Here is a 55,506-nt window from a genome sequence, read left to right as displayed (position 1 = left end):
GAAATAAATATGCACATTAAAAACATAAAAAAATGGAGCAAAAAAAGAAGAGTGAAAACTCCATTAGTACAATTCCCAGCAAAAAGTTTTATACAGTTAGAACCTTATGGAGTTGTCTTAATAATAGGTCCTTTTAACTATCCTTTTATGCTTACAATGGATCCTTTAATTGGAGCAATAGCAGCAGGAAATACCGCAGTTATAAAGCCATCTGAATCAGCTCCAGAAACATCTAAAATTCTTAAAGAAATATTAGAAAAAGTATTTGATGAAAATTATGTTCTTCATGTTAACCCAGAAAGAGGAAAAGAAGTTGTAGAAGAACTTTTAAAAGAAAAATTTGATTATATTTTCTTTACAGGAAGTGCTGCTGTAGGAAAAATAGTAATGAAAGCATCTTCTCAATATTTAACTCCTATAACTTTAGAACTTGGAGGAAAAAGTCCTTGCATTATTGATAAAGATTGCAAGGTAGAGTTAGCAGCTCGAAGAATAGTTTGGGGCAAATTAATGAATTCAGGACAAACATGCGTTGCACCAGATTATTTATATGTTCATAAGGATATTGAAGAAGAATTTATAAAAAAATTAGAGAAAGAAATAAGAAATCAATTTGGACATAATCCTTTAGAATCTGAAGACTATTCTAAAATGGTTAATGAAAGAGAGTTTAATAGAGTGCTTTCATACATAGATAAAGAAAAATTAGTTTTTGGAGGGAATTATAATAGAAAAACTTTTCAAATAGAACCAACTATATTAAAAAATGTAACTTGGGATGATGCTGTTATGGAAAGAGAGATTTTTGGGCCTATATTCCCAATTTTAACTTTTGAAAATTTAGATGAGGTAATAAGGATAGTAAATAGTAAAGATAAACCTTTAGCGCTATATTATTTTTCAGAAGATAAAAATAATATTAAAAAAGTTTTGAATAGTACATCATCAGGTGGCGTAACAATAAATGATACTTTAGTTCACGTATCATCCTCATATTTACCTTTTGGAGGAGTTGGAAATAGTGGAATGGGAAAATATCATGGTAAGTATAGTTTTGACTTGTTTTCTAATAAAAAGGGTGTTATGAATAGGAAAACATTCTTAGATTTAAAAATTAGGTATGCTCCCTTCCAAAATAAGTTAATAATTGTTAAAAAAATCATGAAATAAATAAAAAAATGAATGAATATGAGTGGATTTGTATAGAATTTATTAAAAAAGTTATGTATAATATACTTAAAGGTTGTATATGTTTTCAATGGGCGGATAAAATAAAGTGTTCAATTTAATTTAAAGCATACAACTAAATTAGTAATACAATCTTTAAAAGTTACGTCTATTTACTAGTGCCTGTTATTTATAGATGAACTTATGAAAAGCCAATAATGGTATGATAATCATATTTAAGATTAAGTTTTTAGGCTTTAAGGTTTGGGGGGACCTTCTAGTGTAATTACAATTTAAAATGTGAGTTAATTTTTATTTTAAACTTAAAGATAAAAATTTGTTTTTACATGAGTTTTATAAGCTTCAACGGGGAGAAGCTAGTGTATCTTTCGACTTATGATAGATATTAGGGTATTTGTATTGAGAAATTATTTTTATTGTTGAATTTTGAGAGAATTTATTAAGTATGATCATTTAAAGGGGACGTTGTAAGTTTAAAATAAAAGTTAAACAAAATTATATTAGTAATATTGGTTTGAGAAAAAGGTCTAAGTTATACTTAGATCTTTTTTTCTTGAAATTAACCACTTTTTTTTGAATTAAGCCATATAAGAGCTCTAGAAAAATTTTTCTTTAAAATATACAATTAATTAGAGAAAAAGTTTACAAAGGTATAGGAGGGTTTCATATGAAATATACTTTCCCAGAAAATTTTTGGTGGGGAGCTGCAACTTCAGGACCTCAGTCAGAAGGTAGATTTAATAAGAAACATGATAATGTATTTGATTACTGGTTCGATATAAATCCAGAGTTATTTCACAATGGTGTAGGACCAAATGTAGCGTCAAATTTTTATAATAGTTATAAAGAAGATTTAGCAATGCTAAAAGAAATAGGATTAAATTCTTTTAGAACTTCAATTCAATGGACAAGGTTAATTAAAGATTTTGAGACTGGTGAGCCAGATGAAGATGGAGTAAGATTTTATAATGGTGTAATAAATCAATGTTTAGCAAATGGAATAGATATAATTATGAATTTACATCACTTTGATCTTCCAGTTGAATTATATAATAAATATGGTGGATGGGAATCAAAGCATGTTGTAGAATTGTTTGCTAAATTTGCTAAGACTGCCTTTGGTTTATTTGGTGATAGAGTTAAGAAATGGGCTACGTTTAATGAACCTATAGTTATTATTGAAGGGCAGTTTTTGTATAAATGGCATTATCCTTGCATAGTTGATGGAAAAAGAGGACTTCAAGCTGCCTATAATATAGCATTAGCTTCTGCTAGAGCAATAGAAGAGTATAGAAAATTAGGACAAGATGGAGAAATAGGAATAATAGTTAACTTAACGCCAGCATACCCAAGAAGTGAGTCAAATGAAGATTTAAGAGCGGCTGAAATTGCTAATGCTTTCTTCAATGAGTTATTCTTAGATCCAGCAACTAAGGGAGAATTCCCTAAGAACTTAGTTAAAGTTTTAGAGAAAGATGGAGCAATGTGGAATTCTACTAAGGAAGAATTAGATGTTATAAAAAATAATACTGTTGATTTCCTAGGTGTAAATTACTATCAACCAAGAAGAGTTAAAGCTAGATATGATGAATATAGTGGAGAAACATGGTCTCCAGAAAAATATTTTGATAATTATGATATGCCAGGAAAGAGAATGAATCCTCATAGAGGATGGGAAATATATCCTAAGGCAATTTATGATATAGCTAAAAATGTGCAAGAGAACTATGGCAACATAAAATGGTTTATTTCAGAGAATGGAATGGGTGTTGAAGGAGAAGATAAATTCAAAAATGCTGAAGGTATAATTGAAGATGATTATAGAATTGAATTTATAATAGAGCATTTAGAATGGCTTCATAAGGCTATAGAAGAAGGTTCAAATTGTATAGGATATCATTTATGGACTCCAATAGATTGTTGGTCATGGTTAAATTCATATAAAAATAGATATGGATTTATATCATTGGATTTAGAAACTCAAAAGAAAACAATTAAAAAATCAGGAAGATGGATAAAAGAAGTTTCTGATAATAATGGTTTTTAAAACTTTTAATTATCTTAGATTAATTCTAAAATAAATTTTCTAAGTTAATATGACTATGCAAAAGTTTTTTATAAAATTAGTAATAAAATAAATTGATATAAATAAATGAGGAAAGGCTTTAGTTAGAGTATTTTTACTTAAACTAAAGCCTTAAATTTTTTTAATACTCACATAATAGAATATTTTTACATAAAATACACTATAACAATTAACGGAGTTGAAGGCAACATGCTTTACTCATTAATTTTAGCAGGAGGAAAGGGTACTAGACTTTATCCACTTTCAAGGAGTTCAAATCCCAAACAATTTCTTAGCATACACAATAATAGGAAGAGTTTTTTAAGTAATACTGTGGATAGAATTAGACCTATAATTGATAAAGATAATATTTATGTAGTGACAAACAAGGAGTATGAAGACAAAATAAGAGATGAACTTAAAGACATAAAAGAAGAAAATATCTTTACTGAACCTGCTAATAAAGAAACTGCAAAATATAACTATATAGGTCTTATTAATTTTTATTAAATATTCTTTAAGAACTTTTTAAACAATTTTCTATTGAATAAATATTTATATTTACTAATAATAGATATAAGAAATTTGACCTATGTCAAATATACCTAATTATATGTTAATTATTCCTTTATGACCTATATCAATTTGACCTATTCCATTTTGACCTATGTCAAAAATACCTAACATAATAAGACTATATATAAAATAAGACTATATATAAAATAAGACTATATATAACAACTATGTTGTAGTTAGAAATGAGTATAAAAAAAGAGAGATTATTTTTTCTCTCTTTTTATCTTTTCAAATTCATCAACTAAATATTTTTCAATCATTATGTTTATAGTGTCGCTTATAGTGTGTCTATTAGCTTCACTAACTTCTTTTATTATCTCTAAATTATCTAAGTCGAATGTAACTTGAACTCTTTTTTTTCCTTTTCCTATTGCCATTTTTTGCACCTCTCAAAAATTTTTAAATCCGTACAAGTATTGCTATTACTACATTTAGTATATCATAAGTGAATCACCAAAACAATTATATTAAAAAAGGGTGTTGCAAAATAGTACCGTAGGTGGTACACTTAAAACAAGATTAAGAGGAGGTTTTAAAAATGGCTACAAACAAAGGTTTTACAAAGATTGACAATTCTATAATTACAAGTGAGATTCTAAGCAATAACGCAAAAATTTTATATATTCAAATAAAATATTATTCTACAATTCCAAACTTCAAGCTTTGTAAAATCACTTTAAAGAAAGTTTGTAACTTAGGAGAAAAGTTATTTTTAAAAGCTATTAAAGAGTTAAAATCTTTAGGATTAGTAGAGCAAAGAAATGATAGAAAAGGTAAGCAAAACTTCTTTTATTACGCGTTAGTAGAGCAAAATGAAGTTAAAAAGGAACAACCAAAGAAGGTTGAAGAATATAAAGATAATGAGATATTAGAAGGTCAAATCGAGATTGATGAAGCTATGGAGAGCGTAAAAAATGATGATATAGATACTATATCTATTAAATGCGTTGAAGAAGGATTAAATGTTTCAAAGGAAGAAATAGAAAAGGCTTTAAATATTACTAACGAGAAAAGTCCCAAGAACCCAATAGCTTATACTTTAGGCGTACTTAGAAACTTAATCAATGATAGAAAATCTAAAGCTAATACTAACTTTACAAAGAAAAGGTCTTTATTACACATGAATTTTAGTCAAAGAGAATATGATTGGGATTCTTTGGAAAATGAGTTGCTTGGATATGGTTTAGAAGATAGTTGCAACGAACTCGATAAAGTACCAAGTTTGCCGAGTTGTATTGGTAGTGCTTTATAATAGGAGGTAAACTATGGATAAGAATTTTTTAATTGAAGAACTATATAATATGATTGGATTACTAGAATTTTATGAGGAAACTAAGCAATTTACTAAGGTGGTAGAACTTGAAAAAAGAATTAACCAATACATGAAATTATTAAAAGGTTAATATGTAAGGGGGGTTGCCCCCAAGGAGAGAAAAAATGTCATTGTATATAGATACTATATTACCCTTTTAGGTTAGAAATATAGCAATAAATATCTTTAGCAAACTCTTTGCTTGGTGTTTCTTGCTTTTGACTTAAAACTTTGAAAAAGTCAGTTTCATCAAAGATTACTTTTATAGGTTTACCACAACAAAATACTTTATATCTTTCATTGAATGGTTTAAAGTAGAAAATTTGAAGGTCATAAACCTTACCTTTATAATTGAAATACCATATCCTATTACATGAATCCTTAATTAAAGAATTTTTGATTCTATCAAGTTCTAGGTTCATGTTAGGATAAATTAGGTCATTATCTAGTTCGAGTAATCCACCTAAATTGGTATCTAAGACTATAGAACCATCAATCATTCTAGTATCTTTAATATAGCTATAAATTTCGATTTCTAATAAATCTGATGATAAAAATTCCATAAATCATACCTCCTATAGTATCTGCATTAGGATATAGTTAGTAAGATATAGTCTATCTTCTTCACTTAGATTTTCCTTTTTTAGAAGTTCATCTAAGTTGAAATTATTTCCTAATGGTAAAACACGATTCTTCTTATAAAATTTAGTTGCTTGTTGAATATATTCGTCAGATGTTGCACTAATATTATTATTGGCTCTATTACCAATAGCTCTATTTTTAGGCATGGATTATTCAACCTCCAAACCATTAAAGATTGAAGCAGAACCGTTATTATCCTTATATTCTAAGTTTTGCATTAAGCTTACGATTTCTCTTACATTAGAATTGTATGAGCTTGAAAGCTGTCTAAGCTCCTTAGGATTAGTACAATTATTTAAAGCTTTCTTTAACTTAGAGTTTGTATCATTTAAAGTAACTAACTTATCAAATAGATATTCGTTAGTTTGAGAATCCTTTAAATCTTTTCTAAGTAATTTTAGTTTTTTAGGAATATAATATTGTTGTTGTTTCATTTATTAAAACCTCCATATAGTGAAATTTCGTTATTAAAAATTAAAGGAAATTAAAGGTTGATTTTGGCTAAAAAGTATGCTATTCTTATATTAAGAAAACGCTACAAGCGTTGGTATGACTAGCTTTGCGGGCATTCCTCATTAAATGGGGAGTGCCTTTTTTGTTTAAAAAAAAAGATTTTATATTCTTCATGCGAAATAAGGAATTGGGGGCGTCAACTGTATTTGGGGCTATCTTTTTTTTCTTCCAAATAATGGGGATATCAAAAAAGGATTCTCCTTGATGATACTACCTAGCTTGTCCCATTCCTAAAGCTAAAAAGTTCTTTAAGTAGTTGTAACTTGCTCTTGCCTTTGCTCTTTGCCTTGCCAAGCTCTCTAAGTTGCTTCTCTTTGTACTTTATTTCTTGTTTGATTTCTTTTATTCTTTCTTTGTAATGTTCTTGACCTTGTTTAGTTCTTAGTTCTTGTTCAAGCTCATTAAGTTCTTTAGTTATTCTACTCTTGTTATACTCTTCTCTTGTAGTAAATGTATTAGTAGTTATGTTAGTGTTCTTCTTATTCTCTCTTAGTTCCTCAAGCTCTTTGAAGCTTTGACCTCCTAAAGTTGTTGAGTAGTTAGTTGGCTTGTTGCTCTTAAAGATTCTCATGTTCTTTCTCCTTTACTTATTTAGTCTTATGTAAAGTAAGTAGATTAGTTACTACTTACTCTTTAAAAGAATGATTTATATATTACTACAACTATAAACATTAGATTCATCTATAAAAGACAAACCATAATTATAATAGATATTAAACTCTCTTTGACCTTTTCTAGCTAATTCGACTGTCTGTTGAATCTCTTTACAATTCCCAACTATCTTGGCTATTAATTCATCTAGTGAGATTAAACTGATATTGGTTATATCCTTAGCAACTAATATTGGGACTTGTCCATCATAAACAAATTCACCCTTGAACTGCTTTACTAGGGATTCACCACTTGCATTCTTTAACTTTAATAGGCTCTCTAAATGTGTAGGATTAACTACTAAGTGATATCTTATATTGGGCTTTCTCTTTGATAGTATTTCATCTAAGCTCTTTAACTCATGGCTATTGGTAATACTTAATATTTCTTGAGCTAATATCTTATTGAAGTGTAAAGCCTTTAACACCTCAACTTGATGTTGAACCATTCCCACTTTAACATCTGCAAAAACATCTAAATTATCAAATGTTAAATTCTCGTTTAAAGTGTATTCCTCATTAAGTCGTAACTCGTTCATAGTAACTGTTCCTGCACTATCCATGATTGGGAATACTGGGACTTTTATATCACTATAAATTCTATCCTTTGATATTCTACTAAGGATATTAGTTTCTCCCATTGGTAGACTTATTAAGTCCATAAACTTTATCATCTTTAAATTATCCAATTGAGTTTCTCTTAAAAATTTTGACATTATTATCTTCTCCTTTAAAATTAAAATTTGATCGAGATACTATTACAAGTACCTATTATATTGTTGCTCCACCCAAGGGTATTTATTTTGATACTCTTGGATTTTCTTATTGATTTCATCTATCTTACTTTCATAAAAATTAATCATTTTATAGTCATTATTATTAAGATAGTAGTAATATTGGTTATGGAGATAACTCGATTCTTCTATCAATTCACAATAACTCTTAAAGATTCCTTGCCAATCTACATTATTACTTCTATCTCTTTTCTTTATTAGGTCAAACCATGTGAATAAACTCATTAATTAACCCCTTTCATTATTTGGTGTAATTGAAGCTTCTATCGTAAATGTGAATGGTTGACTTGTAACTCTAGCACCTTCTAACTTATTAGCAATTATGACTTCTGCAATAAATTGACCACTACCATTTATCAACTCTTTATTAAGAACCACATTGAAAATGTTTGTTGCTCTATTCTTATATTTAAGCTTGATTTCCTTGTATTCTTCATTAAAGCATGATTCTAAGTTTACGTATCTCATGATTTTTAGTTGCTGAGATGTTATTGTATTTTCATGTTTAAAGCCTAAGAATATTTCATCTCCTTCTGATAAATGAATTGGCTCTCCATTTGCTACAATTTCAAGCTCTAGTATTGAGCTATTAATATCATATTGTTTAAATACTGCTCTAGTATTTAGTAAGTTATTCTTTAGAATATCAACCACTATTCTATTAGTCCTATTGTAGTTCATCTTCTATTACCTCATCTTCTTCTATATCAAGCATAGATTCAAAATCTATATTTCCAGTTGATTCCTTAGCTAATTCTGTAATACTAGCCCCTTTTAAAGTTCCTAAACATTTGCTTCTTCTTATTCTTTCTTGTAAATTATTAACAACCATTACTGGTATTCCATCTATATATTGAACCACTAATTAAAGCCCTCCTTTAAAACCTTTGTATATTTAGCTTCTAATCCTAAGATTTCTAATATATCCTTTTCTCTTTCTAAGTCATAAAGGTAATTATAGTAAGGTTTTCCGTAGTAATTTTGTTTAAATTCCCTTCTAAAATAACCTTTAGAAACTAAAAGATTATCATTGATAAGTTTTCTAATTTCTTTATTAGTCCTTCCAGTCAATGAAGCTAATCTCTTTGTATTCCCTTCCATTACCTTTAGTCCTCCTTCTTATCTAAGATGAAAATATCATCAAGTGATAAACCAAGGATTTCACATATAACCATATGAGTTCTAAGAGAAAAGCTTTTTCCATTTATAGCTTGAGAAACTCCACTTTGATAGACTTCAAAGCCAAAATTCTCATAGATTGAAATCATAAGTCTAGTGAAATTGATTTCTTTTTCCTTCATAGTGTTTTTATATAGTTGTGTATTTACTTTTACTTTCATATAATTAAGTTCCTCCTATTTTTTTGTTTTCATATGTAAAAAGCCAATACTTATAATTAAGTACTGGCTATCGAATTTATATATCAAGAAAGGAGATAAAAAAGAAAAATTTCATAGTTTAAAAGGTAAACTATGTAATCAATAACTCACATAAGAAAGGTTTTATTGTCTTTCCGTATGAGCTATTGAAATGACATTATCCAACTTTTTAAAATATAAAATAAATAAGATTGTGTTATGTTTTGATGATAATAGCCTTTCGCTACTATGTACTAGGGACTAAAGAAGCATGGAAATTAGCCCCTAGCTAAAGATTTTTTTTAAGGAATTTTTAATACTAACTGCTCTATTAGAACAAATTACTATAGCTTGAAAATGAGAAAAGCTATAGTATGTAAAAAATTTTTCTCCTCAATACATAATATAAAGTTAATAGAAAATTAATAATAGTAAATTAAAATTACCTTCTCATTATTCTAATATAAGTAAAAATATATTTAGTAACACTTTTACAAATATGTAAAATTTACCCCTATATTTATATTATATAGAAACCAGTTTAAAAGTTAACCGTACATCTTATTAAATGTACTTTTTTCCACATTTTTATGGACTTATTCATTTTGACCAAAGCCCATAAGGATTCTTTTCTATCTAAAAATCATACAAGTATTGATATTACTAGCTTAGAAGGTAATTTTATACTTTAAAAGTAGTGTCAGTTTTGTCTGATTGTTGCTATAAGGATTCAAGAACTGGCTTCCAGTAGAGAGTATCTTTCTTTAGAACTAAATAAGAATTAAGTCCAATCTAGCCAAAACTTGGCTAGGTGTATTTATATTTTTCTATTTATATTATTCTATTTATATTATTCTCATCCTCTATTGAGGAAGTACTTTTTCCCTATTTGAGGAAGTACTTTTTACCCCATTTGAGGACATACTTTAAAAAAATATTTAGACACAAAAAAAGAAGGTTTTAAGCAACCTTCTTTTCAATTACAATACCGTCATTTTCAATTATTTCATAAACTTCTTCTATTCCGTAAAGATAGTAAACGTTGTTGAAATGAGAACCTAATTTTCTTTTTTCTATTCTAACTAGTCCAAAGCTTTCTAAATACTTGATAGCACTACTTAATTTATTCTTATTAATTCCTATAGATTCTACAATTGTTTCTCTACTAGGATAACAATAGTCCTTGTCCATACATCTACTTAATAAATACATATATAGGTGAAAAGCTTCGCTATCTAGTAATGTTATTGTAGCATTTTGAACCATAGTGAAATCTTTTTTGATATCCTTTATGCTACAAACTTTAATCTTTTTCTTTGCTCTGTTTTCCTTTCTTTTTTCTTCGATTCCAACTCTATTTTTTCTGTTCTCCATAATAAATATACCTCCTAAAAATTTATCTTATATTTATGTTATATAATTTCATCCGTGAAAATTAATCTTTAGAAGTTTGATTTATTATTTACAAAATGTTAAAAAATGACGATTAATCACCAAAAAAGCATTTATATAATATAAATATAAGCGAGTTAAGTGGTTTAAAGGAGAGATTAATTATGATGAAAGAAAGATTTGAATTATTACAATTAAAGGAACTAAGAGAGATTACAACTTTAAGCACTCTAAGAAAGAATGACCTAGAGTATATCATGGTAAATGTTCTAGGATATGAAGGGCAAAAGTTAACTAGAGTTCAAATGATAGAAAAAATAAGGGAATCTAAAAGATATCTGCTACTTAAAGAATTTGAGCTAGAAGTTGCTTTAATAGGTACTAGAGATAGAATAGTCGAATTAGCCCTTGATATATTAGCGAATGGAGAATGTTATAGAAAATATATTGAATTTAAGCTAGATAGCATTGGAATAGATTTAAATGAAGAAGAACCAAGGTTTGAAAACTTAGAGCCTACAAATATAGAAGTTGTTTTAAAGTATGGATTTGGAATACCTTCAATTAAAGATAATGACCTACCGTTTTAATGAGAGTTAAATGCAAAATAAAAATATAATTTTATTTTAAATAAAAGAGTTAAAAGTGTGCACATTTCTAACTTGATATTAATAAGAATATATCAAGGAGGAATATATGGAAGTATTAAAGTATGTAGATATTAATACTTATAGTGAAGAAAAAGCAAAACTAAAGAATGGACAAACTAAAAAAATATATGAAAATGATAGCCTTGATATAGAATTAAAGAAAGTTGGTAGAAAAGTATATACTATCATAAATAGGTATGGTAATATCTCTATAAATAAGGCGTTAAATGAGGTTGTAAATCTAATGTGAATTTCATTAGAAGCAACCTTTTTGTGTTATAATTTTATAGAGGTGATACTATGAAAAGAGTTGCTAAGTTTATAAGAACTTCAACTTTAGATCAGCATACAAGTATAGACAATCAAAGTGAAATTCTTGATAATTGGATAGCACAAAATAATTGTATTTTATATAAAACTTATAATGATGAAGGAATAAGTGGAACTAAGAAAAAGTTTAGAGTTCAATGGCTTCAAATGCTAGAAGATGCAAAAAATAAAGAGTTTGATATTTTAATATGTAAATCATATTCGAGGTTTGGTAGGAATCAAATTGAAACTCTTCAAGCAATAAAAGAATTAAGAGAAAATAAGATTAGAATTGTTTTTTTAGAAGATGGGTTAGATAGTATGATAGATGATTCAAGGTTTGGGCTTATGGCGTGGCTTAGTGAAGAAGAAAGTAAAAGAACATCTAAAAGAATAAAAGGCGTGTTTTCTCATTTTAAGGAAGTTGGGAAGATATATAATTGTATTGCTCCATTTGGATATGATTATGATATTAATAAGAAAAATTTTGTTATTAATAAAGATGAAAGTGAAGTTGTAAAACGTGTTTTTAGACTTTATTTATTAGGAAATGGAACTAATAAAATAGCTAATATATTGGAAAGTGAAGGTGTTCCAACGAAAAATGGGGGTAAATGGAGAGGGAATACTATTAAAAATATGATTAGAAATGAGGCTTATTTAGGGACTTTGGTTCAAAATAAAAGTAGTAATATTGAAGTTACAAATTCAAAAAGAAATTTTCACAATGCAGATGAATATATAAAACATTTAAATAATCATGAAGCTATAGTAAATGAAGAAACTTTTATAAAAGCTAATGAAATATTTAAAAAAAATAGTGATAAGGTTAAAAATAGAAGCGTTGGTGTTAGGGCTAGTAATACAAGTTTATTTTCTAATCTTTTAAGGTGTGGTTCTTGTAATAGCTCCATGAGTATAAGAAGAAAAAGTAAAAGAAAACCTTTTTATAATTGTATTGAGTATGAAAGACTAGGATTAAAATGTGGTCATAATTCTAACTTTATTCAAGAAGAATTTTTAATTGAATATATAGAGCAAAAATTAAATGAATTAATAGAAAATAACTTTGAAAATATAAAGATTATAGAAAAGAATGATATTAAAAAAACTTTGGAAAATGATTTGAAAAATATACAAAAGAAAATTGATGAACAAATAAATTTAGCCAATAACCTTTTAAAGCTATATAATAATAAAATGATTAATGATATACAATTTAAATTACAAAATGAAAGTATAAGCAATATGTTAAATTCATTAATAGAGAACAAAAAAATTATAGAAGAAAAAATAAATAATTTACCTAAAAAAAATAATGAGTTTAAAAAAGATGTTAATAATGTAGTAAGTTTACCCATAGCTCAATGGAGTAATGCAATGTTAAAAAAGATAATAGATAAAATTACTGTTGGTGTAGATGGAACTATAAAAATAGATTGGAAAATAAATAAAATGTAAAAAAATTAGCAAGACCTATATAGTTATATAAAACAACTGCAACATGTATAGGTCTTTCAGCAGCTAAGCTTTTAAAGAAAGATAAGGATGCAGTTATGATTGTATTGCCTTCAGACCATTATATAGAAGGAGATAAAAGTTATATTCAAACTCTGGAACAAGCCGTAGAGATTGCGGATAAGAAGAGGGCTATTGTTACCATAGGAATAGAGCCAACTAGACCAGAGACAGGTTATGGGTATATAGAAATGGGTGATAGAGTCAATGGACACATTCCTACCTTCAAGATAGCAAGGTTTACAGAGAAACCTAATTTAGAAGTAGCAAAGGACTTCTTATTAAAGGGGACTTATTTATGGAATAGTGGAATGTTCATATTTAGAGCTGATGTTCTGTTTACCATTTTGCGACTTAAAATTGTTTAATTTATTGTCTTTAGTATACATAGCTTTCCTCCTTAATTGTTTATATTTTAAAATCTAATAAAGGTCTAAATTTTATTTCTATAGAACCAGTATCACCATCAGCTATAACTTTTTCAATTACAGATGAAACTAACTGCTTCTGTTCTTCAATAGAAGAATTATCTATAAATTTAGAAAAATATTTTAGCTTAGTTATTAGGGAATTACAATCATTAAGCAAAGTTTCTTGGGCTTCTAATTCAGATTTTAAATCATCTATTTTTTGAGTTAATAATTTATTTTCATCTTTAAGTTTACTAATCTTTTCTAAAAGAATAGCAGTTACTTCAGAATCAGTAGAAAGAGCTACATTGTTTAATAAATTATCAATCATAGAATTATTTTTAGAAATATTATTTTGAATATTTTTTAGAACATCATTATGAAAATTTGATTCTATAGTATCTTTATATTTATTTAATTCTTTTAGTAATGTATTCTTATCAAGTGACATTTCTTTAAGTTTATCTAATATAAGATTATCTAAATCTAGTCCAGGAAGATTTTTAGCATCGCATCTAGTTTTACCTGATTTAGTTTTAAGTGTACATACATAGTAATAATTTTTTTTATTAGTTTTAGGGTTTCTTTTTCCATATGCAACTCGCATAGGGCTATTACATTTTGCACATCTTATTAATCCAGTAAGTAAAGCAATATTACTAGTACCGAGAGCAGGAGCAAGGATAGCATTCTTTTTTATTTGTTTCTGAATTGCGACCCATATATCTGAATCTATGATTCCTTCATGTTCTGATACCGCATAAATCCATTCTGAGATATCATGTTTAGCGCCTTTTCTTCCTTTATTTTTTTTGTAAATAAGTAGTCCATGCTTTCCATCAGGATTACCATATACTTTTGAACCTGTAGATTCTATATATTTAAATGTTTCTTCATCTGCTTTTACATATGCAGGATTTCTTAGAATTAAGCTGATAGAAGCTTTGCTCCAGTCCTTATTACGCTTAGTTTTAATATTATTAGAAAGTAGATATTTTTCTATCTTACTAATACTATTAAATTCTAAGTATTTATTGAATATTAATTTAACTAAATCTAGTTCTTCTTTTATAGGAACTAATGATGAATACATTTTTTGTTTATTATTAGAATTGAAAAATTTTTTTTCACTTCTAAATCCAGTAGGTGTTTCTCCTCCAAGCCAATAGCCTTTAGTAGCTAGTGAGTACATATTATCAGTAATACGCTGAGATATAGTTTCCCTCTCAAGTTGACTAAAAACAGTGCAAAGATACATCATAGCTCTACCTATTGCAGAGTTAGTATCAAATTGTTCTACTACAGAAATAAATGAAATATTCAATTCATTTAATTTATTAATTAAGTTAGAAAAATCAGATACATTTCTACTTATACGGTCAAACTTATAACATATAATTACATCAAATTTTTTAGCTTTAGCATCTGAAAGCATTCTTTGAAATTCAGGTCTATCTGTATTCTTACCAGAGAACCCTTCATCGGTATAAATACAGTAATCATTTATATTTATATTATCTAAATATTTAGAGCAAAGCTTAATTTGACTTTCAATTGAATCACCTTTTTCTGTGAATTTAGATTTTCTTGTATATATTGCGGCTTTTTTCAATTAAACACCTCCTAGAGCTTCTCTTCTATACCTTTGATAAGTGTATCTAGTGTAATTTCATTTGTTGGAAGTTTAGGCTTGATAATATCAGCCACAGCTTTAGTAATTTCTTTACTTAGTATATAATTCGATTTAATATCATCTATATTTTTTATGTGAAGTTTTACTTTAGTAAATTGATTAGCCATTATTCCCCCAAAGGATAAAATTGATTACTTTAGATTATATTCATGGAGGAATATGAATTAATACAATTACTTAAATATTATTGTTATTTCATGGTCAGATAAAATAATCTTTTTTACAACTTTGAATAGAAACAATCTAAAACTTCTAGGACTAGAAATTAATTTTTGTTTTTCTTCATCATATTTAAATAGTTTAAATGATTTATTTAGGTTGGATTTAAAATCATCGAAACTTTTAGGAGAACTATTAATTTTATAAGTTAAATACTCTTTACGGGATTTAAGGCTTTTAATTTCGGTTTGTGTAACTACTTGAAATTCTAAAAGAGCATTTATAAAACTAAATTCAGTTGAGCTTGAGCTTAAATCTTCATAATCTACTGTAAGATTACCTTTTGAAATATTGATTTCATTAACACATAGCTCTAATAAATAAGTAGATGACTTTAATTGATTTATAGTTATTTCAAGACTTTTTTTATTATCCAGCAATTCTGTATTAAAGTTTTCAATATATTTGTCATAAAATTTTTCAATTTGAATTTCACTTTGTAAAGAAGAATTAATCAAATCATTTATATTTGATAAAATAATAGATTCAATTTTAGAAGCTTTTATGCTTCTGCATTTTTTATTGATTTCCATATTATTATGTGAAGAACAATAATAGAATCTTTTATTATTTCCATAATTTTTAGCTAAAAGTTTTTTGTTACATTTATTGCAATATAAGAAATCTCTTAGAAGAAAATCAGTAGATAAAAATTTAGAATCTTTGGAAAGAATATTTCTTAATTTTTGAGTTTCTAAAAATTCATTTTCAGGAATTATTATATTTTTTTCTACTAGATTAGATTTTACAAAATCATTAGGGGAATGACGATTTGGTTTTCTAGCACCACCACGTTTATTCCAAACTAGGAAGCCTGTATAAACAGGGTTTCTTAATATTTCTTTTAAAGTATTATGAGTCCAAATTCTTTTTGGAGGTAAATTAAAATCTCTGTTTAACCTAGTCAGGATTTCAGTATATGAGCATCCTAGATTATAGAGTTCAAATATTTTCTTCACAATTCTAGCTTCTTCAAAGTTGATTTCTAAGAAGGAATTTCTTTTATTACTTGACTGAGAAACAAGATTATATCCAAAGGGTGGTGGACCACCTGCCCAAAAGTTATTTTGAATTTTATGTTTATTGGCTAGAGTTACACGACCACCAGTAATATTGGATTCAAGTGCTGCAATATTAACTAATAAATTTTCAAAGAATTTATTTAAGGCTTCATTTTCAGAAGATATAGTTTCACCAGGACGGCAGTAAATTAAAGTAATATTTAGACGAGAAAAAAGATGCTTTAATATAATGCCTTCATTGGTGTTACGAGTTAATCTATCGTGAGAAGCGCATAAAACATAATCAAATTTTCCTATTGTGGCATCTAAAAATAGTTCTCTTAATTTAGGTCTTTTTAGAGAATCAAAAGAACTTTCTTTCAGAGTATTGCTTACTTTAGGTTTTATTGAGGCAGAATGACTTTCAATATATTTATAGCAAATAGGGTTAATCCAATCATGCCTTGATGCAATATATGAGTTTATAGTCTTTTCTTGAGTATCTAAAGATTGATTGTCAGTTTGTTTAGATGTAGATACTCTCATATAAATAGCTATTTTAGGTGACTCTATATTCAAGGATGACTTTAGCTTGTTTTTCATTTTTATTTACTACCACCTTTATATCATCAATTATTTCTTCAAATATAGAATTGAATTTTTCTTCATTTGATTTAATATAAAAAAATATTTCAGAATAAATTTTCTCAATTAAATCTTTCTGTTCATCATTTTTTTCTGATAAAGTATTTTCTAAAAATGTTATATAATCTAGCTTTTTTCTATATTCACAACAAGTATTTTTATTAGTGTCTAGCTCAGAGTTAATATTATCAATTATGTTTTTCAATGTATTTTTATCAAAGTCACTAGAACTATTAAAAGTTAAATATTCTTTTGTTTTATTAAATCTTTTTTTAGTCAAAAGCAAGAAAGTTTCATCTAAGCTTTTAATTTTATAATTGATTTCATTTTTAAATTTATTAAAGTTAGATTTATCTGAAAGAACTTTATCAATTATTGTTTCTATAATAAAGTTTAATAGGTTATCTTTAATAAATTTTAACTGGCACTTTTTACATTCTATTATTTTATCTTGTGATTCAATAAACTTACCACCACAACTGCAGTGTAATTTCTTTTTAAAAAGAAAATTTGGAGTAACATCAACATTTTTAGAAAAATTTAATGATGAAAAGAATACATATACTTTTTTGAAACTTTCAGCATCAATAGTTCCACAAATATTTTTAGAAATGATTACAGCATCATCATCAAAAATATAAGTAGTATCATTTGATTTTTTTAAAGCAAACTTATATAATTCAAGCTCTTCAATGCTTTTAAACTCATCAGTATTATTTTTATCTTTAGAGAAACTAGATATATATCCACCATAAACTAATTTTTTTAGAGGGGTTTCTAGTTTAGACATTGGATGCTTTTTATTAGTTTTAGGGTCTATGATGAATTTATCTCTTACTATTTTAAATTTAGATAGAATATACTCTTTGCTTAAATCAGAATTATTTACATGATTTTTTATAGAATTTATAAAGTTATAAGCAGGAGTATCAATTTTAATATTTAATTTTTTAAATATTGAATCTTTTAAATTTAAATCTTTTTCAAATTCATTAAGTAGAATTTCAAGGGTGCTTTGGATATTTTTCAAAATATCTTTATAATTATCTTTATTTAAATTTTTTAATTCAATTTCTAAAGCAAGAGATTCAAAAATATATTTTAATACATCAAATTCAATAGGAACAGTAACATACTTAGATTTTGATATTTTATTATCATCATTGGTAATACGCTCATAACCAAAAAGAGAACCTTTACCAGTACTGTATGCACCTGAATTACGTCTTATTAATCTTCCGATAGAAGCTCTATAGTTTATTCTGTCAGGGTTCTAACTCAGCCAACATTACAGTTATATTATTTAAAAATTCACTTTGTGGTGAATCAATAGGCAATTGTTGTGATGAATCAGAAAAAAGCAATTTAATACCTAAAGAATCAAGAAGTCTTTCTGTTTGCTTCCAATCTTCATAGTTACGAACTAATCTATCTAGTCTATATATTATTAGAGTTTTGAAACAACCAGCTTTAGCATCAAGTAGTAATTTTTTAAAACCACTTCTTTCTTCTGGAGATGTTGATAATCCAGAAATTCTATCTGTATAGCTATTATAAACTAATAGGTTTTTCTCAAGAGCTTTTTCATTTCCTAATGCTATTTGAGCATTTATAGAGTTATTTTCCTTAGGAGATGATACACGGGCATAGATGGCAGCATATCGCTCGGGGTTTTTATTAATTAAATTAGCACTATTTTTCATTTATAAATCCTCCTATTGATTCATTTTTTATAATAAAGAATATTATGTTATCTACTAAGTTATTCCAACTTTCTTTATTATTTTCATAAGCTATTTTTACTGTATAATTTTTTTCTTTCAAAATAACTACCTCCTTTTAAAATTTTTTTATAATGCGTTATTAAAAAGTTATATAAAAAATAGCTTTTTATATAAAACATTCCAATTTACAATCCTATTATGTGTATTTAAAAGAAAAATATTCATAAAAATGAAATTCATAAAAATGAAAAAAAGATATTGAAATTAATCAATATCTTCTAGTTATATAACTTATTAAAATATTCAATTTCTGTGTTTAACTTGTCCATGAGGAGTTTAAAACTTTTTTTATCAGTAGATTTTAGAACTAATATTAAATTATCTGAAAGTTCCAAAATACTTTCATTTGTACATTTTAATGAGTTTCTTAAATTTTCATCAAATTCATCTGTATATTGGGGAATTAAACTTGGAATGGATAAATTTAATGTATTACAAAGCTTGGACAGCAAATTAATATTAAAAGCATCTGTTTTCCCATTTTCTAAATTATTTATAAATCCAGTAGATTTATTTAATTCTTTAGCTAACATTTCTGTAGTGTAATTTAGTTCTAATCTTTTGTTTTTTATAATTTCACCCAATTCAATAATACCGACATTCATAATAACCTCCAGTAATAACTTTATATAATTATTATGGACAAGTTTATAAAAACATATAACTAAAGAAATGAGTTTTGGTTTATAAATTTTAAGAGTATTGTTTCAGTAATTAGTGAGTAGGGATTTATGTTTTCTATAGCAAGTGAACTAGGGTCTATTATTTTATTTTCAACAAATAGTAAAGTAACTTTTCTTAACAAATCAGTTGATATTGAAATGTCTGTTTTTTCAGAGCTAATACTTCTTAAACTAGCTATATGTTTAATTTCTCTTAAAGAATCAGACTCTAAAGAATTTTCATTTTTATTAGAAATATCAGTTATTTTATTATTAAGATTTATAAAACTATTGATAACTTCTTTAAGCTCAGAATTTTTCTCGCTAAGTTTAGTTAAAGAATCACTTAGTCTATCTATTTCTTTTTGATAGTTAATAGTTTCAGAACCTATAAGTGTTATTTCTTTAGGTTCACTAGAATCTATTAGTTTTTTATTACCTAAAGTATCTGGTTTAATTTCATCAGATTTGTTTGATTTTGATAAGTCTTTATCAAAAAAAGAGTGTTGTAAACTTGAAATGTCATTTTTATTTTTTTCACAATTAGACTCAAGTTCACAATTATTAGTTTCCATAGAATTTTCTTTTTGTTCTTCAGCATCTACTTTAGACTCAAGGTAAGTATCTTTTAAAAGTTCTTTTCTTACTTCCCTAGTAAGATATTGAGTTATATTTTCTAAATTTAAGTCTTTACAATTTTTTAAAAAATCAATTCTGCTTTTAGGATTTTTACACTTTAAATAGTCATTTTTTATTGAGTCATTTTTATGTAAAAATTCTAAAGTTTTTTTTACATTTGAATCTTTGGGATTTGAAAAGTTTTGCATAATTAATCTCCTAAAATTATTCACATATCTTTATATGCTTACCATAAGAAAAATATTAGTTAATAAAAATAAAATATTTTATTTTTATTAAAAACATTAAAAGTGTATAAGATAGTTTGTTAAAAAAATATGATAAAATAAATATTATACAAAAATTTGGAGGACATTAAATTTATGATTACAGGTGATTTAAGAAGTAAGGTAGATAAGATTTGGGAAACTTTTTGGACTGGAGGGCTTACAAATCCATTAGAAGTTATAGAGCAGTTTACATATCTTTTATTTATTAAAGGACTAGATGATATAGAAACAAAAAATGAAGCAGAAGCTGTTTTATTAGGATTTGAACCAGAAAGAATATTTTCAGATAATGAGCAAGAATTAAGATGGAGCAAATTCTCTAATGAGGGAGATGCTCAAAAGATGTATGATATAGTTCAAAATAAGGTTTTTCCTTTTATTAAGAATTTACATGGAAATAAGGAATCAGCATATGCAAAGTATATGGGGGATGCTATATTCAAAATTCCAACTCCACTTATGCTTTCAAAAATAGTTGATGGAATAAATGGAATAGAGTTTAATAAGGACCAAGATACTAAAGGGGATTTATATGAATATTTACTATCAAAGGTTGCTACGGCTGGTACAAATGGACAGTTTAGAACACCAAGACACATTATTGATATGATAGTAAAGTTAATGAAACCAACACCAGAAGACATAATAGTTGACCCAGCAGCAGGTTCAGCAGGTTTCTTAGTATCTTCTCAACAATATTTAAGAGATAATCATAATGATTTATTTTATGTTCAAGGATTAAAGGAACATTTTAATAATACTATGTTCTATGGATTTGATATGGATAGAACTATGCTAAGAATTGGAGCAATGAATATGATGCTTCATGGAGTGGATAACCCTAGCATAGAATACAAGGATTCCTTATCAGAGGTTAATACAGATAAAGAAAAATTTACTTTAGTATTAGCAAATCCACCATTTAAAGGAAGCTTAGACTATGAAGCAGTAAGTGCAGACCTTTTAAAAGTAACAAAAACTAAGAAAACAGAATTATTATTCCTAGCATTATTCCTTAGAATATTAAAAACAGGGGGAAGATGTGCCTCAATAGTTCCAGATGGAGTTTTATTTGGAAGTACTAAAGGACACAAGGATATAAGAAAAGAAATAGTAGAAAATCATAAACTAGAAGCAATAATATCAATGCCAAGTGGTGTGTTCAAGCCATATGCAGGGGTAAGTACAGCTATTATGATATTCACAAAAACAGGCTCAGGAGGAACAGACAAAGTTTGGTTCTATGATATGAAAGCAGATGGATTCTCACTAGATGATAAAAGAAATCCAGTAGAAGAAAATGACATAAATGATATAATAGAAAGGTTTAGAGAGTTAGAAAATGAAGAAGATAGAAAAAGAACAGAGCAAAGCTTTTTTGTACCAGTAGAAGAAATAAGAGAAAATGGATATGACCTTTCAATAAATAAATATAAAGAAATAGAATATGAAGAAGTAGTTTATGATGCTCCAAGTGTTATTTTAGGAAGAATTAAAGAGCTTGAGAAAGAAATAACTAAGGAGTTAGAAGAATTAGAAGGAATGCTTGAGGTGAAATAATGATTAAGAATATAGAAAATCTTGATGGATGGAATATTGTAGGTTTACCTGATATAGTATTTTTTCAAGAAGGACCTGGTGTTAGAAATAATCAATATACAGATTCTGGAGTTAAATTAATTAATGTAGCTAATTTAAAAGATGGAAAGGTGTATTTAGAAAATACAGAAAGGTATATTTCGGAAGAAGAAGCTTATGGAAGATATAGACATTTTCTTGTTGATGAGGGTGATTTAATAATAGCTAGTTCGGGAATAAAGGTAGAATACTTTGATAAAAAAATGGGATTCATTAATAAAGAACATTTGCCTTTATGTATGAATACCAGTACAATAAGGTTTAAAACTTTAGATGAGAATATTTTAGATATAAAATATTTCGCATATTTTTTAAAAACAATTTATTTTAAAAAACAAATAGCTAGATTAATAACTGGTTCTGCACAATTAAATTTTGGACCGAGTCATTTAAAAAAAATAAAAGTTATTTTACCACCATTAAATATACAAAAGAAAATAGTTGAAGTATTAGAGAAGTCCCAATATGTGATAAATAAAAGAAGTGAACAAATAGAAGAATTAGAGTTATTAGTTAAATCGAAATTTATAGAGATGTTTGGTGACCCAATAAATAATCCCATGAAGTGGGAAGTTAAAAAAATGAAAGATATTTCAGTTAATATAATGAGTGGGAATACACCAAAAGGTGGAGAACAAGTTTATGTTGAAAGTGGAATTATGTTTTTAAGAAGTCAAAATGTATGGAAAAACAAATTATTATTAGATGATGTAGCTTATATAGACCAAGCAACACATAATAAAATGAAAAAAAGTAGCTTAAAAAATAAAGATATACTAATGACTAAAACAGGTAGAATAAATACAGAAAATAGTAGTTTAGGTAGAGCAGCAATGTTTTTAGGAGAAGATGATAGTGCAAATATTAATGGACACGTATATTTAATAAGGCTTCAAGAACAAATAATTAATGAGTTTGTTTTGTATATTCTTACAAGTAAAGAATATAGAGGATATATTAGAAGTGTCTGTGTTGGAGGAATTGATAAAAGACAGTTAAATAAAGAACATATAGAAGATTTTCCTATTATTTTTCCGCCGATAGAAAAGCAAAAGAAGTTTGTTAGTTATGTTAAACAAGTAGATAAATTGAAATTTGAAATGGAGCATAGTTTAAAAGAGTTAGAGGATAACTTTAATTCTTTAATGCAAAAAGCATTTAAGGGAGAGCTATTTAATTAATATAAGATTGAAGGAGAAGGTATTAGTGAAGGAATTTGAGTTGAATTTATATAAAGATATGGTTGATATCTACAAAAAGGCAGAAGAAAGTTGTGGATATAAGGCTCGTAGATTCTTGCAAATGATAAATGATAAAGGAGCTTTAATAACAGCTAAAACTCTTATAAATAAAGATTCTAATACAGAGGGGTTTATAGCTTTGTGGGAAAATAATAGATTGGATTTATCTTTAGAGGCTCTTATAGTAAGTGGAAAGTATGATGAACTTTTTACTGAAGAAGAAAAAAACATTTGCAAATATAGATTAAGAGATTATGGATATAAGATTTAAGTTAGGGGAATAAAGGTTATATGGATAATAATATGAGAAATGAAATAGAATCATGGGGAATTCCTAATATAGATGAACTAGAAGGCAGAAATATAAAGTTTGTATTTAATTCAAGTGAAATTAATAAAGAAAAAGACAGATTTATAGAGTTACATTGTGAAAAGTGGTCAGTAAAATTTTGTTTATATGATTTGACCAATGATATAGAGATATTTACTATGGAGTTTAAGGAAATGCCACAATATATGATATCTTTGACTAAGGAATTGCCAAATATTAAGTTAGAGTTATTAAATGTTATTGATTCATCTTTGAGAAGAAAGGGTATAGCATCTTATTATATAGAAAAGCTTAAAGAATATGCTATAAAGCATAATTATTCTTATATAAGAGTTACGCCTAGTCCAGATGCAGATATATTTAAAGCTCAAAGTAAGAATAACTCACTTAATTTAAAAGAACTAATAAATTTCTATGAGAGTAAGTCAACATCTGAAATGCCGATAAAAGTTTTGAAAATATAAATAATTAGATAGTTAAGTTAAAACTTAGCTATCTTTTTTATTTGATTTAATAATATATAAATTGATATAATTTTACTATAATTAGAAATTAATACATTTTAACATAGAAATTTAAGGAGAAATTTAATGGGGAGAAATTTTGAATTTTTAAAAGGCAAGAAACAGTTTGAGGGATTTAGTGCACAATGCTTTGAGGCTGAAAAGAGTATTATTGTAAGTCCAGCTACTTGTGCAATTTTATCAAGAAGAGCTTTAGAACTTGCTGTTAAATGGGTTTATGGTAATGATTCAGAGCTATTTTTACCGTACCAAGATAATATAAGTTCATTAATTCATAATGATAGTTTTCGTGAGCTTATTGATTCAAGTATGTTTAATATCTTAAAGTATGTAATAAAGCTTGGAAATGTAGCTGTTCATACTAATAAGCCTATTAGTAGAGAGGAAGCTATTTTATCATTACACAATTTACATCAATTTGTTAGTTGGATAGATTATTGTTATGCAGATGATTATACTGCTACTGACTTTGATGAAGGATTACTTCATGAAGGTGATAATAAGAGAACTAGACCAGAGGAACTTAATAATCTTTATGAAAAATTAAGCTCTAAGGATAGAAAGCTTGAAGAAGTAATTGATGAAAATAAAGAGAAAAGAAAACTTGGAACTGAGAAGAGAAAAGAAAATACAGCAAATAATACTTTTAAAGTGGATGATATAAGTGAAGCTGAAACTAGAAAAAGATATATTGATGTAGAGTTAAAATTATCTGGATGGACCTTTGGTAAGGATATTCAAATAGAAGTAGAAGTAAATGGAATGCCAAATGAATCAGGATTAGGATATGTTGATTATGTTCTTTATGGAGATAATGGAAAACCTTTAGCTGTAGTTGAAGCTAAGAGAACAAGTGTTGATGAAAAAAAAGGACAACAGCAAGCTAAACTTTATGCTGATTGCTTAGAAAAACAGTATAATCAAAGACCAGTAATATTTTTAACTAATGGATTTAGATATTATATATGGGATGACTGTGGAGATAGAGAAGTATTTGGATTCTATAAAAAATCAGAACTTAAATTGATGATAGATAGAAGAATATCTAAGAAAAGTTTAAAAGATATAAAGATTAGTGATGAAATATCAAATAGATATTATCAAAAGGAAGCAATTACTTCAGTAGCAGAAGCTTTTGAAAGAAATCAGAGAACAGCTTTATTAGTTTGTGCAACTGGAACAGGTAAAACAAGGACTGCTATTTCTATAGTTGATGTTTTATCAAGACATAACTGGGTAAAAAATGTTTTATTCTTAGCAGATAGAAAAGCTCTAGTTAAACAAGCTAAGAAAAACTTCTCTAAACTATTACCTAATCTATCACTATGTAATTTATTAGATAGCAGAGATAATCCAGAAGAATCAAGAATGGTTTTCTCAACTTATCCTACAATGATGAATGCTATAGATGACACTAAATCTAAAGATGGAGATAGACTATTTACTCCAGGGCATTTTGATTTAATAATAATTGATGAATCACATAGAAGTATTTATAAGAAATATAAATCAGTATTTGATTATTTTGATGCTTATTTAATAGGATTAACTGCTACTCCAAGAGATGAGATAGATAAAAATACTTATGATATATTCAATCTTGAAAAAGGAGTACCTACTTATGCATATGAGTATGAAAAGGCTGTAGAAGATGGGTATTTAGTTGATTATAGAACTATTGAAATTAAATCTAAAATTCTTGAAGGTGGAATTAAGTATGATGACTTAAGCCAAGAAGAGAAAGAAGAGTATGAAATGATGTTTGATGATGATGAAAACATTGGAGATGAAATAAGTAGTTCTGCTATAAATCAATGGTTATTCAATGCTGATACAATAGACTTAGTTTTAAATAAACTTATGACTGATGGTTTGAAAATTGAAGGTGGAGAAAAGCTTGGTAAAACAATAATTTTTGCTAAGAATTCTAGACATGCTAAAGCTATAGTTGAAAGATTTAATAAGCTTTATCCAGAGTGTGGTGGAACATTTGCAAGAGTTGTAGAACATAAAACCCCTTATGTTGAAAATATAATAGATGATTTTTCAGATAAAGATAAAATGCCACAAATAGCTGTTTCAGTAGACATGCTTGATACAGGAATAGATATACCAGAGATATTAAATCTTGTGTTCTTCAAAAAAGTAAGAAGCAAAACTAAGTTCTGGCAGATGATAGGTAGGGGAACTAGATTGTGTCCTGACTTACTTGGAATAGGTTTTGATAAAGAAGAGTTCTTAATATTTGATTTCTGTAATAACTTTGAATTCTTTAGAGTTAATCCTAAAGGTTTTGAAGGTAATAAGGTAGAAAGTCTTACAGAAAGATTATTTAATGTAAAAGTTGATATAGTTAAAGAACTTCAAGATATAAAATATCAAGATGATGAAAAGTATGTTAATTATAGAAATGAATTGTTAGGCGAATTAATAAAATCTGTACAAGCGTTAAATGATGAAAATTATTTAGTTAGAATGAACATAGGTGTTGTTCATAAGTATAAAGATGAGAAGGCTTGGAATGCTATTGGTGCCATAGAGCAAAATGAGATTAAAAAACATATATCTCCAATAATTAAATCTATAAATGATGATGAACTAGCTAAAAGATTTGATTTACTTATATATGTGATTCAGTTAGCTAACTTACAAAATATTGTTTTAAAGAAGGGTATAAAGTCAGTAATGGAAACAGCTGATAAGTTATCTAAGTTAGGAACAATACCAGAGATAAAAGAAAAGAAAGCTATTATAGAAAGAATAGTAGAGCCTGAATTCTGGGAAAGTGCTGATATATTTGATATGGAGAATGTGAGAGAGGCTTTAAGAGATTTAATAAAGTATTTAGAAAAAAGCACTCAAGGAATATATTACACAAAATTTAGTGATTCAATAATATCAGAAGAAAGCCACTCATCAATGTACAATGTTAATGACCTTAAAAGTTATAGAAAGAAAGTTGAATTTTATCTAAAAGAACATAAAGATGAGTTAGCTATATACAAACTTAGAAACAATAAAAAATTAACTGAGCAAGATATACAAACATTAGAAAGAGTTCTATTTAATGAGCTTGGAAGCAAAGAAGAATATGAAAAAGAATATGGAAAAATACCAGTAACTCAATTAGTAAGAAAAATACTAGGATTAGATAGAAATGCTGCTAATGAAGCTTTCTCAGAATTTTTAAATAACCAAAGTTTTAATAGTTCACAAATACATTTTGTTAAGCTTATTGTTGATTACATTGTTAAGAATGGATTTATAGAAAACAATAAAATCTTAACAGAAGACCCATTCAGAAGTGTTGGAAGCATAATAGATTTATTTGCGAACAATGTCGATGAAGGAACAAAACTTATAAAAACTATAAACGAAATAAGAGAAAATGCATTATAGTTTGATAAAAGAAAAGGAGAATTAGAATTACGCCAAAATAAGACAAGCATATAATTCTAATTTTATTAAAATTTTATAGTAGGTAATAGGGTGGTTGTGGTATACCGATACCACCCTATTACCTACTATAAATAAAAGTAAATGTATTTTCGGTATAATTTAACTATGAAAAGGAGAGAGTTATATGATTAATTATAAAGGAAATAGATGGTATAAGTGTGATTTTCATTTGCATACACCTGCAAGTGAGTGCTTTGCTGATAAAAGCATCACAGCAGAAGATTTTATAGAAAAAGCTATAGAAGAAAATTTAGATTGTATAGCTATAACTGACCATAATAGTTGTGAATGGATTGAAGAAGTAAGAAAAGCTTCTAAAGATAAAAATATTATTGTTTTTCCAGGTGTTGAGATAACTTGTAGTGATAGTAAAGTTCATTTGCTAATTTTATTTGATACTGATTGCAATATTGATGATATAAAATATTTTTTAAGAGATTCAGAAGTTAAAAAAAATGAAGATGGAGAATTATACACTAAAAAAGGTATTTCAGACATAGTGGAAAAAGCTAATGATGCAAAGGCTTTAGTAATACCAGCACATATAGATGATTTTAATGGACTATATAAAGTAGATACTCGTGTAATTAATGATTTTTTAGATTTAGATAGTATTAAAGCTGTTCAAATGGTACATAAAGAAATAGTTATAGGGCTTGATAGTGAAGAAAAAACAGAAGAAGATATTTTAGATGAACTTCAAAAAATAAGACATGTTAATTACGAAGATGCAAAGAAATATTTAGCATGTGCAAAAGTTATAAAAGAAAAGGAATTAGGAATTTTAACATTCTCAGATAATCCTAATAGTGAAGGAGATAGTAAACATGGATTATGGGGAATTGGAAAACAATATAGCTGGATAAAAATGTCTGAAAATCCGAATTTGGAAAGTTTAAGACAAGCTCTATTATTCCCTAATAATAGAATAAAAAATTGTTTTCAAAAAAATAATGGCAGATATAAAATGCCTGATTTGTGGATAAAAAAAGTTAAAATATCTAATATAGAATTATTAGATGAAGATTCTTTAGAGGTTGAATTTAATCCTCAATTAAATACATTAATTGGTGGTAGGGGTAGTGGAAAGTCAACTATTATAAGATTTTTAACAGGGGTTTTCTTCGATAAGAATATGAAACAATTAGATGAAATATTTGGAGAGTTTAAAAATTTCTATCAAATAAAGAATAAAGGGCTAGGAGTTTTAAAAAAAGATACAGAAATTGAAGTTGAACTAGTAAAAAATAATATTGTTTATAGGGTAACAAAGAAAAATATTAAAAATATTGAATCTAATTCAGATGTTATTATAGAAAGATTAAATGATAATGAAAACTTTGAAAAAATTGAAGATATATCTGTAGAAGATTTCTTTAAAATAGATATATATAATCAAAAGCAAATATATGAATTAGCTAAGAATACAAATATACTAAGAGAGAAAATTGATTCTTTGTCTAATAATTTAGATAATATGAAGAATGAGGCTAATGATTTAGATAATATGAAGAATGAGGCTAATGATTATTTAAATGATTATGAAAAAAAATTCTTGTGTATAAAAGCTACTGAACAGGAAGTAGCTCTTAAAAAGAAAATATTAGCAGAGATAAGAGATTTAAATGAAAAAATAGAAACTTATAATCAAAGTGGAATTAATGAGGTTATAAATAAATATAAAGAATATAATAAACAACTAGAAGTTTCAAGAAAATATTTTAAGCATATAGATGAAAAAATAAAAATATTAGAGGAAAAGAGAGAAACTTTGTTGTTAAAGTTTTCTGTTGCAGAAGATTTTGCATTAGAAAAAGAAATACAGGAATTAATAGATGAAAGTCAAATAAAAATAGAAGGGACTATAAATTATATAAATAAAATAGTTGAAAGATTAAATGAAATTAAGGTAGAATATGCAAATAGAGTTAAGCAAAGTGATTTTTATAGAGAATTTGATAGGATTGATAATAACTATAAAGAAGCACTTAAGAAATTACAAGAAAAGGGTATTGATGTGAGTGAAGTAGATAAGTTAATAAAACTTCAACAAGAAAAACAAAATAAATTAGAAGAAATAGAAAAAAAAGAAAAAACATTAAATGAAGAATATAAAAATCTAAAAGAGTTAAGAAATAATTATATTAGTAAAAGAAGAGATATAACTAATGAGAGAAATTCCATATCAAGTAAATTGTTGAATGAAACTATAAGAATAAGAGTAAATACGTTTAGAGATAAAGATGATTTTAAATTGAAATTTAGAAGGATAATAGATAAGCAAACTGGATTTGATGCTGACATAGAAAAGGTTACGGAATTTTGTTTTAATGGGGGCGAATTTAGTAGTAGGATAGAAAAATTTTATGAAAATATATATAATTTAAAGTATAACAATGTTCAAATAGAAGGATATAGTGGAAGGTTTATAAATGTTTTAAAAGAGTTAAAAGATTCCAGTATAGCTGAATTAGGAATACTTTTACCAGAAGATGAAATTAAGATACAATATAAATCAAAAAATTCAGGCGAATATAAGCCTATTCATAATGCTTCAGCAGGTCAAAGAACTTCTGCAATATTAACATTTATTCTTTCTGATGGTGCAAATCCTCTTATATTAGACCAACCAGAAGACGATTTAGATAATCATTTAATATATAGTTTGATTGTTGAAGGATTAAAAGCTTCCAAAGAAAATAGACAAATTATAGTTGTTACACATAATGCTAATATACCAGTTAATGGAGATGCAGAACTTATAATATCAATGAATTCATCATCAAAATCAGTTAATGTATTAGAAGCTGGAACTTTAGAAAATGAAAAAATTAAGCATGAAATTTGTAGTGTTATGGAAGGCGGAGAAAGCGCATTTAGAATGAGAGCAAGTAGATATGGAATAAGAAATATTTAAATATAAAAACTATAGGGAGCGTTTAATTCCCTATAGTTTTTATATTAATTTATGTTTTTTTAGTTTTTTAAATTGAGCTCTGGTTGGATATTTCAAATAAGATTCAAACTTATAAATATCAACAGGACTAATATTACACTCATGAGCTAAATCTTTCTGAGTGTAATTTAGTTCTTTTCTATTATCATAAATTGTTTTGGCATAATCGCTTAATACAAATAAGTAATATTCATCTGATATAAAGGTATAAGGAATCATAAATAGTCCACAAAAAGTTTTAAAGTGTTCAGGTGAAAGGTAACCTTCATCTAAAACAATTGGAAAATGCACTTCTATAAAGATTTCTATATTTTCTATGTATTCTTCTTCACTAAATTCAAAGTCAGTTACAATTTTATAATATTTCTCTTTCATTGATTTTTTTAAAGTCTCTTTATATACGTTAAATTCTATGTTTCCTGCAGATGGGAATTGGTTATCAAAATGGTTGTTATACCTGATGTTATATTGAGAGAAATTGAAAAATATATTCCTAAGATGTATAAATGTTTAATGGAGATATATAAGCACATTGGAGAAGATGATGAGGAAAAAGTAATAAAAGAGCAGTATTCTTTAATTGATGGAATATCTATAGATTTCGGAGTAATGCAAAAAACAAGAAGATCCTTTGTTATAAAATGTGATTTTTCTTGGGATGATATAGGTACTTTCTCAGCTCTAAGTAGGTTTTTAGAGCCTAATGGAAATAATAGAACTTCAGATAATGTTTTTTTAGAGGAATGTGAGAATTGTTCCGTTTTTGGAAAGGAAAAATTAATAATAGGATTTGGAATAAAAGATTTAGTATTAGTTGATGCAGGAGATGTTATTTTAGTCATGGATAAGGATAGGGACCAAGAAATTAAGCATCTATTAAATTCTATTAGTGGTAAGAAGGAATTTAAAGAATATCTATAAGTTTATAACTTATGTAAAAAAAGTCCTATATCGTACACTTTAAGTGTATGATATAGGACTTTTTAGTTACTATTTAGTTAAGAAGATATAAAATTATTTAAAATTAAAATTTAATTAAAATATAACTAATTTTAATCCTTAAAATATGTTATAAATATATTTTTATGTTATTATAGTAATAATATAAGTTTGAACTTTACGGAGGCATTGTTTTATGAGTGATAGAATTGTAGATTTTAATCAATTAAAAAATAAAGCGAGAGATAAAGATATAGATAAATTTGAGTCATATATTTATGATTTATATTATTCAGTAGCTCAAGGAAAAATGAGTATGATGGATCTTTCTAGAGAGATAACTAAATATATGAATGAAAATAATATTTCTCAAGAAAAGTTTTTAAATATTCAAACAGAAATGCTTAAGAGATATGGATTCGATATGGGTAATATTGAAGGACAAATGAAAAACTTAGGGATAGATATGAGTAGCTTAGGAATTCAAGGTGGAGATTATGAAAATTTAAGAAAAACTTTGAGTTTTCAAGAGAAGTATAAGGGAAAAGTAAAAACATCTACTGTTACTACATATTTTATTAAAAATGAAAAAAATGATATTGAATTAATTTTAGAAAATAATAAAGTTCTTATAACTAGTACTAAAAACATAGATCTTCAAGACAGTGAATTAAATGAATTCTTATGTTCATACAAAAAAACTCTTTCAGATGATCTTTTAGATATAAGAATTTGTGAAAATGTAGGACAATATAACTATTAAGTTATATTTTGATAAAGCTAGGAATGTAAGTTTTTCATTCCTAGCTTTTGAAATTTAGGAACTTTTATTTTAAAAATGCAATAATTTTAAGAATTATATAGATGAATTTGGTTAAAACTTTAGATAAGTAATGATTTCATACAAAAATCAATTATTAATTAATAATTAATTAATAAATTAAATATGTTTTTGTAATATACTTTTAATTAATATGAAATATCATATTAATAAGAAACTTTTTAAAAGAGATTAGAGGTAATAAATTATGCTAATTAACACTCATATTCTTATTGCACAAAATATATTAAGAGATATTAATGTAGATTTTAAAATAAGTGATAAAAATTTTATATATGGAAATATAAAACCTGATATGGTTTCAAAATACAAATTAAAGAAGCATTATTTAGATGAATCTTTTGATATGATAGTTAATAAGATAAAAAAACTAGCATCACTTAGTATGTATTACTTTAAAAAGAAATTTTCGGTAAGTAGATTTAGTCAGGAACTAGGAGTTATATGTCATTTTATATGTGATTTTTTCTGTGTTCCTCATAGTGAAAGATGGGAGTTCAAACATAGCATGAATAAACATGTTAAATATGAAAAAGAGTTATCTAATTTTGCTAAAACATATATTCCATCAAAAGATGATTTTAAAATATTGGGTAATATGTCTGTGGAGTTTTTCTTAGAAGAAGTTCATAAGCTATATAGAAAAAGAGAGAATTATGAGAATGATATGAAGTATGCATATTTTGTATGTAAAAGTATAGTTAAATATATAAATGATTCTATAGTTATAAATACAAAGACTGCTTATTCTGAAGCTATAGCTTGATGTAAATATTTTCTTTAATTTATGAAATATGTTAAAATTAATTGTATAGTATATTGATTAAACTAATTTTTATAATAGAAAGGAAATGAGATGGGGAGTAAGGTAAATGAACCTATATATAAGCAAATTGCTTTAGATATTGCAGGTAGGATATATAATAATGACATAAAGGTAGGACAAAAGATATATGGTAGATCAACTTTAGCAAGCAGTTATAATGTATCACCAGAAACTATTAGAAAAGCTATTAAATTATTAGAGGATATGAATGTGGTATCATCAAGCAAGGGTAGTGGAGTAACAATTGTTTCAAAAGACAATGCTTATAATTTTATAAATAGGTTTCATTCAATTGAAAGTGTGACATCTTTAAAACATGATATAGAATCTTTAATGGAAGAGAAAAAGGCCATAGAAAAAAATATAGGTGAAATTATAGATAGAATAGTAGATTATTCTAATAGGCTTAGATATACAAATCCTTTAACACCTATAGAAATAGAATTACCAAAGGATTGTACTCTTATAGGCAAGAGTGTTTCAGACTCAAAGTTTTGGCAAAATACAAAGGCTACTATTGTTGCCGTAAGAAGAAATGGAGAGTTAATAATATCTCCTGGACCATATTTAAAATTTGAAAAAAATGATAATATACTCGTAGTTGGAGAAGAAGAAATATTAAAAAAGATAGAAATATTTTTTAGTAAATAATTACAAAAAGGTTGTACCAATAATTTTTTGATACAGCCTTTTTTTATTGCATTTTTTACAAAAGAGACATATAATATAAATGAACATATGAACAAGTGCTCATATGTTTAAATGAATAATAGGAGTTAAAAATATGGATAATAATAAAATAGAAAGTTGTAACTGTTCTTATATACACGAAGATATATTAAATAGGGTGAAAGAACATTTACCAAAAGAAGAAGTACTTTATGAATTGGCAGAAATATTTAAAGTTTTTGGGGATTCAACAAGAATAAAAATTTTATGTGCCCTTTTTGAGGGAGAAATGTGTGTGTGTGATATGTCAGAACTATTAGGTGTAAGTCAATCAGCAGTATCTCACCAATTAAGAGTTTTAAAGCAAGCTAGGTTAGTTAAATTTAGAAGAGAGGGCAAAACTGTCTACTATTCTCTAGCTGATGACCATGTTAAACACATATTTAATGAAGGTTTAGACCACGTTTTAGAGTAAAGGAGATATTAGTCATGAAAGATATAAAACTTTATTTAGAAGGATTAAATTGTGCAAACTGTGCTGGTAAAATTGAAGATAAAGTTAATAAACTTACTGATGTTGATGAAGCTGTCCTTAATTTTTCAACAAAACTTTTATTGATAACTCCTAAAGAAAGTGTTTCAGAAGAAGAGTTAGAAGAGAAAGTTAAAAAAATAGTTTTAAATTTAGAGCCAGATGTTAAAGTTCTAAAGGATAAAAATAGAGTGAAATCTTCATCTAATACATGTAATGATGGATGTTGTGGAGATGGACAATCACATAAACACAATAATGAAGAGAGTCATTCTCATGAACATGGACATTCTCATAATCATGGAGGAAGTAATTTAGGAGTAGAAAAGAAAGAACTTTTTAGATTAGGTATAGCTTTAGCTCTATTTATAATAGGAATGATAGTTAATTTAGATAAAATGTATGAGTTTATTATATTTGGAGTAGCTTATATTATAGCTGGAGGAGAAGTTCTTTTAAGAGCATTTAAAAATATTTTAAGAGGACAAGTATTTGATGAAAACTTCTTGATGGCTATAGCTACAATTGGAGCCTTTGCTATAGGAGAGTTTCCAGAAGGGGTAGCAGTCATGCTTTTCTATGAAGTAGGAGAAATGTTCCAAGATTATGCTGTAAATAAGTCAAGAAAATCAATATCTGATTTAATGAATATAAGGCCAGACTTTGCCAACTTAATCACTCTTAATGGAGAGGAAAAAAGAGTATCTCCAGAAAGTGTTAATGTAGGATCAATAATAGTAGTAAGAGCAGGAGAAAAAGTTCCTCTAGATGGAGTAGTTTTATCAGGAGAAGCAACTCTTGATGTATCTGCATTAACAGGAGAATCTTTACCAAAAGAAGTTCAGGCAAAAGACGATGTATTAGCAGGATCAATAAATAAAAGTGGATTATTAAAAATAAAAGTAACAAAAAGTTTTGGAGAATCTACAGTTTCTAAAATATTAGATTTAGTTGAAAATGCAGGAAACAAAAAATCACCAACAGAGAAATTTATAACTAAGTTTGCAAGATATTATACACCAGTAGTTGTATTCTCTGCTTTAGCCCTTGCAATTATTCCTCCTTTGGTAATAAGTGGAGAAAGTTTCTCGCAATGGATTTCAAGAGCCTTAATATTTTTAGTTGTTTCATGTCCATGTGCTTTAGTAGTATCAATACCACTTGGATATTTTGCTGGAATTGGTTTAGCTTCTAAAAATGGTATTTTAATAAAAGGAAGTAACTATTTAGAGGCGCTAAATAATGTGGAGAGTATAGTTTTTGATAAAACGGGAACACTAACAAAAGGTACATTTAAAGTTAAAAAATCAGAGAGCACAAGCAAATTAACCAATGAAGAATTATTAAAATTAGGAGCTTATGCTGAATATTACTCAAATCATCCAATTGCTAAATCTATAGTAAGTGAATTTAATGATGAAATTAATAAAGCTTTAATTTCAAATTATGAAGAGATTTCAGGAAAAGGAATAAAAGTAGACATTAATGGAGAAACATTCTTAGCAGGTAACTCAAAGTTAATGGATATGTTTAATATAAAGATTACTCTAATTAATGAAATAGGTACTGTTGTTTATTTAGCAAATGAAAAGATTGAGTTAGGATATATAGTTATTTCAGATGAAATAAAAGAAGATTCTAAAGAAGCTATAAGTGGATTAAAAGAAATAGGAGTTAAGCAAACAATTATGCTAACTGGTGATAATGAGAAAGTTGGAGATAGTGTTGCTAAAGAATTAGGTCTAGATAAAGCATATTGTAGTTTATTACCGCAAAATAAGGTTGAAAAATTAGAGCAAATATTTGAAAATAAGAGTAAAGACAAAAAAGTTGTTTTTGTTGGAGATGGAATTAACGATGCTCCTGTATTAGCTAGAGCAGATATAGGAATAGCTATGGGGGGAGTTGGATCAGATGCAGCAATAGAGGCAGCAGATGTGGTAATAATGGATGATAAACCAAGTAAGATAATAAAAGCAATAAAAATAGCGAAGAAAACAAATAAAATTGTATGGCAAAATATAATTTTTGCTTTAGGTGTTAAAATTATAATATTAATATTTGGTGCTTTAGGAATGGCTAATATGTGGGAAGCTGTATTTGGAGATGTAGGTGTAACCTTAATAGCAGTAATAAACTCAAGCAGAATATTAAAAAATAGAAATTTATAGATGTGAAAATTGTCTAATGTTGTTGACAGAATGTAGTTTTTTTGCTATCTTAATATGGTAAGAATACTTTCAGGCATAGGGTATAGATTGTAAATAATTCCCTTAAACTTTTATATTAAACATTATTAAATGTTTAAATAGGCTTGTGTGCATGTAGGGTTTTAGCCACACAAGCCTTATTTTTTTTGCAAAAATTTATTATAAAGTTATAATATAATGGTAAAAATTTAATAGTATTAATTGTAGAATATAAAAAATGCAATTAAATGTAAAAAATACACTTTAATACATATATTTTTGATAGTTAGACCAAAAGAATGTTAAAATATAGACAAACTTTTTGGGATATGGTAATATTTTAGAAGGTTAAATTTGTAATTTTATCATTTGATTTTAAAATACAATCTAAAAAGTAATTACTTTTTAAAAAAAGAAAAAATTTTAGAAAGAGGTGCTATTAAAATGGAAAAGAAAAAAGGCATATCTATGGCCGTTATAAAAAGATTGCCTAAATACCACAGATATTTACAAGAATTGATGGAAAATGATGTTGATAGAATATCTTCAAAAGAGTTAAGTGAAAAAATAGGATTTACTGCTTCTCAAATAAGACAGGATCTTAATTGTTTTGGAGATTTTGGGCAACAGGGATATGGATATAATGTAAAAGAGTTATACAATAATATAGGAAATATATTAGGACTTACAAGAGACTATAATACAGTTATAATAGGAGCTGGTAACATAGGTCAGGCTATTGCAAATTATAGTAGTTTCAACAGATTGGGCTTTAAATTAAAAGGTATTTTTGATGCTAACCCAAGAATGTTTGGGATAAAAATAAGAGATGTTGAAATACAAGATGTAGAGAATTTAAAAGATTTCGTAAAAGAAAATGATGTTGAAATAGGTATAATTTGTGTTCCAAGAACAAATGCTCAAAAGGTATGCGATGATCTTATAGCTGGAGGAATCAAAGGCATATGGAACTTTGCTCCTATAGATCTTCAGGTACCAAAAGATATAGGAGTGGAGAATGTACATTTAAGTGAAAGTATGATGACTTTAGTATATCTTTTAAATCATAATGATGATAAATAAATTGGATTTATTTTGTAAAAAATAATTAATATGGAAAAATAGTAATATATTTTCAAAAATATATTGAAAAATCTATTTTTAGGTTTTATAATTTAATTGAAGTACTTGGTACTTCAATTATTTTTTTTGTTTTTGTTTGTTATAAAATTAACAATAATTTCTGTGAAAAAGTATAGAAAGAAAATGTTGAGTTATTAATTAATGGTTGTTTAGTTATTTAAAACCATATATTCGCTATGGTATGTAAGGGAGGAAATACAATGGAATTAAATAATGTAATCTTTGAAAAAGAAGGAAACATTGGGGTTTTAACAATTAACAGACCTAAGGCATTAAATGCGCTAAACTCAGAAACTTTGAAAGATTTATATAATGCTATAAATCATATAGAAAAACAAGATGATATATATGTTGTTATTTTAACAGGTGCTGGAAATAAATCATTTGTTGCAGGTGCTGATATATCAGAAATGAAAGACCTAAATGAAGAAGAAGGTAAAGAATTTGGACTTTTAGGTAATAAAGTATTTAGAAGATTAGAAAAAATAAACAAGCCTGTAATTGCCGCTATAAACGGTTTTGCTTTAGGTGGTGGATGTGAGATTTCTATGGCTTGTGATATAAGAATAGCAACTACAAAGGCTAAATTTGCTCAACCTGAGGTTGGATTAGGAATAACTCCAGGTTTTGGAGGAACTCAAAGATTACCAAGAATAGTTGGAATTAGTAAAGCTAAAGAACTTATTTATACAGGTGATATGATAAAGGCTGATGAAGCTTTAAAAATTGGTTTAGTAAATAAGGTTGTTGAACCAGAGAATTTAATGGAAGAAGCAATGTCAATAGCTAAGAAAATAGCTGCTAATGCACCAATAGCTGTTAAGTTATGTAAAGATGCAATTGATAGAGGAATGAAAGTTGATATAGATTCAGCGGTAGTTATAGAAGCTGAGGATTTCGGAAAATGTTTTGATACAGAAGATCAAAAAGAAGGTATGAGTGCTTTTATAGAAAGAAGAGAAAAGAACTTTAAAAACAAGTAATTTTTGAACAAAATGGTTGTGTGGATTTAAGGAGGGTAATTAAAATGAACTTTCAATTAACAAGAGAACAAGAATTAGTTAAGCAAATGGTTAGAGAATTTGCGCAAAATGAAGTTAAACCAATAGCGGCAGAAATAGATGTAACAGAAAGATTCCCTATGGAAAATGTTAAGAAAATGGCTAAACTAGGAATGATGGGAATTCCTTTTAGTAAAGAATATGGAGGAGCTGGTGGAGATACTTTATCTTACATCTTAACTGTTGAAGAGTTATCAAAAGTTTGTGCTACTACAGGGGTTATAGTTTCAGCTCATACTTCATTATGTGCTTCATTAATAGATCAATTCGGTACTAAAGCTCAAAAGGAAAAATATTTAACTTCACTTGCAAAAGGAGAAAAATTAGGTGCTTTTGGATTAACTGAACCAGGAGCAGGTACAGATGCTGCAGGACAACAAACTACAGCCGTATTAGAAGGAGATAATTATATCTTAAACGGAAGTAAAATCTTTATAACAAATGGTGGAGTTGCAGATATTTTCATAATCTTTGCTATGACTGATAAGAGTCAAGGTACAAGAGGGATTTCAGCTTTCATAGTTGAAAAGAATTTCCCCGGGTTCTCAATTGGTAAGTTAGAAGACAAAATGGGTATACGAGCTTCTTCAACAACTGAGTTAATCATGGAAAACTGTGTTGTTCCAAAAGAAAACTTAATTGGAAGAGAAGGAAAAGGATTTGGAATAGCAATGAAAACTTTAGACGGTGGTAGAATAGGTATAGCTGCTCAAGCCTTAGGTATAGCAGAAGGAGCTTTAGAAGAAGCTGTTGCTTATATGAAAGAAAGAAAACAATTTGGTAGATCATTATCTGCATTTCAAGGATTACAATGGATGGTAGCAGAATTGGATACTAAAATTGAAGCAGCAAGATTTTTAGTATATAAAGCAGCTTGCTTAAAAGAAGAGGGTAAACCATATTCTATAGATGCTGCAAGAGCTAAATTATTCGCTGCAGATGTAGCTATGGAAGTTACAACTAAGGCAGTTCAATTATTTGGTGGGTATGGATATACTAAGGAATACCCAGTAGAAAGAATGATGAGAGATGCTAAGATAACTGAGATTTACGAAGGAACTTCAGAAGTTCAAAAAATGGTTATCGCAGGAAGTATATTAAGATAATTTTAGGAGGGCTTTGAGATGAAAATAGTAGTTTGCTTAAAACAAGTGCCAGATACAACAGCTGTTAAAATAGATCCAAAAACAGGAACTCTTATAAGAGATGGAGTTCCATCAATAATAAACCCAGAGGACAAACATGCTTTAGAAGCTGCATTACAATTAAAGGATAATAATGGTGCAGAAGTAACTGTATTAAGTATGGGACCACCTCAAGCTAAATTATCTTTAAGAGAAGCTTTGTGTATGGGAGCTAATAAAGCAATTCTTATAACTGATAGAGCATTTGCAGGTGCAGATACATTAGCTACTTCAAAGGCTTTAGCTGGAGCATTAAAGAAATTAGAATATGACATAATATTTGCAGGAAGACAAGCTATTGATGGAGATACTGCACAAGTTGGGCCAGAAATAGCTGAACATTTAAATATTCCTCAAGTAACTTATGTTCAAGATGTTAAAGTTGAAGAAGATGGATTATTAGTAAATAGAGCTTTAGAAGATGGATATGAATTAATAAAAGTTGAGACTCCAGTACTTTTAACTGCTATAAAAGAGTTAAATGAGCCAAGATACATGAATGTTAGAAGTATATTTGAAACATCTGATGATGAAATCTTAGTATGGTCAGCTGATGATATAGATGTAGATAAAGCTGAATTGGGATTAAAAGGATCTCCAACAAAAGTTAAGAGATCAATGACTAAAGAAGCTAAAGGTGCAGGAGAAATAGTTAAAGAATCACCTAAAGATTCAGTTAATTATGTACTAGGCAAATTAAAAGAAAAACACTACATCTAAGGAATATAGGAGGTATTTAAGATGAATAAAGCAGATTTCAATGGCGTTTGGGTTTTTGCAGAGCAAAGAGAAGGTAAATTACAAAAAGTTTCATTAGAATTATTAGGTGAAGGTAGAAAAATAGCTGATAAATTAGGATCAAAATTAACAGCGTTATTAATAGGAAGTAAAGTTGAAAAATTAGTTGAAGATTTATCAAGACATGGTGCTGATGAAGTATTAGTTGTTGATTCTAAAGAGTTAGAACATTACACAACTGATGGATATACTAAAGCTATATGTGAATTAGCTAATGCTAAAAAACCAAATATAATCTTTATAGGAGCAACATTCATAGGAAGAGACTTAGGTCCAAGAGTTGCTGCAAGATTAGAAACAGGATTAACTGCTGACTGTACATCTTTAGATGTTGATGTTGAAAGTGGAGATTTATTAGCAACAAGACCAGCCTTTGGTGGTAACTTAATGGCTACAATCGTATGCCCAGATCATAGACCACAAATGGCTACAGTAAGACCAGGAGTTTTTGAAAAACTTCCATTAGGAGAAAATGATGCAACTTTAGAAAATGTTGAAGTGAAATTTAACTCTAATGATATAAGAACAAAAATTATTGAAATAGTTAAAGAACATAAAGATATTGTTGATATATCAGAAGCTAAAATATTAGTTGCTGGTGGTAGAGGTATTGGTTCAGAAGAGAACTTTAAAATGCTTAAAGAATTAGCAGAAGTTATGAATGGATCAATAGCAGCTTCAAGAGCAGCAGTAGAAAAAGGATGGGTAGATAAAGATTACCAAGTTGGACAAACAGGAAAAACTGTTAGACCAAATATATATGTAGCTTGTGGTATATCAGGAGCTATTCAACATGCTGCTGGTATGCAAGATTCAGATATGATAATAGCTATAAATAAGGATGCTAATGCTCCAATAATGAAGATTGCTGACTATGCAATAGTTGGAGATGTAAATAAAGTTATTCCAGAATTCATAGCTCAATTAAAAGCTATGAAAGAAGAAGCTTAATTAATAAATAATATAAAAAGGGTAAAATTTTTTAATTAATTGTATAGGATTTTTCTGTTAAATCAGGAAATAATAATTAAAGAGAGGATTTAGGAGGAATTTAATATGGAAAAGATTTTTGTAATTGGTGCAGGTACAATGGGTGCTGGAATAGTTCAAGCATTTGCACAAAAAGGATATGAAGTTATAGTTAGAGATATCAAAGACGAGTTTGTTGACAGAGGAATAGCTGGAATCAATAAAGGTCTTACTAAATTAGTTTCTAAAGGAAAAATAACTGAAGAGGATAAAGAATCAGTATTATCAAAAATCACTGGAACTACTGATTTAGGATTAGCTGCTGACTGTGATTTAGTTATAGAAGCTGCAGTTGAAAATATGGAAATCAAAAAACAAATTTTTGCTGAATTAGATAAAATCTGCAAAGAAGAAACTATATTAGCTTCAAATACATCTTCATTATCAATAACAGAAGTAGCTTCAGTTACAAACAGACCTGATAAAGTTATAGGGATGCATTTCTTTAATCCTGCAACAATAATGAAACTTGTTGAAATAATAAGAGGTATGGCTACTTCACAAAAAACTTTTGACAAAGTAAAAGCTATGTCAGAAGCTATAGGAAAGACTCCGGTAGAAGTTGCTGAAGCACCAGGATTTGTAGTTAATAGAATACTTATACCTATGATAAACGAAGCTATTGGAATATATGCAGAAGGAATAGCTTCAGTTGAAGATATAGATACTTCAATGAAATTAGGAGCTAATCATCCAATGGGACCTTTAGCTTTAGGAGATTTAATAGGATTAGATGTTTGCTTAGCTATAATGGATGTATTATTTAAAGAAACTGGAGACAGTAAATATAGAGCTCACAGTCTTTTAAGAAAATATGTCAGAGCAGGATGGTTAGGTAGAAAAACAGGCAGAGGATTCTACAAGTACAACGCATAATATTGAAAATTTAAAAAGTTTATAAGATATAGATTTTCTATAATATAAATCTAATATTATTAAAATATTTTGAGGTATAATTATAGGTAAAATATTTATGTAGGTAAAGAGGTTGATAATTTATCAATCTCTTTTTATTTAAATTATTTTATTTGGTTGATTTAATTTAGAAAGTTCATTATAATTAAAAGAATGAAAATTGGTGTTAATTAACAATTTTAAAAATTAAAAGGAGGTAATATGTTAAAAAGATTTATACGTTATTATAAACCATATAAAAAATTATTTGTTTTAGATTTATTAGCGGCATTTTTAGTTTCAGCTTGTGACTTATTTTATCCTATGATTACAAGAAATATAATTAATGATGTTATTCCAAATAAACAGATAAAATTATTGTTTACTTTTGCAATTATACTTACTCTAATATTCTTGATTAAGGCAGGATTAAACTATTTTATGCAATATTGGGGGCATGTAGTTGGTGTTAGAATGCAAGCTGATATGAGAAGAGACTTATTTAATAAGTTACAGGATATGCCTAATAAGTATTTTGACAATAACAAAACTGGTGTAATTATGTCTAGAATAATAAATGATCTCTTAGATATATCAGAATTAGCCCACCATGGTCCAGAAGATTTATTTATATCATTAGTTATGTTAATAGGATCATTTATAATTTTATGCACAATAAATGTGCCTTTAACAATTATTACTTTTTCTATAATACCGTTTTTACTTTTTTATACTATTCATAAAAGAAATAAAATGAAAAAAGCATTTAAAGAGACAAGGATTAAAACTGGTGAAGTAAATGCTACTATAGAAAATAGTATTTCAGGAGTTAGGGTAACTAAATCTTTTGGTAATAAGGCTTATGAAATGGAAAAGTTCTATAAGAGCAATAGAATTTTCAAAAAAGCTAGAGAACATGCTTATAAGGCTATGGCTGAGTATTTTTCAGGGATGTTCTTCCTTGTAGATATGCTTGAGCTTATAGTTTTAATAGCAGCTGGATATTTTACTTACTTAGGAAAAATAAACATAGGAGATTTTGCAGCGTACTTATTATATATAAAGATGTTCTTACAACCTATTAGAAAGCTTATAAATTTCAATGAAATGTTCCAAAATGGAATGTCTGGTTTTGAAAGATATGAAGAGATAATGAATGAAGAAAATGAAAAGGAAATTCCTAATGCAAAGGAACTTGAAGATGTAAAAGGGAAGATTACAATAAAAGATGTTACTTTCAGATACGACAATAAAGAAAGTATTTTAGAGAATTTTAATTTAGATATTGAAGCAGGTAAAATGGTTGCTTTAGTTGGTCCATCAGGTGGAGGAAAGACAACAATATGTAATCTTATACCTAGATTCTATGACTATGAAAGTGGTCAGATTTTTATTGATGATGTTGATATAAGTACTGTTACTTTAAAATCATTAAGAGAGAATATTGGTATAGTTCAACAAGATGTATTTTTATTTACAGGAACCATAAAAGAAAATATAATGTATGGAAATCCTAATGCTACAGATGAGGAAGTTATAGAAGCAGCTAAAAATGCATGCCTACATGATTTTATTATGGATTTAGAAGATGGATATGATACATTTATAGGTGAAAGAGGGGTTAAACTTTCAGGGGGACAAAAGCAAAGAATTTCAATAGCTAGAGTATTTTTAAAGAACCCATCAATATTAATATTAGATGAAGCTACATCTGCTTTAGATAATGTTACAGAATATGAAATACAAAAAGCTTTAGAAAAATTAAGTAAAGATAGAACAACTATTGTAGTTGCCCATAGGCTTTCAACAGTTAAAAATTCTGATGAGATAGTTGTATTAACAGATAAAGGAATAGAAGAGAGAGGAACACATGAAGAACTTATTAAGCTTGGAGGTGTTTATAGCAATCTTAATAACTTATAATTTAGTTTAATTAAAATTGTATTAAGGGTGAATTTGTTTGATTTTGGTAAAGCTTTTGTTTTTATGTAGGAATACTTTACATAATGTTTGAATATAAATATAATAGGAAAATTATATTTATATTTAGTAAGGGTGAATTTATGAATAGAAAAAATATGTTTAATACAGTATATTATATTGTTATTTTTATGTTAGTTATAATGTTAATAAATAATCTTATGAGTAAGTCAGATTCAATATTTAAGGTTGTTGGATTTAGAACATATTCAATATTAAGTGGAAGTATGGAACCAGAGATTAACACTGGAGATTTAGCTATTGTTAGGAGTGCTAAATCTGATGATATTAAAGTTGGAGATATAATAACATTTAAATATGATGGAAAAGTGGTTACTCATAGAGTTGTTGAAAAAAATGAAGAAGGATTTATAACAAAGGGAGATAATAATAATGCTAGTGATAATGAAATAGTTAGAGGTGAAGATTTAATAGGAAAAGTTTTATTTCATATGCCTCTTTTAGGTTATGTTACAGCATTTTTATCAAAGCCTATAGTAATATCAGGACTTATGGTGCTAATTGCAATAAGTATACTTTGGGATACTTTTAAAGTTGATAAGAAAAAAATAATAAAGGCTTAGTTTAAAGCATGGATGGGATTTTAAAGAAGACCTATCCATGTTTTTCTTTTTAGAGTGTATAAAAAGATTGTTTATTAATAACTTTTATTAGTGTAATATTATTAGCATAAGGTCTTAAAGTTGGGATTAAAATATTGATACTTTAAGTTCAAATGTTATTTATGTGTATTTAAAAAATTAAAGTTTTTCTCTATAATAACTAAAAGATAGAAGTTTATTTTGGAGGGATAATATGTTAGTTGAAAAAGCAAGAGAAAAATGGGATAAGAAGCATGATTTAAATTGTGCAGAATGTATAATGTATGCTGCAAATGAAGAATATAATTTAAATTTATCAAAGGAAACTTTAAAAGTAATGTCTTCTTTTGGTGGAGGACTATCAATAGGAAATGTATGCGGAGCAGCAACAGGATCAGCTGGTGTTATAGGACTTATATTTACGGAAGATAGAGGTCATCAAAGTCCACAAACTAGAGCATTAACACAGGAATTTATGGAAAAGTTTTATGATAAATTGGGATACTATAATTGTACTGAGTTAAAAGCTAAGTACAAAAAAGATGATGACAGAAGATGCATAGTTATGATAGAAACTGCAGCAGAGGTCTTGGATGAAATTGTAAGAAGAGAAAGATAGGTGAAAAGAATGGATTTTAAAAGTGTAGAATATGGAGAGAATAAAGTAGTATTAAAGGATGCAAAAAACTTTAATATAAAACAAGTTTTTGAATGTGGGCAATGTTTTAGATGGGAAAGAACAGAAAGTGGCTCATACATAGGAGTTGCCTTTGGAAAAGTTATAGAGTTAGCTCAAGAAGGTGATGATGTAACAATATACAATACTAACAAAGAGGATTTTGAGAATATTTGGTTGGATTATTTTGACTTAGAAAGAGATTACTCAAAGGTAAAGGAAGCTTTATCTTGGGATGAAACATTAAAGAGTGCTGTTGAATTTGGATATGGAATAAGAATATTAAATCAAGATCCATTTGAACTTGTTATTTCATTTATAATATCAGCAAGAAATAGCATTCCTGTAATTTCAAAGACAATAAAGAAAATAAGTGAAAGATGGGGAGAACCAATAGAATACAAAGGAAATACTTATTATTCCTTCCCAACTCCAGAAAGTTTAGCTAAGGCCTCAATAGATGATATAAGAGAGACAGGAGCTTCATTTAGAAGTAAATATATATATGATACAACTAAAAATATATATAATTGTGAGTTAGCTAAAAAGGGAATACTAGATGCTCCAGAAGAAGATATAGTTGAAATATTAGAAAAATATGATTTAGAAAAGATAACTAATATGGATGCTGATGGATGTCATAAAGGTCTTCAAGAATTTATGGGAGTAGGAGCAAAGGTAGCAGACTGTATAATGCTATTTTCTATGAAAAAAACTTCTGCATTCCCAGTAGATGTTTGGGTTAAGAGAGCAATGATGCATTTTTATGGAGCTGATGATGCCTCATTAAATAAAATAAGAATTTTTGCAAGAGAGAGATTTGGAGAATATTCTGGATTTGCTCAACAATATCTATTCTATTATGCTAGAGAAAATGGAATAAAAATTTAACGAAAAAACTTACAAACATGTTTAGAGGGTTTATAGATTTAACTAAGAATTTAAATTCTAAAGCTTATTTAGATATTCTCTTTATATGTTTGTAAGTTTTATTTTAATACAATACATTTTATTAATAACGACCTTTTTTACGAAGAGCTTTAGATTTTTTTATAGTAATATTAGCATCACCAGGTTGATTTTTTATGAACTTTAAGTAACGCTTAATTTTTTCATCATCTTTAAGTCGTGGTAGAGAATTAAGCCTAACAGCTAATTCATAGTTACTATACAAAGCATGTACTTGTTTATGGCAAGGTACACAAAGGTAGGTCGTTTCATCAAATCTTCCACCTTTTTCACGAGGAATGAGATGATGTTTTGTGATTTTAGGAACTTTTCTTTCGCAAAGAGCACATATATGAGTTTCTTTATTCATATTCATCACACCTTTAATAATTAGAATACTTATAAATATTATAATATATGTATTTAAAATTAAAAAAGCACTTATTTTAATAGTTTGAAAATTTAAGAGGATTTATTCTAAATTTTTTAACTAATCTATTTCATATTAAATATTTTTAGTTTAGATGTTTATGTTTTTTTTATAGTATAAAATATTTTAGCTATTATTGAAAATATCATTACTAGAAATAAAATAAAAATTGCTAAAAATGAAAAATAAGATTCAGGCAAAACATTTATTATTGTATCTTTTTTAGGATCAAATAACCAGTAATCATTATTGAAAAATATTTTGTGAAATATTGTAAAGACTTTTGAGAAGTTTAAATAAAAACTTAAGAGTAAAATAGTAACTATAAATAAAATTTCATAGAAGAAAATATTTAAAGCTTTTAATGATATTTTTAGTTTGAAATTTTTAAAAAGTATAAATAAAAGTATTCCTAAAATTAAGCATATTAAACCTATTAAATATATTGAAGAAAAAATCTTTTTAACTTCTAGAAAGTGAAATTCTCCTGTAGGGCTCATTTTAAAGTTTTTAAACTTAAGAACTTGTTCTGAGGGAGAATTTAAATAATTAATTATATTATTATAGTCATTTAAAATTTCTTCTTTACCAATATTGTTATAGTTAGTAATTTTATTAAGTTTAATAAGTACAGAATATAGTATAGAGGAAATATTTAATGTTATAATAATAGCTAATATTACTGAACTTATTAGTAAGTAAAATGATAATAATATATCTTTTAAAATCTTAATCATTATTTACTCCTTAAAATAATTATTTTTATTTATTCTAGACTTTTTTATTAAATATTAAACAAAAATGCATATTTAAAGAAAAAATTTAGTATTAATTTATAGTATGTAGTGTATTAAGAAATAAAAATATGGAAATAAGTAATAAATAGAATTATATATCAAAAAAAGCAAATTAAAGAAAAATAAAAAGAATAGTAGAAAACTTAAGATAAATTCATTTAAACATAGAAAATAATAATAATATATTCTAAATAAATAAATTTAGTTATTGAATTTACAACAGGTAAATTATATGATAATAGTAAGAATTAGCACTCTGTATTAGTGAGTGCTAAAGAAAATAATTAGTATTTTTAAGGAGGTTTTTTTATGAGTATTAAACCACTTGGAGACAGGGTTGTTATTAAAAGATTAGAAGCAGAAGAAACTACTAAAAGCGGTATAATAGTTACTGGAACTGCTAAGGAAAGGCCACAAGAAGCAGAGGTTATTGCTGTTGGACCAGGAGCAATAGTTGATGGAAAAAGAACTGAAATGGAAGTTAAAATAGGAGATAAAGTATTATATTCTAAATACGCAGGAACAGAAGTTAAGTTCGAGGGAGAAGAATATACTATCTTAAGACAAGACGATATACTAGCAATAGTTGAATAGTTTTAAACTATAATTGATTTAGATATTCATAATAGATTTGGAGGTAAATTAATATGGCTAAAACATTATTATTCGGTGAAGAAGCAAGAAGATCTATGCAAGCTGGTGTAGATAAATTAGCTAACACTGTTAAGGTTACATTAGGACCAAAAGGAAGAAATGTTATTTTAGATAAAAAATTTGGATCACCATTAATAACAAATGATGGGGTTACAATAGCAAGAGAAATTGAACTTGAAGATGCTTATGAAAATATGGGGGCTCAACTTGTTAAAGAAGTAGCTACAAAGACTAATGACGTGGCAGGAGATGGAACTACTACAGCTACATTATTAGCTCAAGCGATTATAAGAGAAGGATTAAAAAATGTAACAGCAGGAGCAAATCCTATATTAATAAGAAATGGAATTAAGACTGCTGTGGAAAAAGCTGTAGAAGAAATACAAAAAATTTCTAAACCTGTAAGCGGAAAAGAAGATATAGCTAGAGTTGCTGCAATTTCAGCAGCTGATGAAAAAGTTGGTGAACTAATTGCAGATGCTATGGAAAAGGTAGGAAATGAGGGCGTTATAACTGTAGAGGAATCTAAATCAATGGGAACTGAGTTAGATGTTGTTGAAGGTATGCAATTTGATAGGGGATATGTATCAGCTTATATGGTTACTGATACTGAAAAAATGGAAGCTGTTTTAGATAATCCATTAATATTAATAACAGATAAGAAAATAAGCAATATCCAAGATTTATTACCACTACTTGAGCAAATAGTTCAATCAGGTAAAAAACTTTTAATAATAGCTGATGACATAGAAGGCGAAGCTATGACAACATTAGTTGTTAATAAGTTAAGAGGAACATTTACATGTGTTGCAGTTAAAGCACCTGGATTTGGTGATAGAAGAAAAGAAATGTTACAAGATATAGCTACTTTAACAGGAGGAACTGTTATATCTGATGAAGTAGGTGGAGATTTAAAGGAAGCTACATTAGATATGCTTGGAGAAGCTGAAAGTGTTAAAGTAACTAAAGAAAGCACTACAATAGTTAATGGAAGAGGAAATTCAGAAGAAATTAAAAATAGAATTAATCAAATAAAAATGCAATTAGAAGCTACTAGTTCTGAATTTGACAAAGAAAAATTACAAGAAAGATTAGCTAAATTAGCAGGTGGAGTTGCAGTAGTTAAGGTTGGAGCTGCTACAGAAACTGAGCTTAAGGAAAGTAAGTTAAGAATAGAGGATGCTTTAGCAGCTACAAAGGCAGCTGTTGAAGAAGGAATAGTACCAGGTGGTGGAACAGCTTATGTAAATGTAATAAATGAAGTTGCAAAATTAACTTCTGATATACAAGATGAACAAGTTGGTATAAATATAATTGTAAGATCTTTAGAAGAGCCTATGAGACAAATAGCTCATAATGCAGGATTAGAGGGTTCAGTTATAATAGAAAAAGTTAAAAATAGTGATGCTGGTGTAGGCTTTGATGCTTTAAGAGGAGAATATAAAGATATGATTAAAGCAGGAATAGTTGATCCAACTAAGGTTACAAGATCAGCTCTTCAAAATGCAGCATCAGTAGCATCAACATTCTTAACAACAGAGGCTGCTGTAGCAGATATTCCAGAAAAAGAAATACCTCAAGGAGCAGGTATGGGAATGGATGGAATGTATTAATAAAAAGGATGACTTAATTGTCATCCTTTTTTATTTAGCTACTAATTTAAAGAAATTACATAATATGATTAAATTTTATTAAATGTCGAAAAAGATATTGAAAAATTTACAAAAAGAGATTGTTTAGAAATTAATTATAATTAAAAGTATTGATTTTAAGTTTTTAATTGGTATAAAATACATATATTAAAAAAAATAAAAAATATTGTATTGTTTTGTAGACAATTGGGAAAATATTTGTTATTATAAATACATAAATTACAAATGATTTTTGAAAACAAAAGAATTATAGGTACTAAAGATGATATAATTCCTAAAAAATGAATTCATAAAACAAAAGATGTTAAAATTACATATGAGTGGAATTTAAAGATATTTTTGGCTGTTATAACAAAAGATATTAGAAAAAAACTAAAGATTTTATAGATTACTTAAATAAGTTAGAATAAACAAAAGATTTAAAAAAACAAAAGATTTTAAGATAACTTAAGACTTTGAATAACATAAGATATTAAATATACAAATGATATATTAAAAGAGATTCTTTAAAAGAATCTCTTTTTTTGTGTATATAAATGGAAGAAATGTCCATAATCCTAATATAAATTTAAATTTAAATATTTTTTAATTTAAATATATAAAGGGAGGACTATAAATGTCATTAATAAAAACAAGTTTAATAGTTAAAAAAAGAAATGAACTTAAAAGAAATAAGAAAGATGGATTCACATTAATAGAATTAACTGTTGTTTTAGCTATAATGGCTATAATTTTAACAGTTATAGCTCCTAACTTTTCAGCTATTAAAGATAGTTCAAAAACAAAAGTAGATGAACAAAATTGTGCAGCTATTGAAAGATCAGTGGAAATGTTGTTAGCGGAAGATGTACTTTCAAGTAGTGTTACAAAGATAGAAATAACCCCAGGTAATGGAAGTATGCAAATTTCAGGAATGAATGATGAAGCTAGTAAAAGTAAGTTACAAGATTTACTTGAAGATTTAGATAAACCACAAAAGGGTAATTTATATAAAGTAAATATAGAGAATGGAAGAAAAGTTAAGGTATCTATAGGATAAATATACTTTACTTAAATTAATTTTTATGGGGCTATATAAAATATAGTAGTAAAACTTATTTTTATATATGCCCTTATTTTTAAATTATGTACTTTAATTATTTTTTAAGTATTATTCAATAATAATATTAGAAAATACTAAAAATTTAAATTATTCTTATAATGAGTAAAAAAGCTTAATCAAAAATATTTACAAAAAATTTTAATAAGTTTATAATTAATATTAAATATTAATAAAAAATTAGTTTTTAGTTAATTTTGGAGGCAATGTGTCTATAACATTTTTTTTATTTGGATTAATAATTGGAAGCTTTTTGAATGTTTGCATTTTTAGAATTCCTGTAGGGGAGTCTATAGTATTTCCACCTTCACACTGTGGTACATGCAAAAAGCAACTAAAACCTATAGATTTAATACCTGTTTTTAGTTATTTGTTTTTAGGTGGAAAGTGTAGATATTGTAAAACAAAAATATCTATAAGGTATCCATTAATAGAATTGCTTACAGGTTTTTTATATTTTTGTGTATACAAATATTACGGTATATCTTTTTTGACAGTTAAGTATTTAGTCTTAATTACATTTCTCATAGTAATTTCATTTATAGATTACGATACCCAAGATGTTTATGCAGTTACTACTTATCCAGCTATAATACTTGGGATTCTTTTTGCGCTAATAGAAAAGTTTTATTTTGGAGAAAATATTTTAAATTACTTTATTGGATTATTAATATCCGCAGTAGTAATATTTTTAATTAGTAAATTGACTGGAGCTATGGGGAGTGGGGATATAGAGATAAATGCCATAGCAGGAATTTTTTTAGGATGGAAATTAGCAATAATAAATATATTTTTATCATTTATTATTGGAGGAATAATAGCATTGTTGGCTATTTTACTTAAACAAAAGAAAAAAGGTGACTATATAGCTTTTGGGCCAGCTATAGGAATATCTACTATTATATTGATATTTTTTGGAAATATAATAACACCAATATATTTTGGAATTTAAAGAATATATAATTTATTAGTAAAAATTATCAATTTAATAGTTGAATTTTTGATTTAAAAAGGGGGCATTTTCTTTGATTAGTTATGAGAAAAAGCGTTTAGGAGATATGCTAATAGAATCTGGAAAGCTTACAGAAGATGAGCTTAAAGAAGCATTGCTTATTCAGAAGCAAGTTGGAAAGAGGCTTGGAGAAATATTAGTTGATCAAAACTTTGTTGATGAAGAGGATATAATAGAAGTTTTAGAAAAACAATTAAATATTGAAAGAGTAAATCTTGAAATTACAAAAATAGATAGAAGAGCTATAAAGATGATTTCAGAAAATGTTTGTAGAAAGCATTTGATATTTCCATATGAAGTAGATGATACTACTATAAAAGTTGCAATGGCTGATCCACTAGATATAGTTGCAATAGATGATGTTGAAATATCTACGGGTCTAAATGTTAAGCCTTATATTGCACCAAAGCAGTCTATTCAAAGAGCTATAGATATATATTATTCAAACCAAAAGGTTTTATCAGTTGCTGAGGAATTATCAAAAGCCTCTGATGAGGAACGTGATGAGCTTAATTTAGATAAAATTGAGGAAATAGATAATTTAGATAATGCACCTATTGTAAAAATGATAGAGTATGTTATTAAGAATGCAGTTGAAGAGAGAGCTAGTGATATACATATTGAAACTTATGAAAATATATTAAGAATTAGATATAGAATAGATGGAAAACTATACACTATATCAACTTTGCCAGTAGATACTTTAGCACCTTTAGTTACTCGTGTTAAAATATTGGCGAATTTAGACATATCAGAAAAAAGACTTCCTCAAGATGGAAGAATTCTTACGAGAGTTGGAGATAAACAAATTGATTTAAGAGTATCTACTCTTCCTATGATAACAGGGGAAAAGATAGTTATAAGAATAATCAATAAGGCAAATTTCATAATTTCTAAAGAAGAACTTGGATTAAAGAATTATGAACTTAATCTATTAGACAAAATAACAAATTATTCTAATGGAATAATTCTTGTTACAGGACCTACAGGAAGTGGTAAAACTACAACACTTTATACTATTTTAAATGAGCTAAATACAGAAAGTAAAAATATTATTACTGTAGAAGATCCTGTTGAGGTTTCAATTGAAGGAATTAACCAAGTCAATGTTAATAATAAGGTTGGATTAACCTTTGCAACTGGGTTAAGAGCTATATTAAGACAAGACCCTGATATCATAATGGTTGGGGAGATAAGAGATACTGAGACAGCTAAGATAGCAATAAGAGCAGCTATTACAGGGCACTTAGTTTTATCAACCTTACATACTAATGATGCTCCATCTACTATTTTAAGACTTGAGGATATGGGCGTTCAAAGATATTTGATTGCAAATGCTATTAAAGGAGTTATAGCTCAAAGACTTGTTAGAAAAATTTGTCCAAAATGTGGACATGACTATGAAGCTACACCATATGAAAAAGAAATATTAAGTATAGATAAAAATGAAGAACTAATACTTCGTATAGGTAAAGGGTGTGCTTACTGTAATCATACTGGCTATGTAGGTAGAATGGGTATTTATGAAATTATGGAAGTGACTAAGGAGCATAGAGATGCTATTTTAAAAAATGAAAGTGCAGATGTTCTTAAGGAAATTTCAATTAAGCATGGTATGAGAACACTTAGACAAGCATGTAGAAGTTTAGTTTTAGAAGGAAATACAACAGTTGAAGAAATGTTAAATATAACTTACGATACTTAATTTGATAAGACAAAAGGAGAGGAATTATGGCAAATTTTAAATACAAAGCTATTAATTCAAAGGGACAAAGAGTAGAAGGCTCTCAAAGTGCTAGTTCTGAAAGTCAAGTTAGGGAAATGCTTTTATCAAATCAATATTATCCTCTAAGTATAGAAAAGGAACGAAGTAAAAGAAGTTTTTCTTTTAATCGTAAGGTGAAACTTAAGGATATAGCAGTATTTTCTAGACAGTTTTATGTTATGTTAGATTCTGGATTGCCTATTGGTAAAGCTTTGAATATATTAACAGAACAAAGTGATAATCCAAAGCTTAGGGAAGCCTTGATTGGAGTAAATGCTGATATAAAAAAAGGAGAAACTTTATCAAGTTCTATGAGGAAAAGAAAAGATGTTTTCCCAAATTTACTTACTAACATGATTGATGCTGGTGAGAAAAGTGGTAATTTAGATATAATATTAAAAAGAATGGCTGAATACTATGAAAAAGAAACAAAGATAAGAGGAAAAATTAAAAGTGCTATGATTTATCCCTTAGTTCTTGCAGTGGTAGCTATTATTGCTATTACCTTTATTCTTACCTTTGTAATGCCAACCTTTGTACAAATGTTTGAAGAAAACAATGTAGAGCTTCCAATGTCAACTAAGATGGTTCTTGACACGAGTAAGATACTAGGCAAGTATGGAATAATAATTTTTTTAATTTTAGTAATAGCAATTATATTGCTTGGAAAATATTTAAAGAGTGAAAAAGGTCAATACACATTAAGTGTAATAAATTTAAAAATCCCATTAATAAAGAAATTAACTCAAAAAATAATAGTTTCTAGATTTACAAGAACAATGGGAATAGTATCATCAAGTGGAATATCTTTAATAACATCTCTAGAAATAGTTGCTTCTGTAGTTGGTAATAAAATTGCAGAGAAGGAATTACTAAAAGTAAAAGAAAAGGTATTAAAAGGGGAAGGATTAGGAGATTCAATAATGAAAATAAAAATCTTTCCACCAATGCTTGCTTCAATGGTTAAGGTTGGAGAGGAAGCTGGTTCACTAGATAGCATATTAGATAAAACAGCAGACTTTTATGATGATGAACTAGAAAGAGAAATACAAACAGCGACAGCATTAATAGAGCCTGCAATGATAGTTTTTATGGGAATAATTATAGGATTTTTAATAATTTCAATATTAACACCTATGTTTAGAATGTATAACAGTATAGGTTAAAATGAGAGTTAATAAGAATTAAAAGTTTATCTTTTAATATAAATTGAATATTATTTTAAGGAGGAAAACAAATGAATACAAAAAAACAAAACAAAAAGAAAAAAGGTTTTACGCTAATAGAACTAATTATAGTTATAGCAATCATAGCGATATTAGCAGCAATAGCTATACCAAACTTCTTA

At 27.1% G+C, this 55,506-nt stretch carries 57 protein-coding genes and 3 pseudogenes; 38 read left to right on the top strand and 22 right to left on the bottom strand.

The window, feature by feature from the left end; all coding sequences use genetic code 11:
• From Q1J60_RS04445 to Q1J60_RS04435, 3 genes and pseudogenes are all read left to right on the top strand, one after another.
• The coding region (locus Q1J60_RS04445; protein ID WP_300258999.1) for an aldehyde dehydrogenase at window positions 1-1,170 on the top strand (1,170 nt) is incomplete at its 5' end.
• A gap of 685 nt (window positions 1,171-1,855) precedes the next feature.
• On the top strand, window positions 1,856-3,235 hold the full coding sequence (locus tag Q1J60_RS04440) for a glycoside hydrolase family 1 protein (RefSeq protein ID WP_300258998.1): 1,380 nt from the start codon (window positions 1,856-1,858) through the stop codon (window positions 3,233-3,235).
• 228 nt (window positions 3,236-3,463) lie between these two features.
• A pseudogene (locus Q1J60_RS04435) lies at window positions 3,464-3,727 on the top strand (sugar phosphate nucleotidyltransferase); the annotation flags it as partial.
• Between the two features lie 305 nt (window positions 3,728-4,032).
• On the opposite strand, the gene Q1J60_RS04430 reads toward Q1J60_RS04435, so the two are convergent.
• Window positions 4,033-4,206: a hypothetical protein gene (locus Q1J60_RS04430; protein WP_164802608.1), complete on the bottom strand. Its 174-nt coding sequence runs from the start codon at window positions 4,204-4,206 to the stop codon at window positions 4,033-4,035.
• A gap of 161 nt (window positions 4,207-4,367) precedes the next feature.
• Here Q1J60_RS04430 and Q1J60_RS04425 point away from each other — a divergent pair, with 161 nt between their 5' ends.
• Both Q1J60_RS04425 and Q1J60_RS04420 read left to right on the top strand, forming a co-directional pair.
• Complete coding sequence (locus Q1J60_RS04425; protein ID WP_300258996.1) at window positions 4,368-5,081, top strand: hypothetical protein; 714 nt, start codon at window positions 4,368-4,370, stop codon at window positions 5,079-5,081.
• 13 nt (window positions 5,082-5,094) lie between these two features.
• Complete coding sequence (locus Q1J60_RS04420) at window positions 5,095-5,232, top strand: hypothetical protein (RefSeq protein ID WP_300258993.1); 138 nt, start codon at window positions 5,095-5,097, stop codon at window positions 5,230-5,232.
• 58 nt (window positions 5,233-5,290) lie between these two features.
• Here Q1J60_RS04420 and Q1J60_RS04415 read toward each other — a convergent pair whose 3' ends face one another.
• From Q1J60_RS04415 to Q1J60_RS04370, 10 genes are all read right to left on the bottom strand, one after another.
• Window positions 5,291-5,704 (bottom strand): hypothetical protein, encoded by a 414-nt coding sequence (locus Q1J60_RS04415; protein WP_300258990.1) that lies wholly within the window; start codon window positions 5,702-5,704, stop codon window positions 5,291-5,293.
• Window positions 5,705-5,716: 12 nt separating this feature from the next.
• Complete coding sequence (locus tag Q1J60_RS04410; protein ID WP_300258987.1) at window positions 5,717-5,929, bottom strand: hypothetical protein; 213 nt, start codon at window positions 5,927-5,929, stop codon at window positions 5,717-5,719.
• Window positions 5,930-5,932: 3 nt separating this feature from the next.
• Window positions 5,933-6,217 (bottom strand): hypothetical protein, encoded by a 285-nt coding sequence (locus tag Q1J60_RS04405; RefSeq protein ID WP_300258985.1) that lies wholly within the window; start codon window positions 6,215-6,217, stop codon window positions 5,933-5,935.
• Between the two features lie 293 nt (window positions 6,218-6,510).
• Window positions 6,511-6,867: a hypothetical protein gene (locus tag Q1J60_RS04400; protein ID WP_300258982.1), complete on the bottom strand. Its 357-nt coding sequence runs from the start codon at window positions 6,865-6,867 to the stop codon at window positions 6,511-6,513.
• A 75-nt stretch (window positions 6,868-6,942) separates the two neighbouring features.
• Window positions 6,943-7,662, bottom strand: coding sequence for a hypothetical protein (locus Q1J60_RS04395; RefSeq protein ID WP_300258979.1), 720 nt, complete (start codon window positions 7,660-7,662; stop codon window positions 6,943-6,945).
• A gap of 306 nt (window positions 7,663-7,968) precedes the next feature.
• A complete protein-coding gene (locus tag Q1J60_RS04390) occupies window positions 7,969-8,421 on the bottom strand; it encodes a BppU family phage baseplate upper protein (RefSeq protein ID WP_300258976.1) in 453 nt (150 codons plus the stop codon).
• A complete protein-coding gene (locus Q1J60_RS04385; protein ID WP_300258973.1) occupies window positions 8,408-8,602 on the bottom strand; it encodes a hypothetical protein in 195 nt (64 codons plus the stop codon). Before Q1J60_RS04385 ends, Q1J60_RS04390 begins: the two co-directional genes overlap by 14 nt.
• Window positions 8,602-8,841 carry a hypothetical protein gene (locus Q1J60_RS04380; protein WP_300258970.1) on the bottom strand — a complete coding sequence of 80 codons (240 nt, stop codon included), beginning with the start codon at window positions 8,839-8,841 and terminating at the stop codon, window positions 8,602-8,604. Before Q1J60_RS04380 ends, Q1J60_RS04385 begins: the two co-directional genes overlap by 1 nt.
• A gap of 5 nt (window positions 8,842-8,846) precedes the next feature.
• Window positions 8,847-9,080, bottom strand: a complete 234-nt coding sequence (locus tag Q1J60_RS04375; protein WP_300258967.1) for a helix-turn-helix domain-containing protein — start codon at window positions 9,078-9,080, stop codon at window positions 8,847-8,849.
• Window positions 9,081-10,058: 978 nt separating this feature from the next.
• Window positions 10,059-10,472: a helix-turn-helix domain-containing protein gene (locus Q1J60_RS04370; protein WP_075810719.1), complete on the bottom strand. Its 414-nt coding sequence runs from the start codon at window positions 10,470-10,472 to the stop codon at window positions 10,059-10,061.
• Between the two features lie 182 nt (window positions 10,473-10,654).
• Between Q1J60_RS04370 and Q1J60_RS04365 the strand changes: the two genes are divergently transcribed.
• The 4 genes and pseudogenes from Q1J60_RS04365 to Q1J60_RS04350 form a co-directional block, all read left to right on the top strand.
• A complete protein-coding gene (locus Q1J60_RS04365; RefSeq protein WP_300258965.1) occupies window positions 10,655-11,080 on the top strand; it encodes a hypothetical protein in 426 nt (141 codons plus the stop codon).
• A gap of 106 nt (window positions 11,081-11,186) precedes the next feature.
• The gene (locus Q1J60_RS04360) at window positions 11,187-11,390 is read left to right on the top strand and encodes a hypothetical protein (protein WP_110071618.1); all 204 of its coding nucleotides are present in this window, start codon (window positions 11,187-11,189) and stop codon (window positions 11,388-11,390) included.
• Window positions 11,391-11,440: 50 nt separating this feature from the next.
• On the top strand, window positions 11,441-12,910 hold the full coding sequence (locus Q1J60_RS04355; protein WP_300258962.1) for a recombinase family protein: 1,470 nt from the start codon (window positions 11,441-11,443) through the stop codon (window positions 12,908-12,910).
• Between the two features lie 29 nt (window positions 12,911-12,939).
• A pseudogene (locus Q1J60_RS04350) lies at window positions 12,940-13,305 on the top strand (sugar phosphate nucleotidyltransferase); the annotation flags it as partial.
• 70 nt (window positions 13,306-13,375) lie between these two features.
• Here Q1J60_RS04350 and Q1J60_RS04345 read toward each other — a convergent pair.
• From Q1J60_RS04345 to Q1J60_RS04310, 8 genes are all read right to left on the bottom strand, one after another.
• Window positions 13,376-14,989 carry a recombinase family protein gene (locus Q1J60_RS04345; protein WP_300258959.1) on the bottom strand — a complete coding sequence of 538 codons (1,614 nt, stop codon included), beginning with the start codon at window positions 14,987-14,989 and terminating at the stop codon, window positions 13,376-13,378.
• An 11-nt stretch (window positions 14,990-15,000) separates the two neighbouring features.
• Window positions 15,001-15,177, bottom strand: a complete 177-nt coding sequence (locus tag Q1J60_RS04340) for a hypothetical protein (protein WP_003454346.1) — start codon at window positions 15,175-15,177, stop codon at window positions 15,001-15,003.
• A 66-nt stretch (window positions 15,178-15,243) separates the two neighbouring features.
• Window positions 15,244-16,893, bottom strand: a complete 1,650-nt coding sequence (locus Q1J60_RS04335) for a recombinase family protein (protein WP_300258956.1) — start codon at window positions 16,891-16,893, stop codon at window positions 15,244-15,246.
• The gene (locus Q1J60_RS04330; RefSeq protein WP_300258953.1) at window positions 16,850-17,965 is read right to left on the bottom strand and encodes a PHD finger domain-containing protein; all 1,116 of its coding nucleotides are present in this window, start codon (window positions 17,963-17,965) and stop codon (window positions 16,850-16,852) included. The genes Q1J60_RS04335 and Q1J60_RS04330 overlap by 44 nt, the downstream gene beginning before the upstream one ends.
• Window positions 17,966-18,200: 235 nt before the next feature.
• Window positions 18,201-18,638 carry a recombinase family protein gene (locus Q1J60_RS04325; protein WP_110003085.1) on the bottom strand — a complete coding sequence of 146 codons (438 nt, stop codon included), beginning with the start codon at window positions 18,636-18,638 and terminating at the stop codon, window positions 18,201-18,203.
• Window positions 18,628-18,759, bottom strand: coding sequence for a hypothetical protein (locus Q1J60_RS04320; protein ID WP_003454318.1), 132 nt, complete (start codon window positions 18,757-18,759; stop codon window positions 18,628-18,630). The genes Q1J60_RS04325 and Q1J60_RS04320 overlap by 11 nt, the downstream gene beginning before the upstream one ends.
• Window positions 18,760-18,937: 178 nt before the next feature.
• A complete protein-coding gene (locus Q1J60_RS04315; protein ID WP_300258950.1) occupies window positions 18,938-19,324 on the bottom strand; it encodes a helix-turn-helix domain-containing protein in 387 nt (128 codons plus the stop codon).
• Window positions 19,325-19,383: 59 nt separating this feature from the next.
• The gene (locus Q1J60_RS04310; RefSeq protein WP_300258947.1) at window positions 19,384-20,208 is read right to left on the bottom strand and encodes a hypothetical protein; all 825 of its coding nucleotides are present in this window, start codon (window positions 20,206-20,208) and stop codon (window positions 19,384-19,386) included.
• Window positions 20,209-20,382: 174 nt separating this feature from the next.
• Between Q1J60_RS04310 and Q1J60_RS04305 the strand changes: the two genes are divergently transcribed.
• The 6 genes from Q1J60_RS04305 (at window position 20,383) to Q1J60_RS04280 (ending at window position 30,399) form a co-directional block, all read left to right on the top strand.
• A complete protein-coding gene (locus Q1J60_RS04305) occupies window positions 20,383-21,849 on the top strand; it encodes a type I restriction-modification system subunit M (protein WP_300258945.1) in 1,467 nt (488 codons plus the stop codon).
• The gene (locus Q1J60_RS04300) at window positions 21,849-23,108 is read left to right on the top strand and encodes a restriction endonuclease subunit S (protein ID WP_300258942.1); all 1,260 of its coding nucleotides are present in this window, start codon (window positions 21,849-21,851) and stop codon (window positions 23,106-23,108) included. Before Q1J60_RS04305 ends, Q1J60_RS04300 begins: the two co-directional genes overlap by 1 nt.
• Before the next feature lie 25 nt (window positions 23,109-23,133).
• On the top strand, window positions 23,134-23,439 hold the full coding sequence (locus tag Q1J60_RS04295; RefSeq protein ID WP_208377574.1) for a hypothetical protein: 306 nt from the start codon (window positions 23,134-23,136) through the stop codon (window positions 23,437-23,439).
• Between the two features lie 20 nt (window positions 23,440-23,459).
• Window positions 23,460-23,963, top strand: a complete 504-nt coding sequence (locus Q1J60_RS04290; protein ID WP_300258939.1) for a hypothetical protein — start codon at window positions 23,460-23,462, stop codon at window positions 23,961-23,963.
• A gap of 126 nt (window positions 23,964-24,089) precedes the next feature.
• On the top strand, window positions 24,090-27,422 hold the full coding sequence (locus tag Q1J60_RS04285) for a DEAD/DEAH box helicase family protein (protein ID WP_300258937.1): 3,333 nt from the start codon (window positions 24,090-24,092) through the stop codon (window positions 27,420-27,422).
• Window positions 27,423-27,606: 184 nt separating this feature from the next.
• Complete coding sequence (locus Q1J60_RS04280; RefSeq protein ID WP_300258933.1) at window positions 27,607-30,399, top strand: TrlF family AAA-like ATPase; 2,793 nt, start codon at window positions 27,607-27,609, stop codon at window positions 30,397-30,399.
• 39 nt (window positions 30,400-30,438) lie between these two features.
• Here Q1J60_RS04280 and Q1J60_RS04275 read toward each other — a convergent pair whose 3' ends face one another.
• Window positions 30,439-30,813 (bottom strand): helix-turn-helix domain-containing protein, encoded by a 375-nt coding sequence (locus Q1J60_RS04275; protein ID WP_164786964.1) that lies wholly within the window; start codon window positions 30,811-30,813, stop codon window positions 30,439-30,441.
• Between the two features lie 84 nt (window positions 30,814-30,897).
• On the opposite strand from Q1J60_RS04275, the pseudogene Q1J60_RS04270 reads away from it, so the two are divergent.
• From Q1J60_RS04270 to Q1J60_RS04195, 16 genes and pseudogenes are all read left to right on the top strand, one after another.
• Window positions 30,898-31,359: pseudogene (locus Q1J60_RS04270) on the top strand (mannose-1-phosphate guanylyltransferase); the annotation flags it as partial.
• Between the two features lie 214 nt (window positions 31,360-31,573).
• Window positions 31,574-32,140 carry a DUF3867 domain-containing protein gene (locus Q1J60_RS04265; protein ID WP_300258927.1) on the top strand — a complete coding sequence of 189 codons (567 nt, stop codon included), beginning with the start codon at window positions 31,574-31,576 and terminating at the stop codon, window positions 32,138-32,140.
• Window positions 32,141-32,405: 265 nt separating this feature from the next.
• Window positions 32,406-32,984, top strand: a complete 579-nt coding sequence (locus tag Q1J60_RS04260; RefSeq protein WP_300258924.1) for a zinc dependent phospholipase C family protein — start codon at window positions 32,406-32,408, stop codon at window positions 32,982-32,984.
• 90 nt (window positions 32,985-33,074) lie between these two features.
• On the top strand, window positions 33,075-33,695 hold the full coding sequence (locus Q1J60_RS04255) for a GntR family transcriptional regulator (protein ID WP_300258923.1): 621 nt from the start codon (window positions 33,075-33,077) through the stop codon (window positions 33,693-33,695).
• Between the two features lie 133 nt (window positions 33,696-33,828).
• The gene (locus Q1J60_RS04250; RefSeq protein WP_300258920.1) at window positions 33,829-34,188 is read left to right on the top strand and encodes an ArsR/SmtB family transcription factor; all 360 of its coding nucleotides are present in this window, start codon (window positions 33,829-33,831) and stop codon (window positions 34,186-34,188) included.
• 14 nt (window positions 34,189-34,202) lie between these two features.
• Window positions 34,203-36,416, top strand: coding sequence for a heavy metal translocating P-type ATPase (locus Q1J60_RS04245; RefSeq protein ID WP_300258918.1), 2,214 nt, complete (start codon window positions 34,203-34,205; stop codon window positions 36,414-36,416).
• A gap of 462 nt (window positions 36,417-36,878) precedes the next feature.
• Window positions 36,879-37,517, top strand: coding sequence for a redox-sensing transcriptional repressor Rex (locus tag Q1J60_RS04240; RefSeq protein ID WP_300258915.1), 639 nt, complete (start codon window positions 36,879-36,881; stop codon window positions 37,515-37,517).
• Window positions 37,518-37,777: 260 nt separating this feature from the next.
• Window positions 37,778-38,560: a short-chain-enoyl-CoA hydratase gene (locus Q1J60_RS04235; RefSeq protein WP_300258912.1), complete on the top strand. Its 783-nt coding sequence runs from the start codon at window positions 37,778-37,780 to the stop codon at window positions 38,558-38,560.
• Window positions 38,561-38,604: 44 nt separating this feature from the next.
• The gene (locus tag Q1J60_RS04230) at window positions 38,605-39,744 is read left to right on the top strand and encodes an acyl-CoA dehydrogenase (protein ID WP_300258909.1); all 1,140 of its coding nucleotides are present in this window, start codon (window positions 38,605-38,607) and stop codon (window positions 39,742-39,744) included.
• 18 nt (window positions 39,745-39,762) lie between these two features.
• Window positions 39,763-40,542 carry an electron transfer flavoprotein subunit beta/FixA family protein gene (locus tag Q1J60_RS04225; protein WP_300258906.1) on the top strand — a complete coding sequence of 260 codons (780 nt, stop codon included), beginning with the start codon at window positions 39,763-39,765 and terminating at the stop codon, window positions 40,540-40,542.
• Window positions 40,543-40,563: 21 nt separating this feature from the next.
• Window positions 40,564-41,571, top strand: a complete 1,008-nt coding sequence (locus Q1J60_RS04220) for an electron transfer flavoprotein subunit alpha/FixB family protein (RefSeq protein ID WP_300258903.1) — start codon at window positions 40,564-40,566, stop codon at window positions 41,569-41,571.
• Between the two features lie 105 nt (window positions 41,572-41,676).
• Complete coding sequence (locus Q1J60_RS04215) at window positions 41,677-42,525, top strand: 3-hydroxybutyryl-CoA dehydrogenase (RefSeq protein ID WP_300258901.1); 849 nt, start codon at window positions 41,677-41,679, stop codon at window positions 42,523-42,525.
• A gap of 240 nt (window positions 42,526-42,765) precedes the next feature.
• Window positions 42,766-44,466: an ABC transporter ATP-binding protein gene (locus Q1J60_RS04210; protein ID WP_300258898.1), complete on the top strand. Its 1,701-nt coding sequence runs from the start codon at window positions 42,766-42,768 to the stop codon at window positions 44,464-44,466.
• A gap of 140 nt (window positions 44,467-44,606) precedes the next feature.
• A complete protein-coding gene (locus tag Q1J60_RS04205; protein WP_300258895.1) occupies window positions 44,607-45,107 on the top strand; it encodes a signal peptidase I in 501 nt (166 codons plus the stop codon).
• 232 nt (window positions 45,108-45,339) lie between these two features.
• The gene (locus Q1J60_RS04200) at window positions 45,340-45,744 is read left to right on the top strand and encodes a C-GCAxxG-C-C family protein (RefSeq protein ID WP_300258892.1); all 405 of its coding nucleotides are present in this window, start codon (window positions 45,340-45,342) and stop codon (window positions 45,742-45,744) included.
• 9 nt (window positions 45,745-45,753) lie between these two features.
• A complete protein-coding gene (locus Q1J60_RS04195) occupies window positions 45,754-46,692 on the top strand; it encodes a DNA-3-methyladenine glycosylase family protein (RefSeq protein WP_300258890.1) in 939 nt (312 codons plus the stop codon).
• A 121-nt stretch (window positions 46,693-46,813) separates the two neighbouring features.
• On the opposite strand, the gene Q1J60_RS04190 is transcribed toward Q1J60_RS04195, so the two are convergent.
• Window positions 46,814-47,119 (bottom strand): HNH endonuclease, encoded by a 306-nt coding sequence (locus Q1J60_RS04190; RefSeq protein ID WP_300258887.1) that lies wholly within the window; start codon window positions 47,117-47,119, stop codon window positions 46,814-46,816.
• A 158-nt stretch (window positions 47,120-47,277) separates the two neighbouring features.
• A complete protein-coding gene (locus tag Q1J60_RS04185) occupies window positions 47,278-47,916 on the bottom strand; it encodes a TIGR01906 family membrane protein (protein WP_300258885.1) in 639 nt (212 codons plus the stop codon).
• A 369-nt stretch (window positions 47,917-48,285) separates the two neighbouring features.
• On the opposite strand from Q1J60_RS04185, the gene groES reads away from it, so the two are divergent.
• From groES to Q1J60_RS04150, 7 genes are all read left to right on the top strand, one after another.
• Window positions 48,286-48,570: a co-chaperone GroES gene (gene groES / locus Q1J60_RS04180; protein WP_061429176.1), complete on the top strand. Its 285-nt coding sequence runs from the start codon at window positions 48,286-48,288 to the stop codon at window positions 48,568-48,570.
• A 53-nt stretch (window positions 48,571-48,623) separates the two neighbouring features.
• On the top strand, window positions 48,624-50,243 hold the full coding sequence (gene groL / locus Q1J60_RS04175; RefSeq protein WP_300258882.1) for a chaperonin GroEL: 1,620 nt from the start codon (window positions 48,624-48,626) through the stop codon (window positions 50,241-50,243).
• A 655-nt stretch (window positions 50,244-50,898) separates the two neighbouring features.
• Complete coding sequence (locus Q1J60_RS04170) at window positions 50,899-51,321, top strand: type II secretion system protein (protein ID WP_300258879.1); 423 nt, start codon at window positions 50,899-50,901, stop codon at window positions 51,319-51,321.
• A gap of 268 nt (window positions 51,322-51,589) precedes the next feature.
• On the top strand, window positions 51,590-52,333 hold the full coding sequence (locus Q1J60_RS04165; RefSeq protein WP_300258877.1) for a prepilin peptidase: 744 nt from the start codon (window positions 51,590-51,592) through the stop codon (window positions 52,331-52,333).
• 73 nt (window positions 52,334-52,406) lie between these two features.
• Window positions 52,407-54,098, top strand: a complete 1,692-nt coding sequence (locus Q1J60_RS04160; protein WP_300258875.1) for a GspE/PulE family protein — start codon at window positions 52,407-52,409, stop codon at window positions 54,096-54,098.
• Window positions 54,099-54,124: 26 nt separating this feature from the next.
• Entirely contained in the window at window positions 54,125-55,324 is a 1,200-nt protein-coding gene (locus Q1J60_RS04155) for a type II secretion system F family protein (RefSeq protein ID WP_300258873.1), read from the top strand.
• 71 nt (window positions 55,325-55,395) lie between these two features.
• On the top strand, window positions 55,396-55,506 hold a 111-nt coding region (locus tag Q1J60_RS04150), incomplete at its 3' end, for a prepilin-type N-terminal cleavage/methylation domain-containing protein (RefSeq protein WP_300259001.1).

The sequence above is a fragment of the Clostridium sp. genome (genome assembly GCF_029258205.1).
In the GTDB taxonomy this organism is placed as follows: domain Bacteria; phylum Bacillota; class Clostridia; order Clostridiales; family Clostridiaceae; genus Sarcina.
The sequence above is the reverse complement of the archived record's forward strand: the minus strand, read 5'-3'. Positions and strand labels throughout refer to the sequence as shown.

Excerpts from the sequence above, each read along its gene's own strand:
- Q1J60_RS04440 (WP_300258998.1), top strand. The coding sequence starts at position 1,856 with ATGAAATATACTTTCCCAGAAAATTTTTGGTGGGGAGCTGCAACTTCA.
- Q1J60_RS04430 (WP_164802608.1), bottom strand. The coding sequence starts at position 4,206 with ATGGCAATAGGAAAAGGAAAAAAAAGAGTTCAAGTTACATTCGACTTA.
- Q1J60_RS04425 (WP_300258996.1), top strand. The coding sequence starts at position 4,368 with ATGGCTACAAACAAAGGTTTTACAAAGATTGACAATTCTATAATTACA.
- Q1J60_RS04420 (WP_300258993.1), top strand. The coding sequence starts at position 5,095 with ATGGATAAGAATTTTTTAATTGAAGAACTATATAATATGATTGGATTA.
- Q1J60_RS04415 (WP_300258990.1), bottom strand. The coding sequence starts at position 5,704 with ATGGAATTTTTATCATCAGATTTATTAGAAATCGAAATTTATAGCTAT.
- Q1J60_RS04410 (WP_300258987.1), bottom strand. The coding sequence starts at position 5,929 with ATGCCTAAAAATAGAGCTATTGGTAATAGAGCCAATAATAATATTAGT.
- Q1J60_RS04405 (WP_300258985.1), bottom strand. The coding sequence starts at position 6,217 with ATGAAACAACAACAATATTATATTCCTAAAAAACTAAAATTACTTAGA.
- Q1J60_RS04400 (WP_300258982.1), bottom strand. The coding sequence starts at position 6,867 with ATGAGAATCTTTAAGAGCAACAAGCCAACTAACTACTCAACAACTTTA.
- Q1J60_RS04395 (WP_300258979.1), bottom strand. The coding sequence starts at position 7,662 with ATGTCAAAATTTTTAAGAGAAACTCAATTGGATAATTTAAAGATGATA.
- Q1J60_RS04390 (WP_300258976.1), bottom strand. The coding sequence starts at position 8,421 with ATGAACTACAATAGGACTAATAGAATAGTGGTTGATATTCTAAAGAAT.
- Q1J60_RS04380 (WP_300258970.1), bottom strand. The coding sequence starts at position 8,841 with ATGGAAGGGAATACAAAGAGATTAGCTTCATTGACTGGAAGGACTAAT.
- Q1J60_RS04375 (WP_300258967.1), bottom strand. The coding sequence starts at position 9,080 with ATGAAAGTAAAAGTAAATACACAACTATATAAAAACACTATGAAGGAA.
- Q1J60_RS04370 (WP_075810719.1), bottom strand. The coding sequence starts at position 10,472 with ATGGAGAACAGAAAAAATAGAGTTGGAATCGAAGAAAAAAGAAAGGAA.
- Q1J60_RS04365 (WP_300258965.1), top strand. The coding sequence starts at position 10,655 with ATGATGAAAGAAAGATTTGAATTATTACAATTAAAGGAACTAAGAGAG.
- Q1J60_RS04360 (WP_110071618.1), top strand. The coding sequence starts at position 11,187 with ATGGAAGTATTAAAGTATGTAGATATTAATACTTATAGTGAAGAAAAA.
- Q1J60_RS04355 (WP_300258962.1), top strand. The coding sequence starts at position 11,441 with ATGAAAAGAGTTGCTAAGTTTATAAGAACTTCAACTTTAGATCAGCAT.
- Q1J60_RS04340 (WP_003454346.1), bottom strand. The coding sequence starts at position 15,177 with ATGGCTAATCAATTTACTAAAGTAAAACTTCACATAAAAAATATAGAT.
- Q1J60_RS04335 (WP_300258956.1), bottom strand. The coding sequence starts at position 16,893 with ATGAAAAACAAGCTAAAGTCATCCTTGAATATAGAGTCACCTAAAATA.
- Q1J60_RS04325 (WP_110003085.1), bottom strand. The coding sequence starts at position 18,638 with ATGAAAAATAGTGCTAATTTAATTAATAAAAACCCCGAGCGATATGCT.
- Q1J60_RS04315 (WP_300258950.1), bottom strand. The coding sequence starts at position 19,324 with ATGAATGTCGGTATTATTGAATTGGGTGAAATTATAAAAAACAAAAGA.
- Q1J60_RS04310 (WP_300258947.1), bottom strand. The coding sequence starts at position 20,208 with ATGCAAAACTTTTCAAATCCCAAAGATTCAAATGTAAAAAAAACTTTA.
- Q1J60_RS04305 (WP_300258945.1), top strand. The coding sequence starts at position 20,383 with ATGATTACAGGTGATTTAAGAAGTAAGGTAGATAAGATTTGGGAAACT.
- Q1J60_RS04300 (WP_300258942.1), top strand. The coding sequence starts at position 21,849 with ATGATTAAGAATATAGAAAATCTTGATGGATGGAATATTGTAGGTTTA.
- Q1J60_RS04290 (WP_300258939.1), top strand. The coding sequence starts at position 23,460 with ATGGATAATAATATGAGAAATGAAATAGAATCATGGGGAATTCCTAAT.
- Q1J60_RS04285 (WP_300258937.1), top strand. The coding sequence starts at position 24,090 with ATGGGGAGAAATTTTGAATTTTTAAAAGGCAAGAAACAGTTTGAGGGA.
- Q1J60_RS04280 (WP_300258933.1), top strand. The coding sequence starts at position 27,607 with ATGATTAATTATAAAGGAAATAGATGGTATAAGTGTGATTTTCATTTG.
- Q1J60_RS04275 (WP_164786964.1), bottom strand. The coding sequence starts at position 30,813 with ATGAAAGAGAAATATTATAAAATTGTAACTGACTTTGAATTTAGTGAA.
- Q1J60_RS04265 (WP_300258927.1), top strand. The coding sequence starts at position 31,574 with ATGAGTGATAGAATTGTAGATTTTAATCAATTAAAAAATAAAGCGAGA.
- Q1J60_RS04260 (WP_300258924.1), top strand. The coding sequence starts at position 32,406 with ATGCTAATTAACACTCATATTCTTATTGCACAAAATATATTAAGAGAT.
- Q1J60_RS04255 (WP_300258923.1), top strand. The coding sequence starts at position 33,075 with ATGGGGAGTAAGGTAAATGAACCTATATATAAGCAAATTGCTTTAGAT.
- Q1J60_RS04250 (WP_300258920.1), top strand. The coding sequence starts at position 33,829 with ATGGATAATAATAAAATAGAAAGTTGTAACTGTTCTTATATACACGAA.
- Q1J60_RS04245 (WP_300258918.1), top strand. The coding sequence starts at position 34,203 with ATGAAAGATATAAAACTTTATTTAGAAGGATTAAATTGTGCAAACTGT.
- Q1J60_RS04240 (WP_300258915.1), top strand. The coding sequence starts at position 36,879 with ATGGAAAAGAAAAAAGGCATATCTATGGCCGTTATAAAAAGATTGCCT.
- Q1J60_RS04235 (WP_300258912.1), top strand. The coding sequence starts at position 37,778 with ATGGAATTAAATAATGTAATCTTTGAAAAAGAAGGAAACATTGGGGTT.
- Q1J60_RS04230 (WP_300258909.1), top strand. The coding sequence starts at position 38,605 with ATGAACTTTCAATTAACAAGAGAACAAGAATTAGTTAAGCAAATGGTT.
- Q1J60_RS04225 (WP_300258906.1), top strand. The coding sequence starts at position 39,763 with ATGAAAATAGTAGTTTGCTTAAAACAAGTGCCAGATACAACAGCTGTT.
- Q1J60_RS04220 (WP_300258903.1), top strand. The coding sequence starts at position 40,564 with ATGAATAAAGCAGATTTCAATGGCGTTTGGGTTTTTGCAGAGCAAAGA.
- Q1J60_RS04215 (WP_300258901.1), top strand. The coding sequence starts at position 41,677 with ATGGAAAAGATTTTTGTAATTGGTGCAGGTACAATGGGTGCTGGAATA.
- Q1J60_RS04210 (WP_300258898.1), top strand. The coding sequence starts at position 42,766 with ATGTTAAAAAGATTTATACGTTATTATAAACCATATAAAAAATTATTT.
- Q1J60_RS04205 (WP_300258895.1), top strand. The coding sequence starts at position 44,607 with ATGAATAGAAAAAATATGTTTAATACAGTATATTATATTGTTATTTTT.
- Q1J60_RS04200 (WP_300258892.1), top strand. The coding sequence starts at position 45,340 with ATGTTAGTTGAAAAAGCAAGAGAAAAATGGGATAAGAAGCATGATTTA.
- Q1J60_RS04195 (WP_300258890.1), top strand. The coding sequence starts at position 45,754 with ATGGATTTTAAAAGTGTAGAATATGGAGAGAATAAAGTAGTATTAAAG.
- Q1J60_RS04190 (WP_300258887.1), bottom strand. The coding sequence starts at position 47,119 with ATGAATAAAGAAACTCATATATGTGCTCTTTGCGAAAGAAAAGTTCCT.
- Q1J60_RS04185 (WP_300258885.1), bottom strand. The coding sequence starts at position 47,916 with ATGATTAAGATTTTAAAAGATATATTATTATCATTTTACTTACTAATA.
- groES (WP_061429176.1), top strand. The coding sequence starts at position 48,286 with ATGAGTATTAAACCACTTGGAGACAGGGTTGTTATTAAAAGATTAGAA.
- groL (WP_300258882.1), top strand. The coding sequence starts at position 48,624 with ATGGCTAAAACATTATTATTCGGTGAAGAAGCAAGAAGATCTATGCAA.
- Q1J60_RS04170 (WP_300258879.1), top strand. The coding sequence starts at position 50,899 with ATGTCATTAATAAAAACAAGTTTAATAGTTAAAAAAAGAAATGAACTT.
- Q1J60_RS04155 (WP_300258873.1), top strand. The coding sequence starts at position 54,125 with ATGGCAAATTTTAAATACAAAGCTATTAATTCAAAGGGACAAAGAGTA.